Here is a 40,722-nt window from a genome sequence, read left to right on the forward strand (position 1 = left end):
CCCTGCTCCCCCTGCTTCCCACTCCCCACCTAGCCTACAATTATTAAAAGCTACTTAACATTTCTTTTGATTATGCAGCCAAGTACAGCCCCCTCTACAAACCCAACTCCTGGTAAATATTGGCAGTGGCGAGGGCACAACGTTTACTACGTGCGTGCGGGAGAAAAACAATCGCAACGTCCGCCCTTGCTTTTGGTACATGGATTTGGTGCTTCTACAGACCACTGGCGCAAGAATATCACAGGATTGTGTCAAGATTTTGAAGTATTTGCGATCGACCTTTTGGGATTTGGGCGATCGGCAAAACCGAAATTGCAGTATAGTGGCGACTTGTGGCGCGACCAACTTGATGATTTTATCAGTGAAGTAATTGGTCAAAAAGCAGTATTGGCAGGTAATTCCCTTGGTGGCTATGCTGGCTTGTGTGTTGCAGCACAGCGTCCCGACAGTGCGGCTGGTTTAGTTTTACTCAATAGTGCAGGGCCTTTTAGCGAAAGCCAGCCTACATCTGAGCCTGAAGCTTTACAATCAGAAATTCAGCCACCTAAACAAACCTCTTCTTTACAGAAACTTCTGGGTGACGGTGTTAAGTGGATTCTTCAACAACCTTTAGCCCAGTTTTTGTTATTTCAATACGTGCGACAACGTTGGGTGATTCGCCAAACTCTAGAAAAAGTTTATCTTGACAAGAGTGCGATTACAGACCAATTGGTAGAAGAAATTTATCGCCCTGCTTACGATGCTGGTGCAATGGAAGTATTTGTGTCAGTCTTTAGCACTCCTCAAGGGGAAAAAGTTGATGTGCTACTAAAGCAATTAAATTGTCCTTTATTGATGTTGTGGGGAGAAGCTGACCCTTGGATGAATGCTAGAGAACGTTCCCAAAAATTTCGTCAATATTATCCTGAACTCACAGAACATTTCTTAACAGCCGGTCATTGTCCCCATGATGAAGTACCCGATAGAGTCAACCAACTTTTAGGCGATTGGGTTTTGTCTATTACCAAGTGAATAAGCTTTAGACATCTCCAAACGGGGAGTGTCAAAACAATCCCTCCAATTCAGCGAATTTACGCAAACGTGGTAAACACTGACGCTGATAAAAACTGCTTAATGTCGGAATTGACAGCCCAAATTCCTCAGATAATTCTCTCCAGCTAACTTCCGGGGGTAGGCGTTTGAGAATTAACACCTGACAATTCACATCTGGACGCCCTTTAATGTAAGTACCGCGCAGTTCTCCTTTAGAATCTGTCTTAACCCATATCTCCAAGTCTTCTAGAATGGGAGGTGCTTGGGGAATAGCTGGGAGGTTATCTACAGGATCAATGGTGTCACTTATTCCACCCGATGTAGACTGACGAACCCGAAGAGGGACTTTTGTGGCTTGTTCCCGTTTCTGGTTAATGTAAAAGTCTTGTAGTCTCCGTTTTAGATAAGCATTCAGCCAGGTGATGATACTGCCATAGGTGGGGTCATAGATTTGACCTGTCAAACCTTCACAAACATTGCGGCAGAAATACAACCAAGTTTGTTGTAGTGCATCTTGATAGTAGGGAGTACTTTCCCTCCAGAGTCTACTTGCTGTCAAGCGAATAATTTGCGTGAGCAGCTTCTGACGCTGAGGACTTCCAGATGGGTGTCCACAGGCTTCGGTAACTAAGCGGCGTAGCTGTTCATCGAATTGAACCATGACAATCTTGGGGCAGAAAGCAAGAATATCTTAGTATTGCGTATAACAAGTCCCTAAAAAATACCTTTCGTCAAGATGTTGGCGAGTGGGGAATGGGGAATGGGGATTTTGAGTCTTTGAACTGGATGAACAAGTCTCTAATTTTCCCTACTCCCTACTCGCCACTCCCCTCAATATAATCCCAGCCAGGACATGAAATTTTCCCACCAAGAATATCTCAGATTACCTACACTCAGCTTCATTTTGTTGCGAATGTCTTGAATATTCCAGTTGGTTAGTTTAGCCAGAGTTTGCGCCTCTTGTTCAAAACGCTTGGGCAAAGACCGCTTATATTCTCTACCCGCCTGACACTTGAGTTCCCCTTGGAACGGATGTTGCAAAACATAACGCCCTTGGAAAGATTCACTGTTGGCAGTTTGTTGGAACATCAGGTCTTCAGGGAATTTGTCGCGGGTGTAGCGGACATGCAACCGGGAGATGAAGACATTACTACTAGGAGAGGAACGACGAAAGCTGGGGGGTACTGGCACATTACTTGGAGAATTATCATCTAGCCAAAATACGCCTGCTTGCTTGAGTTCCTCTTGGGTTAGGGGATCAGCAGAACAGGGATCGCAACTACTCATGTCCCAAGCGTATTCCAAAAAACCAACTTTCCTGTCTTCTTTGGTGTAGACAGTTTGAAACATGGATTTGTAGAATTCACCAAATTCATCTTTGACAAACAAGGGAATGTTTGCGTCGGAGGGGATTTTCACTGTCCGGTAGTTAGTGATTTCTGCCTGTCCTTGGGGTGAAAGGATGTAGACAATCAAATCCTGCTCTGTCGTCGCATTGATCATGCCCAAACGAATTGGCAGCATGAATTTAGGTGATTGGTAGGAAATTTGTAGCGGACGGAGGAACTGGTAGCCAGATTTCTCGAATTTATCTAAGTTGACTTTGGCAACAAAGAATTTCATTGAGGAGCGAATATAAGGCTGAAGTAACTGTTTTGCTCCTCTAGGGATTTTGTAGCCATTGCGTTTGAGCCAAGTTTCTAGTCCGCCAGATTCTTTAGCGCTGAGGATCAAAATGTCGTATTCGCCGACGTTAAAACGTGCTTCGATTGTCACACCCAAACTGCGATCGCCCCTGGCACTTCCCGCCTCACTTCTCGCTGCTGCTGGCGCTGGTGCTGAATCGACCCGATCGGTATTACCTGTTGGGGCACAAGGATCTGGGTCAAAATATTCTACCAATCGCGGCGCACTAAAAGCATCCAAGCGCTGGATAATCTTGGGTTCAACCACACGAACTTGCTCTTTTTGCAGCACCGTTGGCACAGGTATTACTATTGCAAAATCTTTGACCTCACCTTGAAAGTCGTTTGCCATTGTCATGACAGTGCGATCATCATCCCGCGCTATCACCACCTGAGAAGCTTTGTTATACAGCTTTGTATCAGCTTTGGCTACATAAAATCCACAAAATGCCCAAGCTACCGGTGCAAAGCACAAAACAGCTACAATTACCAATAATAATGGCGTTAAAAGTCGAAAAAACTTCATTTTATACCTCTACTTTTTTAGTGCTGAGTTAAGAGTTAAGAGTTAGGAGTTAAGAGTTTTCCCTCATCTCCAGTCTTTTTCTTCTCTACGAGACGCTGCGCGAACAATTTTGAATTTTGAATTTTGAATTTTGAATTGATTTCTCCCTCTTGCCAAGAAAATCGCGGGGCTAACCAAAGAACATCTATCAGAATGGTCAACGGTGCAAGGACAAACAGCGCCCAGAAGACTGCTGTGGAAACAAAGAAATAATTTCGCAGGATAAAAGTTAATCCGGCGATGCACACTGCCCAAACTACACGCCCAATTCGGGAATTGGGGATCGATCGCGGATCTGTAATCATAAATAGGGCGAACAGCAGCAAAGACCCGCTCATCAATCGGTGCCAGTAAACATCCCAAGTCCAACCCAGCCAGAGATTGCGAATCGCTTCCAGCAAGGAGTAAGCACCCAAAAAAGCTGCTGTGGTATCCCAGCGACCAACGCGTTGCAAAATCATGCCGCCAGTGCCGACAAATAATAGCGCATACCACCACTCTTCACCCCATTGTCCCGGCGAAACCCAAGCATCGGGGGTCAGAATCAAGGCAGATATGATGCCAAAATTGGCGGGATTAAAGAAATGCTTATCACCGACTTGGAAGATAAATTTGCTAGCGATCGCAATTGCTGCGGCTATTGCCATTGTCGTCCAATGATCAGCCCGCAACAGCAGGCTTAATCCTAAAGATGTAATTAAAGCACTGCGAAGATTGGGGATTTGTTCTTTGCCTGTTACCCATGACAATATCCATTGGGTTGCAAGACTGGTGGCGATCGCTACCCCAATTAACTCTGGTCGCAGCGTCCAGTCTCGTGTACCGATTCCCAAGACTAGGAACAAGCCCAGAAATAGAATTTGATAATCTCGTATATCTTTGAGCAACATTACCCTTTCATTCAGGGATTCCCCGTAGATTTGTCATCAATCTAGACGAGTGCTAACTCAAATAATGTTGGTGTTACAGATTTTGTTACAAAATAGAGCAGTAAATCTAAAAACCCTCAAGGATAAAGTCAGAGATAGAAATGTATTCAGGGTATGGGAGTAGAACGCAGAGAGGCTTGGTGTTAGCTTTGTTTTTGCCAGAGGAAAAAGCGAGCAATAAGTTCAACATGTATCTCGTGGCGATCACCCGTACTTCGACGTTGCACGGAGTTTCGAGTTCTGAAGTGCAAGTGCCGAGTTCTAAGCACGGAGTTTCGTGTTCTGAGGTGCAAGTGCCGAGTTCCAAGCACGGAGTTTCGTGTTCTGAGGTGGAAGTGCCGAGTTCTAAGCACGGAGTTTCGTGTTCTGAGGTGGAAGTGCCGAGTTCCAAGCACAAAGTTTCGTGTTCTGAAGTAGAAGCAGAGCTATTTCATTCTCATCTAGACCGCCTCAGAATGAATTCTGAGTCTAATAGCGAAAGTTGTCTTAAGACGACTGAGAAGCTGCGGAAAGATATCCTGTGCTTCCTTGCCCCTCCTGTGGCGATCGCTTGCCAAGGCATCCAATTTGGTTAGAATATTAAGGCATTGTATTGGGGTGCGATCGCAGTTTCCTAAGCAACACCTACAAAAAGTTGTCAGCAGCAGATAAACGCAAAATGCAACTAGCTCCCCTGTTCCCCATTTTCTACCGCATTCTCCAGCCCAGTTTTCCCAACTGCCTTTGGGCTGGAAATCTCGATTCTAAAGCGATCGCACTCACATTCGATGATGGGCCCCATCCTCAATACACACCCGAAGTCTTGGCAGTATTAGACCGCTACAACATTACTGCGAGTTTTTTTTGGTTGGGTGTTTGCGTCAACCGTTCACCAGCGATCGCTAAAGCTGTTAGCGATCGCGGCCACTGGATCGGATTGCATGGCTACGATCATCGCTCTTTTCCGATGCTTTCCCCAAATGACCTGAAGGAGAGTTTAGAAAAAACCCAAACTGCCATCTACAATGCCTGCAATCTGCAACCTGAACAAGTGCGAGATGTTCGCCCCCCCAATGGTTTATTTACACCTGCGACTTTAAAATTGTTCTTTCAGTGGAATTACCGCCCAGTTATGTGGAGTGTTGTCCCAGAAGATTGGGTGCGGCCAGGTATCACCACCGTAGTAGAGCGAGTTATGCAGCAGGTCAAAAATGGTTCGCTGATTGTTTTGCATGATGGTGCTTACGGTGGAGAAGATGTTGCTGCCATAATTCAAATTCTGATTCCGCAACTGCTACAACAAGGCTATGAGTTTGTGACTGTTGATACTCTGTGGCAGCAAATTAAGACCAACTAAAGTAAAGTTAGCGATCGCCAATTTTAATTATTGGATAGCGATGGCTGCGCCAACGCCAAGGGCGATCGCACCAAGCTAGTTTACCTCAAAGGTTTTTTTGATGTCATTTAAAAATGGCTGCAAGAGCCTCACAATTCAGTTTATAACCAAAAAACTTCTCAATAGTCAGTTTTATACTCTTGAGGAGCCAGCTAATGCTATGTATGTAGATGTTTCCGAGCCGCCTCAAGTATTTGTGGAAAATATCAGAACGGCTTTAGGGATTTAGTTAACTTAGTAAAATACATTCTAAAAATACCAAATTCTGTGAGGACTACAGGCTTTGGTATTACTAAGATCGAGAAAGTTGAACAACTATTGTCCAATACCTATCCAGTTAATGTACCATCTATATTGGTTAGCAAGGGCAGGACTTATAGTGGCATTATCGGAGAAGCGAACATAAACACGAAAACCTATTGGTGTTGGGTAATAAATTGCTGACCCTCCAGTAGTCTGCCAGTGATAACCATCACCACCTATAGATGTAACGTATTTTGGAGTAGAGGTAAAATTTGCTCCACTAGTATCTACATCAACATAAATTCCGTTAGTGTAAGGTTGCCAATTTGTAGCACCCGGTGTTGTAGAACCAGCAGCAATTTTTGTGATACCAACAATACTAGTATTACTTGTCTGAGCTTGAGCTACAGTAGACTGTACTAGTGGAAAACATAATACTGTTGTAGCAAACAAAGTTAAAGTAGATGCAATAAACTGTTTTGTCTTCATTAGCCTTAAGTCCTTTTCTTACACTAGACATCTCCAAAATAGTAATATTCTCTGGTAAAAGAACATTAGGATAAGTTTTTTGACACAAAAATATCAAGCACTCTTTGAGCAGTCTAATATGCTGTTACTAAGTATATACGTAAAAGAGCAGTTTACACCTAAATTTTTGTAAACGTATAATTAAGTTAATAAATGCAGGCGTATGGTTATGAGTTTGTGACTGTTGATACTCTGTGGCAGCAAGCTAAGGCTAACCATTGACTGTTACACATTTTAAAAATAGGTGAAGTTAATAATTTGCTCTAAATCAGGCTTTCCCATAAATTATGCCAGAGCAGTTTCCGATCATTGACGTTCCCCTAGATGCCCCGGAGGCTGATGAAGATTTGGGAACCAAAGAAAAGTTCTGGTTTCGCCATCAGTATTTAGGTCGTTGCCTATTCAAGAAAGCTAGACCAAACACAGGAGAAGATTGGGCAGAGAAGATTGCAGCCCAGTTGAGCGAATTACTTGGGCTACCCCACGCTGATTATGAACTGGCGGTATACAATGGCAAAAATGGTATTGTTTCACCCTCATTTTTGCCGCATCCAGAAGTTGCAATTCTCATCCTTGGTAATGAAATTATGGCTCGGATAGTATCCGATTATCCACAAGATTCTAAAGACTTATCCCAACACACAATAGACAATGTATTCAATGCAATCGGAGATGCTTTAGTCAATTTGCCTATCAATTGGACACCACCAGAGGGAATTAGTCATCCGACAGAAACTTTTGTTGGGTATTTACTTTTAGATGCTTGGATTGGGAATAGCGATCGACACCATGAAAATTGGGCATTCATCAGTTTGGAAGAGAAGATTTATTTAGCACCAACCTATGACCATGCCTCCTGTCTTGGTAGGAACGAGTCTGATTCTAAAAGGAAAAGTAGGCTAATCACAAAAGACACTGGCTTTTCTGTCCAAGCGTATGTGGAAAAATGCAATTCTGCGTTGTATGCTAGAGTTGGCGATCAAAAAACTCTCAAGACTTTTAATGCATTTTGTGAAGCGCAAAAACGGTATCCAGATGCAGCGAGGGTATGGTTGAATAATTTAGCAAGGGTGTCAAGCAATGATACGTTAAAGCTTTTTGAGCGTATTCCATCTAATCGCATATCGCAAACAGCAATTGAATTTGCACAGAAGATATTGGAATTAAATCAAAGTAAGCTGCTGGACACCCTAGTATGAAAACACTTTTTTTAGCTTGGCAAGATCCTAATAGTCGTGTTTGGCTTCCCATTGGTCGCTTAACATTTGACGGAAAAAAATATCAATTTGTATATACGCAAGGTGCTGTAAAAGCTCAAACTGAACATAATTTTCAGCTATTGTATTCCTTCCCAGACTTAAACAAAGAATACACATCAGTTGAACTGTTCCCCTTGTTTTCTAATCGATTAATGCGACGCTCTCGCCCTGACTACAAAAATTATATTGAATCGCTAAATATTCCCGAAGGTGAAGACGATCCAGTTAGCATTCTTTCTCGGAGTGGTGGACGCAAGGTAACAGATTATTTTGAAGTTTTCCCATGCCCACAACCAGATGAGAATGGTTTATACCACATCCATTTTTTTGCACATGGACTGCGACACCTTCCTCCTGGTGCAACTGAACGGATTAATCAATTACAAACAGGTGAACTCTTATATTTAGCGAACGAATTTCAAAACCCCTATGACCCGCGTGCATTGCTATTATGCACTGAAGATCATTACATCGTAGGTTATTGCCCTCGGTATATTGTGGATGATGTTTTTAAACTCAAGAACAAAAATTCAGAACTTCTAAAAGTAAAAGTTGAGCGCGTTAACCCAGTACCGACACCTCTCCAACTGCGTTTATTGTGCAATATGACCGCAGAATGGCATGAAGATTTTCGTCCATTTTCTAGTCGGGAGTATCAGCCTTTGGTAGCTGATATCCCAGTAATTTATGCTAGTTCCTAGAGTTGATGTGCGGCTAGAAAAGCTTCGACTTCAGCAGCAGTAGGTTGAGAAGCGATCGCACCTGCTTTAATGGTAGTCAGCGCTCCAACAGCACTAGCATAGGTGACAATGCGTTTTGCTGTTTCTGCATCCCGCAAGCTGTGGATACCATATTGACTCAGTTGGTGGATGAATCCTGCCAAAAAGCTATCCCCTGCACCAGTTGTATCAACTACGGGGATAGAAAACGAGGGTAATTTGCCTTCATTCTCACCCAGACAGTAGGTGCAACCGTTTTCCCCATCTGTTACTAGCACTCCCTCAATTGAAGCCAGACGGTAAGTAATGGCTCCGGGATCTGCGGTTTCAAATAGCCATTCAGCTTCTTCTTTGGAGAGTTTGAGGAAATCGACTCGCTTAAATAATTCTGGAATTTTTTGATGAGCGATGTTTGGCTCATCCCAAAATACAGGACGCCAGTTGACATCCAGCACAATCTTCAGGTCGTAATGTTCTGCTAACTCTAAGGCGCGGTGAATTGCCTCTTCACTTTCAGGATAAGCTAATTCCAAAGTACCCAAAACCAGAAAATCTGCCTCTTGAAACAGCGAATTTGGCAATTGTTTAGCTTGCAGGTGAGTATCGGCAAATTCTGAGCTATCATACCGACCAAATCCGGCGAAGGTGCGATCGCCAGCCAGATCCCGTGTAACATAAACTTGCCGCGTTGGTGCTGTGGGATGGCGTTGTACCCCCGTCGTCTCTACACCTACATCTTGTAATAGTTTGACCAGTGCATTCCCTGGTTCATCTTCGCCAACCGCTCCGATAAAACCGGCTGATGTCCCCAGCTTGACTAAAGCACAGGCTACATTAGCTGGTGCCCCTCCTGGGTAGGGAGTCCAAGATTTCACTTCTTCCAGCTTTAGCCCCAATTGATCGGCTAAACAATCAAACAAAATTTCACCAAGGCACAAAACACGGGGATTGCTCATCTCATTTTCAATTTTAGATTTCGATTTGGGATTAGGAATTTACAGTATAAAATCTACAATGATTTTTGCTAATCTGTCGCCAGTCCTTCATAGAATTAAATAGCAATTTTAACTACTCCATAACATGTATATGCTTCTAATACCTCCAAAAGTATCTCAGTGAATAAACTATGATTTTATCAAAGTGCTTGTAATATTTTATACTTAAAATTTCATAAATTATATTTCTAGCAACTTGAAATCCAAATAAAATATTGACAATAGTATTACTGCTAACACTTGAAACCCCTACCAACAAAAGAATCCTCTAGAATTAGAAAGAGCGATTAAGTACATATACCAACAGAGGATAGAAATAGTCATGGCTGGTGGCAAGTCTGAGACCCCCGTTAGTCTATCAGACAGAGAACTGCAAATTATCGACTTAGTGGCCACTGGCTTAACTAACCAAGAGATTGCAGGAAAACTGGAGATTAGCAAGCGTACAGTTGATAACCATATCAGTAATATTCTCACCAAAACTGAGACAGAAAATCGAGTAGCTCTTGTCCGCTGGGCTTTACAGTGGGGCAAAGTCTGTTTGAATGATGTCAATTGTTGTCTTCTGCCTAACCAGATCGAATAAACAATTTACTAGTAGCAAGGTAATTGCTCTGGTTTGGTATATTCAAGAGCCAATGAATGAGGTTTACTGATTGTTCCCCTCCTCACGCCTAAGTTTTCAGTGTGAACACTCTACCAAAAGTTCCGAGTCCTTCACTCAGCCGGAGTTTATGTTAGTGGAGCCAGCTGACCCTCGGACTCGGAAACTATAAAGATCAGAATTCCTTTCCAAATTCAGCAGAACAGATGTAGGACTTACGCATCAGCAACGAAAAATTAAGGGTTTGAGCAGGGCATTAGGGACTGGGGGCTTTTAAGAAGCAGGGAGCAGGGGGAGCAGAGGGTAATAATTAATAACCAATGCCCAATGCCCAATGCCCAATGCCCAATGCCCAATGCCCAATACCCAATACCCAATGCCCAATACCCAATGCCCAAACTCAACAATCATCCACAAAAATTAGTAACAATTCAGTGGCGCAAGCGTTACATTTGAAAGAAATCTATGTTGCTCCATCGGCTTGGAGAGCAGTGTTCCAATGAATACTTCTACTTCTTTTCAGGGTGGCTCGTTTCACTTTGAATTTTTTAACTTTGATTTTACCTCACCTGTATCTGAGAAAGTTCCGACCCCAGAATACCGACCTTTAGACTTTCCGCAACCCACACAAGATGCCGACTTACTCAGGCAGCTATCGTTTATTCCAGGGTTGAAAGAAATTTTGATGCTGCGGCAGGTTCACGCTTTAGAACACGCTACTGTTTGGGTTCTTAGCGAATCAAAAAGTGCCTATCCTGCCAAAGGAGAACCCACTAACATTCAACTAGATAACGAACTATTAGGCGGTTTGTCTACTGAGCAGGGATTCTACCTCTATGGTGAGGTAAATATTAGTGATTTGCGGCGTGCGGTCACACTTGCTCGACACCGCCTCACCAGTGGAGAATGGGATTTGGCTGTACATCCGCGTTGCGGCACAAATTTATCAGTAGCAATGCTCTTAACAGCTGGACTAGCTGTCGGTGTGCATCTGTTACTACCATTTCGACCAATAGAGCAACTTATAGGTTTAGGGTTCGCCGCGACGACAGCCGCTGAACTCGCACCTGATTTAGGTTCTATGGCCCAGCGTTACCTAACGACTGCTATTCCTTTTAACCTAGCAATTGAAAATATTACCCGTACACGCGATGTTTGGGGGCGTGAGGCACATTTTGTTAAAGTGGGCTGGCAAGATTGAAGAGACTTCAGAGAATGAGGGGGGAAACAATTCAAAATTCAAAATTACTCCCCCATTCCCCATTCCCCTAATAAAATTATGAGAAAACTTTACTTCTTACTCCCCGGTACAGATGGCAAATTTGCTTGTGGTGGTCTTTGGGCAGAACTAAAAGCATTTAATTTAGTTCAGCATATTTGTAGTGCTGATGTTGTAACTTACCGTCAACGGGAAAAAGATCAGCTTTTTATCGATGATTTGCTAAAAGAGAAAAATTTAAGTGATGTAATTTTTGTGATCAGTTGGGGATTTGATATAGCTCAACTTGTGGCTAAACTTAAGCAATACAATGTTGTTTACCATGCACATAGCGCAGGTTATCCATTTAGACTACCTGCGAGTATTCCGATCATCACTGTTAGCCGCTATACAATGGGATATTGGGGAGAAAAATCACCCAATTCTCTGATTTATTATTTGCCCAATCAAATTTCTGATGAGTTTCAAAATTTAGGTCTGAAACGGGATATTGATGTTTTAGTTCAGGCTCGGAAATCTTCTGAGTATTTAATTAAAGAATTAATTCCAGCCTTGCAAAAACGTTGTAAAGTATTGGTTGTTGACTCTTATGTAGAGGATTTACCTGGACTATTCAACCGAGCTAAGGTTTATCTCTATGATTCGGCTGAGTACTGGGCACAACAGGGTGTTAGTGAAGGATTTGGTCTGCAACCAATGGAAGCTCTTGCCTGTGGTTGTCAAGTATTTTCTAGTGTCAACGGTGGACTGGCAGATTACTTAGATCCGGGGTTTAATTGTTATAAAATTGCTGGATATTCACAAGAATATGATGTCCAACGTATTATGAAGGTAATTAATTCTTCAGTAGCAGTTAGCTTGTCTGAAGAGTTTTTAGTTGAGCATCGGACTGAAAATATTATTAAGCGTTTTCAAGTTATTCTGGATGAGTTAAATGAGTTTTTTGACCACAAAATCCAGCAGCCGTCTAATATTAAGAGTTTGACGAGAATACGTATGGCAAAATTACTCGCTCAGAGGATATACGGTAAGTTGAGAAAAAAATATTTTAAGCAATAGAAACGAACCACAGAGGCGCAGAGAACACAGAGAGAAGAGAGGAAATTGAATGAGTCGGCGGTTATTAGTTACGGGGGGTGCGGGGTTTATTGGGGCGAATTTTGTGCATCATTGGTGTCAGGTTTATCCAGATGATCGGGTGGTGGTATTGGATGCTCTTACTTACGCGGGGAATCGTCTGAATTTGGCGCTGGTTGAGGGAGGAGATAATTTTCGGTTTGTGCAGGGGGATATTTGCGATCGCACCATTATAGATCAGTTACTAGCAACCGAAAATATTGATGCGATCGCCCATTTTGCCGCTGAATCTCATGTTGATCGTTCGATTCTTGGGCCAGCTGCTTTTGTGCAAACTAATGTGGTGGGAACTTTCACGCTGCTGGAAGCTTTTCGCCAACATTGGCAGGCAAAAGCACAGCCATCTGATTATCGTTTCCTGCACGTTTCGACTGATGAAGTCTACGGTAGTCTGGGCACAGATGACGCAGCTTTTTGTGAAACTACACCCTACGCTCCCAATAGTCCCTATTCAGCTTCAAAAGCTGGGAGTGATCATTTAGTGCGTGCTTATTATCATACTTATAAACTTCCAACCATTATCACAAATTGCTCTAATAATTACGGCCCTTATCAGTTTCCCGAAAAGCTAATTCCCCTGATGTGTATCAACACTTTGATAGGTAAACCATTACCTGTTTATGGCGATGGTAAAAATGTGCGGGATTGGCTTTATGTGGGCGATCATTGTCATGCTCTGGATGTGGTAATTAATCATGGTCAACCAGGGGAAACATACAATATTGGTGGCAATAATGAGGTAGAAAATATCAACCTCGTGCAACTTTTGTGTCAAATGATGGATGAATTAGCACCTGATTTACCAGTCCGTCCAGCAAAGCAGTTGATTACCTTTGTCAAGGATAGACAAGGACATGATCAAAGATATGCAATTAATGCAAAGAAAATTAAAACTCAGCTTGGTTGGACGCCTTCAGTAACAATTGCTGAGGGTTTACGTTTAACTGTTGAATGGTATCTCAATCATCGTGATTGGTGGGAACCTCTGCTGTCTGCGGAATATCAAGCTTACTATCACAAAAATTATCTGTAGAATGGCCTAAAATGGTGCTAACTCTAACCAGTAACGGTCTCAAATTTTTATGGGGAACTAATTTGTCATAATGTAAGCGACCAATAATTATGCCTGGATGTCTATTTTGATTTTGAGCAAATTCTTCAATCGCTTCACGAGAAAAGACTTTTTTACTGCTGATAATAAATTCATTTAATGTCTGAGAATTTATTAACCAGTTAGCGGCTTTTTCATTAGCTTCTTTTTCTTCCTCATTTTCTTCTAACGTATCCAAGTTATCTAAATAAGCTCCTTGATGTCCTAAAACAATATGTGCTAACTCATGCATGAGGGTGAACCAGAATGAATCTATCCGGTCATATCTCAATGTCAACGCGATAATGGGATTGCTGTTTAAATATAAGGCTGCACCATCCAAATAGGTTTTGCTTAAATGCGGCACAATTAGAAAATGTACACCTAAATCTGCTAGCAATTTAGGAATCCGCACGATACTTTCTACTTGTTTAGCACAAGCAAGAATTTCAGGGATAGCAATCTCTAGTTTTTTGCGTTCAAAACTAGCAACGGTTTGTTGTTTCGCTAGGTTCTCAACTCGTTTTACCCAAGTTATGCGAGAAGTTGCCTCTGGCTCTCGATACTCGGAACAACGGAAATTAACATTTAGTTGGAGTATTTCATCTAAGGAAGATATGCCGAAAAAATTACAGATTTGCCGTTCTAAGTCATCAATCGAATCTGCTGCTTGAATCCACTTATTTTTGATTAGTTCAGAGATGGGGGCAATTGTATACAATCGGCTTTTACGAGCTATATCTTGCTCCTTTTTTTCTTTTCCTACTAGATGAAGTCGATACTTTACTTCAAGATTTGTCCAAAACTCTGGAGAAGTACCCAAGGCTTGAGAGAGTTCGATAGCTGTTTCAGGTGTAATTTGCTGGCTTCCGTGAATAATTTCATTCATGGTTTGAACTGGACGCCCCATAATTTCTGCTAAATCTTTCTGTGTCCAGCCGCGAGCTTCTAATTCTCGACTTAAAATTTTTCCTGGTGTTGGTACTTTTGCTGGTGCTAGCTTCTGGCTCATATTGCTGTCTCCCCTGCTGCCTTGGTTAGTGGTAGTCGGGGTGAGACAATATCCGAGCGCCTTCATGATGGAATTCACGTTTTCAAGGCGCGGGTTGCCATTACTGGATAAGGCTTTTTGCAATCCCCGGCGTGTCATGCCTGTTTGCTCGGCTATCTCACTAATTCCCCGTACACGCGCAACGACGCGCAAGGATGCCAACAACGCGCCGGAATCGTTGTCTTCTGCATATTCCTGAAATATCTCGGTCAAATAATCGTCGATTTCTTCCGGGTGCTTACGGAAGTACTCTTCTTCAAATTCATCAAGTGTTCTAAATTTTCTCACCGCTTAGGTACTCCTTCCAGTAAGCTTTTGCGTCTTTGATGTCCTGATTCTGTGTGCTTTTGTCGCCTCCACACAGTACGACAACAATATTTTCAGCATCTTCACCGAAATAGACGCGATAACCAGAACCAAAGAACATTCGCAACTCGCTCAAACCATCTCCTATAGGCGCAACATCGCCATAATTGCCTTGTTCAAGGCGGCGTAAGCGTTGCAGGATGTGTCGTTTTCCTTGTTGGTCGCGTAAATTATCCATCCACTCTGCAAACGGCTCGTAACCGTCTTGATTCGCATAGATGATAATCTCTTTTGGTTGTGCTTCTTTGGCCACCTTCAATCTCTACTTTTATTTATAACAGATGCAAACTATAATTCGCACTATTTTTCTAGAGAACCCCAAAGTTGGAATCTTCAACTACTTTCAATAAATTATCAGGCTCTCACAGTTTCTGTAGATAATGACTATCCTTGAATATAAGGGAATCACATCAAAGTAAATTGCCAGCAGGTGTAAGATGCTGCAAGCAGAACAGATATTACAAGATCGTTATCAAATTCAACGCCAACTCGGTAACAATGGAATTCGTCAAACTTGGCAAGCATTGGATTTACAAGCCTCTGATGGCGAAAATTCGACCGTTGTGGTCAAACTTTTGGCCTTTGGCGGTACTGTGCAGTGGGATGATTTGAAACTTTTTGAGAGGGAAGCACAAATTCTTAAACAGCTAAATCATCCCCGCATTCCCCGATATATAGATTATTTTTGTATCGACGATCGCACACTCTGGTTTGCCTTAATACAAGAATATATCCCTGGTGAGTCGCTCAAGGAAAAACTTGCTGTTGGCAAAAGGTTTACTGAAAAGCGAGCGAGAAAAATTGCTGTTGAGATTTTAAATATTCTCACCTATCTACATGAGTTGAATCCAGGGGTGTTACATAGAGATATAAAACCGAGTAATTTAATCTGGGGTGAAGATAATCGGATTTATTTAGTTGATTTTGGCGCAGTTCAGGATAAAGCGGCAAGAGAGGGCGTTACTTTTACCGTTGTAGGTACTTATGGTTATGCGCCAATGGAACAATTTGGTGGTCGCGCGGTTGCGGCTTCAGACCTCTATGCACTGGGTGCGACTTTGATTCATTTGTTAACTGGGACTTCCCCAGCTGATTTACCACAGCAGGATTTGCGACTGCAATTTACAGACCGAGTTAATCTCAGTCCCAGTTTTGTTAGTTGGTTACAAAAGTTGATAGAACCTGCTCCAGAACAAAGATTTAGTAGTGCTAGCCAAGCGCTAAATGCTCTCAAATCTGGTTTGACTGTCAAATCTGCAAACAGGAATCAGCTTTTACCGCTAAAAGAAATAATCAACAATTCGGGATGCGGGATAAATAATCAGAATGAAACAGTCCCAGAGGAAATTCTCGGTTGGAATTGGGGCGCATTTCTGATGCCTTGGTTGTGGATGTGGCCGAATCAAACTTGGTATGGACTATTCTGTTTTATACCCCAAGTTGGTTGTTTAATGGCGATCGCACTTGGTGCTAAAGGCAATGAATGGGCTTGGAAAAGTAGACGGTGGCGCAGTATTGAACAATTCAAAGCGCATCAAAGAGGCTGGGCGATCGCTGGGATTCTAATTGGAGCGCCTATTAGTATTATGCTGTGGGTCGGCGCGATCGCTTTGCTCAAATCTGCACTGTAAGGCAGTCTTTTGGGTAAATATCAACCGAGGGTTTTTTAGGCAGATTAAGTATAAGAGGATGTTTGAAAAGATTGGGCGAATAGAATTCGCTACTACACAAAGCTTAGTCCACCTCCGTGGACTAGGAAAAAATCAAGAGTTTTTAACCTGCGGAGGCAGGTTTTGTCTGTATAGCCAAGCCAGTGCGTTGGGGAGGCAGTGCGTTGGGCGGCTCCGCCGACTTGAAGCAACTGCCGTCGGCTCCGCCGACTTGAAGCAACTGCCGTCGGCTCCGCCGACTTGAAGCATCTGGCGTGCGACTTCTAGTCGCCAGGGCTAGTAATAAATTAGACTTTTCAAACAAGCTCTAAAGGTTTAACAAATGGTTCAAATTCTTCAAGGAAAAGATATCACCCTCGCCCAACTTATTGATGAATTTGATCTACAACTTGCAAACGACGAACATTTTTTTTCAGAGTGGCAGGATGATTTACCTGAGTTGAGTGACTTAGAAAAGCAATCTCTTAACGAAGTCAAGACAGAATATTTGCATCTATCGAAATATCCTATTTTGGAACCTGTAGTTAAAATGGTGGTGCTATCTCCACTATTACGTTTAGCAGGTTTCTATCAACCGCCTTTCTACATCGCGTCGGAACAAGAAGTCAGAATTTCTTCTGAAGACGAAGGCACAATTATCAGAGGACGTATTGACATCTTGGTGTTGCATCCTCCATTTTGGGTTTTGGTTATTGAGGCAAAACGAGCAGAATATTCTTTAGTGCCAGCAATTCCACAAGCATTGGCTTATATGTTGGCAGATGCAACTTCAGCTAAACCTGTTTTTGGCTTTATCACCAATGGTAATGAATTTAGATTTATTAAGTTGACGAAACAGGGTACACCGAGATATGCATTATCTTACACACTGTCACTGAATCGTGGAGATGACCTACATACTGTTGTCAAAGTGTTAAAGCACCTAGCTCATTTAATTCGTAATTCGTAATCTTGTTGGGTGCGTTAGCCAAGGGCATAACGCACCATCCTAATACTTTCGCTAACAGACCCTATGAAAGTTTCATCACCAAGCGATTTATTATTAAATTGTTTAGCTGTAGATAATCAATAATGTTTTAAACTTGTAAAAATTTTATCGTCATAAATAATTGATATTATGCAAGCTCATTTTTCCGATCACTGGATATTAAAACTTCTCATAGTATTAACTACAACAAGTTTTTTGGGAGGAGTATTTGCTGGAATAGCTACTTTAATTATCACAAGGAAAAACAATTTTCCTATTGAAATATTTAGACTATTAATTGGGGCTATAGCAGGGTATGAAGCTCTAGTAATTTGGGACATTTTTTATCTTAAAGACAAGAATTTAAATGAGATACTTGAAGTAATTATTTCTCATAATCAAAATTTTCTTCATTATTTACCTATGGGTATATTGACTATATTTAATGCAATAGGTGCAATAGGTGCAAGTATAGCTATATTTATGATGAGAAAGGTATTTCGCTGGCGTTCATAAATTACTGAACTAAGTAGGTGGGCGTAAATAAAGTTAACTGGTGAGGGTCGTCATTTGTCATTCGTCATTGGTAAGGGTTTTAGGCGTGTTTACTTTTAGTAACATAGTTTGGTTTATTCCCACCTACCTACTTATAGCAATTCTATTTGATTTGTGAAAATCACAAGACTCAGATCCCCGACTTCTTAGAGAAGTCGGGGATCTCGTTGTTCACGAATGATTTAGGATTGCTATATAATCCAATACGGTTCGCTTAAGCCCAAAAAATAAAAATGTGTAGTTAAGGAACGAAACCTGACTTTTCAGGGGTTTGTTGGGTAACGCATTGCCTCAACCCAACCTACAAATATTCTTAACTACACAAAACCTGTCCCTCTCCATTCGTGAGAGGTTAAGGTCAGACATCATTTGTCAATAAGCAATAGTACCTAAAATAATGCTGAAAATCGGGGTCAGAAACACAATTTTTGAGCAGGCGATGCCTACGGTGGGCTACGCCTACGCATAATCTTGATAGCCATTATTTATTCTTGACCCATTATTTCAGTACTAGAGTTAACTTAATACCTGCGTTTCTCCTAAATTTTCAGCATAATCTCTAGTTGACAAAATTAAAATTATCTTAACCTCTCACCAATGGTCCCTCTCCAACTCGGAGAGGGACAGACTTGAACTTGAGTTCAAGGCAGGGAGAGGTTTGTCTAACTCACCTTAATTTGATACCCTACCAATTCCATTTCTATCAACTAACTTGCGATTCAACTACACCCACGGGACAAGAAACATTTGTCCCTCCTAAACCACAATACCCATTAGGATTTTTAGCGAGGTATTGCTGATGGTAAGCTTCGGCGTAGTAGAATTCAGGTGCATCCAAGATTTCTGTAGTAATCTTGCCATAACCTGCACCATTGAGAGCTTGCTGATAAGCTTCCCGCGATGCTTCTGCTAGCTGCTTTTGACTTTCGGAATATACATAAATTCCCGAACGGTATTGAGTGCCAGCATCATTGCCTTGGCGCATTCCTTGGGTGGGATTGTGGCTTTCCCAAAAGACTTTGAGCAGTTCGGCATAACTAATCACTTTGGGATCAAACACAACCAACACCACTTCATTGTGTCCGGTTCGTCCACTACATACTTCTTCATAAGTGGGATTGGGTGTGAACCCAGCAGCGTAACCGACTGCGGTGGTGTAAATTCCTTTAAGTTGCCAGAATTTGCGTTCTGCACCCCAAAAACAGCCCAAGCCAAAAATTGCCATCTCTAATCCATCGGGATAAGGAGGTTTTAGGGGATTTTTGTTGACATAATGAGCCGCCGGTACTGACATAGATTGTGCCCTTCCTGACAAAGCTTCGTCAGCAGTGGGTATAACTTCCTTTTTCCCAAATCCGAATAGTGCCATTGATTTTGACTCTGATATACATCTTTACCTTATTTACTATTTTAACGCTGTAAAGATTCTGGCATCGCTTGGGGTTTTCTCAGAGTCCTCACTGGATTGTGTTGATATTTACAGAAATAGTGCTGAAATCAAGCTCTTGCCTTGAGCGCCTGTTTTGCAATAGTACTAACCCTGGTATCAGAATCATTGCTTAACCGCTCCAAAATTGAAATCGGTATATTGACATTTGTGGCAACTTTTGCGCGAAGATCGTCGCGGGAATGAACTGCGAATTGTTCTAGCAAATGGACAGGGGTATTTGGATGAGCAGCAACAGCTTGTAAAGCATTAGTAAAAACTTGTACACCATTAACCTTAATAAAATGCGGCGTTGGGTTGATTTTTAGATAAAGCTTCTCCAGCGCATCTGAGGGTGTATTGGGGTTTTTAGCGAGATTTAGGAGAAAAATAATGTGTACGCCAGACGGGGCTTGATAGTCTGTAAGTGCAAGCAGCATAGTGGGTGGTGTTCTCAAAGACGATGCGATCGCGTACACTACATCAAACTCATTCATCTGCAACAGATTTTCTAACACTTTTGGAGTGATTTCAGAACGTCTCAACAATTGAATTGCACTTTTTTTATACCATTCAATCTTGCCTAGATTAGCTGGCGAGACTCGCTGACGTTGCTTAACCAAGAACTCTGCAAAAAACTCTAAAACGGTAGAGGTTGCATTGGGATGGTTTGCGGCTTTGAAGGGTACATCTTCATCTGTATCCTGTGCGAGCTTTTCTAAAACCTTTGCAGGAGTTGAAGGATGGGCGGCAACCAATCGCCGGACAGAGGCTCGTCGATCACTGGCTAACTGCTCTAGCAAGTCGATGGATGTTCCAGGTTTTCCCTCGATAAAATTGATGATGGCGATCGCAGTTTCGGAAACATTTGGATGGTTCTTGACCATCTCACGAATTTCATTCCTATTTTCCCCCGCTAGTTTTTCCAATATTGCGCTTGGTACTTGAGGATTTCGACCAATTGCTAGATGCATCGGAGAATCTCTCCAATCTGCAAACTGATTTAGCAGGGATAACGGTGCTTTGGGGTTCTGAGCGATCGCCTGTTTGACATTGCTGCTTCCACTCTCGGCTAGTTTAAGCAACAACGATTCAGAAGTGTTCGGATTTAGATGGATTGCGATAAAGAGGCGATCAAAATCATATCTGTCAGAACTCCTCTGGCGATCCCAGAAACGAGGCGGGTTTTCTACAAGTTGTTCCAGGATGTGAAGAGGTGTCTTTGGATTTCTAGCCACGGCACAAAGAATTTCCTCATCCTCGATTTTAGATAACTGAGCGATCGCGCTTTCACTAGTTGTTGTGCTACGTGCTAAAGAGAGTCTAACGAAATGACTCTCAGGATTTTCCAGCACCAAAAGATTGAAAACCGGGTTCGCAGTAATTGCGTCTGGAAACTCCTTACCTAATTTGAGCAGCACTTTCGTGGGCGTATTCGGATTTCTAGCCACAGCCTCACGAACTTCTGGCTGAGGATGTAAAGATAGTTCTTCAAGCACCACAACCGAGGTATCGTCAGCCGAGGCTAACGCAAAATCGTTGTCATCAAGCATAGTAAAGAATTAGATTTTAGATATAGAATTAGTTTTCCCCAAATCTCAGGGTACTTTTACATTAGACTTTTACGAACTTTCATCAATGTTATGAATACTTGTGAAGAGAAACTTAGCATCAAAAAATACTCATGGATAAAATACCGAAAATTGACCGGCAAAGAGAGCATCAAGCGAACGAACGTACTTTTCTGGCTTGGCTACGCACTTCTATTGCATTGATTGGCTTTGGTTTTGCGATCGCGCGATTTGGTATATTTCTGCGCCAGTTGAATCTTGCTATTACTCAACAAGAACCTCCCATACATCAATTATCTAACTCGGAAAATTTGGGTGTTGCTTTGGTAATTTTTGGAATTTCGACTATTGCGTTAGCTGCGTGGCGATACAACGAAGTTTTTTGGCAAATTGAACGAGCAGATTATAGACCAAATCGGTTAATGGTTTGGATAATGACCGGAGTAGTAATTATTTTGGGACTTTTCAGTATTCCTTTGCTCTTAAGGCGTGATAAAGTACCTTCTCGTTCTCCTGTTCCAATTCAACCACAGTCCCGAAATTTGCAAAGATCAACTCCAAAGCTCAATGTTAAGAACGGGGCAATTACTACTCAATACAAACAAATATTTTTGTTTTTTAAATAGCTCATTAAATAATGGTTAATAAGTCTTATATAAAACTCCTATTTTATTTTTGAAAAAAACTAAACGAGAATACACTATTTTAAGTAAAGGCTCATTCGTAATAGGTTAACTTCCTTCTGCTATAATGCAACTTCTAAGAGCGAATACTACTTTAAATTATCCCGTGCGGCAGCACGAACAATCCTGTTGGGGTCTTGCGTTAGTTGTTGGCAAATGTCGCGGTGAGTATTCGGGTTTTGAGCGATCGCATATCTTTCTGGCCAAAACCAAGATTTATAGTATCTTCCCAGAAATGAACTAGGTATATGAGGATTCATCAGAACCAAAAAGCGAGAAAATGATGAGCGATCGGGAAATTTTAGACATCGATCCAACAAAGGAATCGCCGCTTCTGGTTCTTGAGTCAGTAAACTTTTAACAGCAGCTAAATTGAGTGGATTAAAGTAAAATCCTCCACGTACTGCGGGTTGAGTAGCTAACTGAATTAGTAAATCTTTCGGCGCACCAGGGTTTTAAGAAGGTAATACATTCAGCAATTAATTGAGAAACTCTACGGTGGTTTTCCAGATTATCTAAAATCGTTCGAGGTGTGTCAGCAGAACAAAGAATCTTTAATAAAGTACTTGTATATTCGTGTACTGACTTTTGATTTAAATAAGGTAAAGTGCTTTCATCAATTGCTCCTGCGTACCACAATCGCAGTTCAATTTCTTCTGCATTAATAATTAAACTAGGTAGTTGGGTTCTATCAATTTTTTCTTCCGCTAGCTCACGCCATCCAGTTTCCAATTCTCCAGCATAATTAATATGTAACTTTGCTGCTTCAGCAATAAATTTAAGGCTATTTTTCGCTAGTTTATGGAGTGCTTCTTTGGGTGTTTTCGGATGATTTGCAATAATATTGAGAATTCCTGTAAATGTCTCAAGCTGAGATGCTGCTTTTAAAAAGTTTGTGGATATGTCTGGCAATTGAGCCAGTTTGAATATCAGTCTACGGGGAATAAAAAGAATGAGATTTGGTTTCTTATTTAAAGCCACCTTATCCCAGAAAGTAATGTCATCATTGGGACAATCAAGATGTAACTGAGCAACTTCTGCAACAATATCCTCACCAGATGTTGATAACTCCAATAGTTTTTTTCTAGAAGTATTCTGATGACTAGCTATAACAATTAAAATTGCTCTCCATTGCCAAAACTCTTCACAATAGAACATACTTATAGACCCTATACTCATCCGAAGATACTTAATACCATATTGCTGCTCTAGGGAGAAGTGTCCAAAATATTCATCATTGCGAATACGCTTAATATTAGTCTCACAAATGCCAGCAGCAAATTCTAGAAAAGATGTTTGTGCATTAGATGCACAAACAAGCTTAAAGAGTAATTTCTTCTCAAAACGGTGAGTAAAGTTGACATTTTGCAGAATTGACAAATCATAAGCCGGATTGCTAAAGAATTCTTCAGGAAACAGATATGCTAGTCCGATTAACCATTGTGTTGGTGTATTGGGATTGCTTGCGATCGCTCTTTGCATTTCGACATCTTTGTTAGTTCTGGCTTGTATCGCAAGTTCTCCTAATAAACTACTATCGGCGAGAGGATTTGCAGCAACTAATCTCCTTAGCTCATCATTAATTGCAGCTAATTCTCGTAATCTTTGTGGTGAAGTGTTATGATTTGTTGCTTCTTGCTTAAGCGAATCGAGTGACATTAACTTAACAACCTCTTTTACTATTTCAGGAATATCATTTTTAATTTACTCTGATATTTTAGACGTAGACGTAGGTTGGGTGGAGCGGAGCGCAACCCAACATATATCAGCATGTTGGGTTACGCAAAGCCTCCACCCAACCTACAATTTTTTTGCAACTAATCTTTTATAGAAAAGTCTAGTTTAGACAACTTTGCATAAGTTTTAGATAGTGCTTCTCTGTTGAGTGCAATACAGACCTAACCCCCAGCCCCTTCCCTACAAGGGAAGGGGAGCAAGACTTAAAGCCTCTCTCCGCTTCGGGGAGAGGTTTGGAGAGGGGTTTCAAGAATAAGTTGCACATCGCGTTTGGATAAGTTTTATATAACGGGATGCGTCACACAGGCATTTACTAAAGGTAAGAGCGGCCCTAATTGCTCTTGTCCATTCACGGCTAAATCGCTGTGACACAAATAAACTCTCTCGGATACACGAGACAGTAAATCTGCCAAAATCCTTCGCAGTCGTTGTTCTTCTGCCAATTTCTCATCTTCTGCTGTCCAAGGTTCGCCTAACCTGTCTCGCAGGAAAAACGGCGCACCAAACAATGTCGCCGCACCACCTTTCGCCCATAGAGGTGAACCAGCATCCAGCCAAAAATGCCATCGGTGCGATCGCCGACTAGATCGATATTGAAATATAGTTGCTAATGTGACAGCCTTTCTCACTCCACCGATGGGACGCACAGGGTAAGGGTTGGCGGTGATTGTACCACGTCGCAGTAGTTGAATGAATTCAATAATAGTTGTGTAAGGCGTTGTCTCAACTGGGGCAATTTGTCGTAATCTGGTGTCAATTTCCCAGTAGTGTTGGGCGGTTTCTAATAATTCCCGCAGTGCTGCTAGTTGTTCGTATGGGAGATTGCTACCATTCCACAAAAAACGTTGAATTGCTCTGTCTAAGAGTGAAATGGGACTGGGAATTAAACGCAATTCTTGTTGCGATCGCTGCTGTTCTAACCACTGTAATATCTCATTATAAGCTGTGGTAGCTGCATAGCCGATTCGATCCCAGCGCTCGAAGGCTGATACTGGTAGCAAATTGGGGCGATCGGGATGGGGTAAAAAGCAGTAATCTGCAATCAAACCCGCACGTACCGGATCAATATCAGTAGAGACGCGATTAATCGCGTCTGTAGAGTTATCTGGTACTTGTTGTTTCCTACTCAAAACAACCAGCATTTCTGCCACGGCATCTCGATCTACTAAGCGTCCCAAGCCGGGATAAACTAGTGCCAGCATAGTGAGCAATGCGCGAATGATCGGTGAACTAATTAGCGAACGTTGGTCATTAAGGGATTGTACCTGGATATTTTGTTTAACGAGGATTTCTACTAGAGTATAACGAGCGATCGCATCTAAACCTGGTGCAATAATCGCCACTTGTTCCGGCTGCACTTGCTTTGATTGGATGGCGTTAGCAATAACTTCTGCTGTTTGTCGCAATAATTGGGCGCGGGAGGTGGTTTGAATTGAATGCACAATCTCAGGTAAACTCAACAGTACCATCGGTTCTGTGACTAATTCCACCATCTGTTTAGTGAGTTGCTCACCAAGGGACTCAGCAGGCGGCCCGGTCAAGATTTCTACCCGACAACGCTCTGCTAACCCTTCTAAATAGTTGGGATCTGCTCCCAATCCCAATCGCACTGCACCATCGGGATTGTAGCTAAATGCCCCGACTGCACCTTGATCTAATAGCAACTCAAACAAAAGACGCGCTACGCTAGGATAGTCATCAACATCATCCGCCAGAACCGCCTGATAGCGTTTAGTTAGATGCTGCTGGTAATTGCGATCGCTTAACAAATGCTGACTATAAAGTTCAGTAATAATTCCATAAGTCAGTAATCCCCTCTCTAAACACCAGTTACGCCAATCTAGGAGCAAAGAGGCTAGAAATTCCGGCTCTAAAGTTGTAGTATTTTCCCCCAGACCCCTGGCCAAAATCTGGGCAATATCTTCGCAAGGTATACCACTGTAAGCTGCTAATTGCAATAAGTCTAGAATGCGACGCACTAAGCGAGATTCATTCACTCCCGCAATACGTAAAATTTCTTCGTCTAATTGGGTACGCCAGAGTTTGGTTGCTAACTCTTGTTCCGTTTCTGGCCGCAATCGTACCGGAAACTGTGCCTTCAGGTTCAACGAGTTAATTAGCAACGGCCAAAATAAAATAACTTCATCCTGGAAAAAACCTAGCGGCGTCTTGGCACGAACCGGATATTTTCCTAATGTACATGTAACAATTATATCTCCCAATTCTCGACGATTATCATCATTGGCAGCTAAGACTAAAACTCCTGGCTCTGTTTGTTTAAGATATAAAAATTCGGGTACATGACCACTTTTTTTACGTCCTGGTTTTTTAGTATAAAATGATTCAGTATATTGATTTTCAGATTTTACCCAATTACAAAATTGCTCTACCAAGCGAGCCGTCTTACCACTGCGGCTAGTGCCAACAATCCAAACCGAATGAGAAACCACAAACTTTCTCCTTGTAGATTTGCTAGTATACCTCGTGCGTTAACTTAAGGTTAATAATCACCAAATAATCCTGGATGATTGTCTGCAATGAAAAACTCTGTTTTTAGCCAAAAAATCTATTCTTTCTTACTTGCTGCTTATCGATGGTACTTACAGACTCCTGAACGTTCTTTACATGAAGCTTACGATGCGGCCTTAAAAATTCAGGAAATAGAAGATAAGCATTTCAATGGTAATAAAATAGACATTGACTCAGCCATGTACAGTAACAGCGTCATGGATTATTTTGAGTCAGACCTAAAAAAGCTATTAAAAACTGCGAGGATGCGGCTTACAGAGTTGAAAGCAAGCCGTTGGTTTTTAAATGAAGAAAATCAAAAAGCTGCTCAGAAAGTAGGTATAGAGCATCCCAGTCCTTCTTTGGTTTTGGAAAAGCTAAACTTCATCGATCAAGTTATATCCAAATACACAACAAGTTCTGATCAAATAACTTCTAAAGCTTTAGTAGTCAAACCTCCAAATCTACCAGTTAACTCTGTCATATCTGACGACAAGTCGCTACTCGTCAATACTCCAACGTTACCACCCAAAATAGCAACTCAAGACTCGGATAACAAACCAAAAATAAAGCGTAAAACCGATACAATCGGCGTTTTACCCCGCTCTATTTTAAGTACTATCAGTCGTCTGCAAGTTGAATTAGACCCTAATTCTGAACAAGAGGTAATTCAGAATTTTCGTCAGACTCAAAGAAGAACAATAATATCTATCAGGTTTATTTTACTATTAATTATCGTACCACTTTTGACGCATCAGATAGCAAAAGCTTTCGTAGTCGGCCCAACTCTTGAGCGGTTTAGAAGCAATGAGCAAATGCAGATATTCCTGAATTCTGAAATGGAAGAGGAAGCTCTTGTAGAATTAGAAGGATTTGAAGAAAAGCTCAAGTTTGAAAATCTCATTAGAAATGCCCCTCCACTGTCGTCTGAGCAGATGGAAATTGAAATGAAAAAGAAGGCTATTGAGCTTGCTGAAGAATTTCGTCACGAAAGCTCTAATGCGATCAAAAATGTTTTTGCAGATATTTTCTCGGTGGGTGCTTTTATCTGGCTGTTGTTAGTCAGCAAGTCTTCTATTGCTGTGCTCAAAGATTTCTTTGATAATATTGTCTATGGACTTAGTGATAGTGCCAAGGCATTTATCATCATTTTGTTTACTGATATATTTGTAGGATTCCACTCTCCTCATGGCTGGGAAGTATTGCTAGAAGGTGTATCACGCCATTGGGGATTACCAGCAAATCGAGATTTTATCTTCTTATTTATTGCTACATTTCCGGTGATTTTAGATACCATTTTCAAATATTGGATCTTCCGATATTTGAACCGGATATCGCCTTCCGCAGTTGCTACTTACCGTAATATGAATGAATAGGGAATTGGGCATTGGGCATTGGGCATAGAGTCTTCAACAGTAAGACTGGCAAGAAGATAAGCGAGGAGAAGGAAGATAAGGAAATTCCTGCTCATGGGGACAGTCCTGGCAGCACAGCAATGAAGTATTACTGCCAAGCTATTAAAGCTCGCGGGTGGCAACAGCAACAATAGAAGTATTACAGAGCAGGAAAATTTTTTCTTTCCTGCTCTACTACCTAACCTTGCCCAGGTGAAGAATTAATTCGCCTTTGTAATTCGGCTTCAAACTCCTCATCAGTGGTGCAAAGCACACCCGGACGCTCACTTAATTTGTCCATGTACTTGTGAAATGCTTCCGTGTCCTGTGGATGAGTCCTGACGTAACTCAATAATTGGGCGTCAGACATTGCATCAAAATTGATTTGGTTCACTTAACAAATACCTCCCCGTTGGGAAAGATTTCTACTTCAATTGTGTCTCCAATCAACACGAAAATTCGTTTGCTACGTTCGTCCATCCGAACTACGTTGATTGGCTGCATCAAGTTACTTGCTGCAACGCATCGGCGATACAGCGCTTGTAATTGTTTTAGCGTCGCTCCCTGTGCAAGAAGTGCGATCGCCCCGGTAATGACAAAGCGATCTCACTCGTGGAAAGTTGCCTTTCCGAACACGGATGTATTTTGCATCCGTTTTTGAAAAGTTAACTGGGTGAAAAATTTTCAACAATTGGTAGACATGAGTTGGTTTTGGGCTAGATACATACAGCCCTATTCCAAAATCATGAACAATCCACAAAAGAAACCAAACCCGGCGGCTGATGAGCTTGCAGCCCTGCGTCAAGAGTTGAGCGAGTTCAGGAAGGACTTTGCCAAGTTCAATCAAGAACTATCTCTCAAAATCGCTTTTGGCGTTATCGGATCAATCATCCTCATGTCAATCCTTGGTGGGTTTTTGTCTCTCCTTTTTAGGGGATAGGGGTATGAAAATTAAGCTCTGGCGATCGCATCCGGCGCATCCGGTGATGACAAATGCGTAGGCGCAGCCCGCCGTAGGCATCGCTTTTTGGGCTTTCTAAATATAGTCTGTTGAAAAAATAGTTAAAATGGATTCACAAAGCATACTGACTCTGGCCAAACTTGGTGACGCAAATGCGATCGCGGCACTGATAAATAACTCCTTAAAAGGAAAACGTATTATTGCTAAAGTCACCAAAAAAGATGACTGTTTACAGGTCATTCTAGAATCGCCAGAAGTACCGAGCCAAGAGTCATTAGTTAGCACTATTCGCAAGGGTTTAATGTCGTTAGCCCCTGAATCTATTAGCCACGTCAAGATATACGCGCGTCAATCAGAAGGCAGTCACGTAGTCTGGAGTGAAAGATTTAGCTTAACTACTACAGAAACCCCAAGAATACCCGATTTTAGTCCACCAATGAGTGCAGAAGCATCTGGGCATCTCAAAAAAGAGGCTCGGAAAAGAGAGATAGAGCTTGGTTTAGTGTTTTGGGGCTTAATCTTCTTATTTGGCGGATGTACTACCTATGTAGGCGGCTATCCTTGGACTTGCCAGCAAGCTGAAAATGCAGTGCAAGAGGCGCAAAAAGATTTAGACGATGCTTTCAATAAAGCCGAACAAGGAAAATTAGATGACAAGCGTCTAAATGGCTATATTTACGTTCTTGATCATCAACAAGGTGTAAGAGATAGAAAATGTAGTAATTGAGTCGTTTGCAGCATAAACTGTCCCTTCTTCATCGTAAAAGTTGATCGCTTCTATGCGTTCCGAAAAAATTTCAGGAATACCCTATTTCCCCATCCCCCTCTACCTCCATCGCCCGATTAACGGCAATGCTAAGGCAGCACATTAAATTTTCAAGGTTCTCTTACCCAAGGCAGAGGCATCAGTGCGCTGTTGAGATTCCTTTGGCTAGGGGAAGAGTGCGAACAGCAAGTGTTGTCAGCAAGTGCTGTTCGTGTTTTGAGGCGATAGCTAATGTGTCAGCAAAAGTGATCGCTTTTTTGTTGTCAGCAGACAATAGACAAAATAGTACTTTGCCTCTGCCAGCGAGTAGGGAGCGATCGTACCGGGCAAGGGGCGATCGCATTTTTGTGGACAAGTTACCTTTCCTAATACAGATGTAAAACTCATCCGCATTTGAAAAGTTAACAAGCTGTTCAGTTTTTGTCCCGGTGATAATCTTAAAAATTTTGAATTTTGATGAAAAAGACACTTGCTGGGTTAGGAAAGTTTAGCAAAATTATCGCCATTAGCTTACCTGTGGTTTTATCGATTTTGCTGGTGCGAATGCAATCTTTGGCGTATCGGGAACTTAGTCCGCCAGAATGTCGTGTGAAAAAGTGGGATATACCAGTGTCCTTGACTGCTAAAAATCAAGATGCATTTTCACAAAAGCAAAAAGTACCATTAATTCAGAGACTACCAGTTACTTGTTGTCAAGATGATACCTCTTGTTTCGATGAAGTAATCTATGGACAAATACCAGACAAAAAGGCACTGATAAGTGCGATCGCTCGCAGTCTTCAATATCTGCAAACAGCTAATGCTGCGGCTGCTTATAAAAACTATCCGGTGGCTGGGATTACGCGCGATCGCGTGTTCAAAAGCTTGAAAAGATTCCGCGAACTTCTATTAAAAACTAATTCTGCAATAGAATTACATCAAGCCATCGAGCGGGAATTTGTTCTTTATCAGTCAGTCGGTAAAGATAACAAAGGTTCCGTTTTATTCACCGCCTATTATGAGCCACTTTACGCCGCCAGTCGCGTCCCCACAACAGAATATCGCTATCCTGTTTATCAGTTACCTCCTGATTTAAACTCCTGGTCTAAGCCTCATCCTACACGCTTGGAGTTAGAAGGAGTAGATGGTTTACAAGGCGCAAAAGGTAAATTGCGAGGATTAGAGTTGTTTTGGTTTCGCGATCGCCTGGAACCATATCTAACTCAAATTGAAGGTTCGGCGAGACTTCAGCTTCCCGATGGTACTCAAACAACAATCGGTTATGCCGGTAATACCGCTTATAATTACAAAAGCATTGGCCGAGAATTAGTGAATGATGGCAAATTACCGCTACAAGGTATAACTATGCCAATTATTCTCGACTATTTCCAAAAGCATCCCCAAGAATTAAATATTTATATTCCGCGCGATCGCAGCTTTGTTTTTTTTCAAGAAAATCACGGTGAGCCAGCCCAAGGTTCTATCAAGGTACCACTAACAGCAGAGCGTTCTATTGCTACAGATAAATCTCTCATGCCTCCTGGTGCTTTAGCGTTGATTCACACTTCTATTCCCTTTGTTAATCCTACCGGAAAAATGGAGGAGCGCATCGTTAGTCGCTATGTTCTTGACCAAGATACCGGAGGCGCAATTAAAGGTGCAGGTAGGGTAGATTATTTTTTAGGTACTGGGAAATTAGCAGGCGATCGCGCTGGTATTACAGTCAGCAATGGACAATTATTTTATCTATTACTCAAGTAGTTAACTTAACCTCAAATCGGCGGTTAGAAACCGCATCTACACAGTCAAAACCCGCCTGCGCGGGTTTCAAACTCTTGATTTGACCTTAAGCCCACCTGCGTGGGCTAAGTTTGTGTAGCCGCGAATTCCATTTGCCAGGGCTAGGCTTCTATATCCATCTCAGCATCGTCATCGTCATGATCATAAGGGATATCGTCAAGGTCGATCATTTCTGAAATTTCTTCTACTTCAGTTAGATACTCAGATTCTTGATGTTCACGCTCGATTAGACGACCAGTTGACTTTAGCCATTCCAAAAGAATAAACTCATTACTTGTACGAATTACAGGCGCTCGCTGGTTACGAGGTTCTTCACGCAAAGGACTTATAGGCATAAAAAAAACTCACTTTGAATTACAGGTTAGCGTACAAAAACATCACAATTGTACATTAAGGTTAAAAGCCTTATATAATATCATGTCCGGGTAATTAGTTGTGATTCCCATAGTCATTGCACCCCACACGCCAGTCGCTCATGGGGGAAACCCCCAAGACCGCGCTGGCTCCCCTTAATCCCCTCCCCGCCGGCGGGGAGGGGAGACAAAACGCAGCTTTGGCTCTTTGGGGTTCTTCGGGTTTAATAAGTAATCAAGCGGACATGATATAACAAGCCTTTTCTCAACAGATGAAATATGAACCATTGAGTTTTTCATCTCAAATCCGTCTACTTACTTACCATTAAAATGTCTTCGCGTCAGTCCTAATAATAAATCTTCAAGCGGACGCGATCTCACAAGGCATTTGGTAGCTTGGCGAGAGTTTCATACATATTAGAGGGCAATGCAGACAATCTGTTCGCTACAGCTACTGCATCAGCTAAGTTACTAAATTGACACCGGACTATATCTTGTCCATTTCCTGAAGGGAATCGCTTTCTAGCTTTGTTAGATACAGCACAAATAATCGCTAAAGCTTTGGCGAACCCATCTTTTGTCAATATTGTTTCTTGAGCGAACCCTTCAACAGGAATAAGGCAAACTTCAAAGCGATAGCCCGGTCTGGGAGAAACAGCTATGTCAATATATGGTTTATCTTCTTTCCTGATTCGGCGTAAATATTTGGCTGTCGAATTAGTATCATGCAAATCAGTCCCAAGGGCGTAAGTAAAAAAACAATCTTCAGTAAGGGATTCAGGACGGGTAATTATATCCGTTGGCATAAGTTAAAGTACTATCCTTATGTTGTCTGGCTTTGTGACACACTTTACTGTTCGTTCTTCTTAGCACATTTTTTGATAGTGAGATGTATCAGTTTCACGCGAAGTATTGCAATACAGTTCGGATCACTAAAAATTTCAAGTTTTGGAACGCTGAAGACTTTCATCTCTAAAGGTCTTAGCTTTATTAACTTTGAGACTATGACCCATCCCTTGGATATCTATCAACGCACATAAACTGACATAAAACATCTCCAGAATCAAAGGGTGTAGAGATTTAGATTCGGAGAGGCGTCTATATAGTCAGTTACATGACCGAAAATATTTCTCAACTAACTAATTATAACATAGTTGACGGTTGAACTTTTTTCAACTATATCTCGGTTGATATTGATACCCCGAAAACAGCAAAAATACCTAAAGTAATTGGTGCGTCTCATTCACTCAGCATCTAGAAGAGAAGCAATCTTCAACCCCTGCGATCGCTTAACTTCATACCCGACGAGAACTAACAGCGATCGCAATCACAAACTACTACTTATAAGCTTTCAGGCTACTCAATTTACGAATGAGATAAACTGCTAAAACGCTTGGCTATGTACTGCTGAAAATGCCCTAAATTTGCTAAATATTAAAGGCATATTCAAGAGTTATTGATATAAATCATCCCCTAAATAAATCCCCAGGATTGTAAATATAATCCTGGGGTATAACCTTCATATCCTTGCCAAGATATTTATAAATCTAAAGGAGGCAAGGGCGGTTAAGACCAAAAACGGTATTCACGCAATTATGGAGCTAAGTAAGTATTGACAAGAGTTGTAGCCTGCTTTTTAATGGCATCGGGAAGAGGAGCATATCCCCGAGCAGTAGCTATGTTGTTCGGGTTGGTTGTGACATTTGCTGGTGCTGGAACAGGTGGTACTCCTAAAGCCCAGTTGATGAATCCTTTAATACCAGCTGCTACCTTAGCGTCTGCGTATTTTCCATAAAATAGCACGTAACTTGCGTTAACAATGGGATAAGCATTTGCAGCTGTTGGATCAGTGACTACGAGTTTAATCCGCCGAGCATTTGCATCTTGGTCAGTCGCACCGACAAAAGCATTTCCAATTGAAGTTGGTGAGATGGGGTTGTAAGTACCTGCCTTGTTCTGTAAGACAGCAGCTTGCAGACCATTAGCTAACCGCGTAGCACTATCCACATAACCAATTGCACCAGCAGTAGTTTTGATCTTGGTGGCTACACCTCCACTTTTTGAGGCAAATTGGAAATTGGCTGGCCAAACAACTGTATTGGCTGGTAGTGGATTGGGTATACCGCCAGCTTGAGCAATACTTATTTCACCAACTCCTCTGTTCCATGTAGCACCAAATGCCGCCTTGAGATGACTGCTTAAAGTAAAAGTGTTACCACTACTGTCACTACGATATACTACAACAATGGGCTTGTTGACTGCAATTATTGCGCCGCCGTTATCTGCTTTAATTTTGGCATCATTCCAATTTGTGATGGTGCCGTTAAGAATACCAAGGTAAGTAGCTCGTGAAAGTTTAATTCCACCTGCTGGTACATTTAGACCAGTGGGGTTGTAAGCTAACGCAATTCCGACGGTGATCACAGGCACTTGGATGGGGATACCAGTATTGGGACCTGCACTAAGTTTTTCTGTTCCTGTTATGGGGTCATCACTAGCTGCAAAAGAGACTGGGGGATTGATAGTTGCCCCAGTCGCGGGTGGTGGGGTTTGAGTGAAAAAAGCTGTTAACCCTGCACTACTATTAATCGAAGCATATCTGAATGTAACGAGCGGATTGACTGAACCTGGAGGATTGAGGGTTGAAGGATTTCCAAGACCGTAAGTGTTAAACCATGAGCCTTGTGGGGCATAAGGAGAGGTAGTTCCTATACCCACAAACAAAGTATTTACACTGCCTGCACCTGCACCATTTATGGAGGTTACTCCAGCTGGGGCAGGGGTCGTGGCGGTCTGAGCTAGAGATTTCTGAGTAGCAGATTGACCTACTACTAAACCAGTTGCGATGACAAGTACAGAAATTGAACTTGCTAAATAGGTCAATTGACGATCGCGATAAAAAGCCATATCAAGCTCCTTCAAATTAATTTCCGGTTCCACACCATATCAAATCCAAATCAAGTGTCAAACTGGCGATTACAAACAACCTTCTATAAGCACAACAAATTGACATTAAAAAGGTTATTAATAAATCAATAGTTTGCACAAAACGCCGAGGAATGTAGAGCAAATCAGAGGTAAACTTTGAAAGATGTAGAGGGCGTTAAGCTATTCCTAATCCACCCAATTGCATAATTAGTCGTTAGTTAAAAACTCTACATTTCCAAAGTAAGTTTGTATAAATAAACATTCAGTGGCTTGAGGATAAGGGAGTGGTTACTAGGTACTATGAATCATGCCTCAATTCCCATTTTCAGTCTCTTATTCCGTTTTAAAAAGCCATGTTTAATTTTACCCACTTACTTATTATTTGGGATGGCAATTTCATCTGAATTATGAAAATCACTTTCTTTAATGTAGACGCGCAGTAGTTTGCCACAAGCTACCGCTAAATGCGAAGTAAAGAAAGTCAGATTTTCACAAATCTTTTAGGACTGCTATAGCTAATAGCTGTTAAAATTTGCCAACGAAATCAACAGTATAGTGTTAAGGTAAAGATTAAATCATGATTAGATTATGGAATGATTAAAAAACTTAAATATTTTTCTGGAATTTAGAGGTGTTTGAAAAGTGGTTTTTGTAGCGCTTTTTTATTAATTCGCCAGAGTAAAATCTAAAAATTTCGCTTACATATAGTTTTGCTTATTAAGCTTTTTTTTAGAGGTTTTAATAAGTATTTAATAGAGGTTACGCAGTTGACAAATTAACCAGTATATGTATCAACTAAAATACGTTGTTTCAGCATTTTATTAGTTGCGTAGGTGCAACCGAACCAAGGCATCGCAAAAAAATAGCTGAAAAATCAGGAGCATCTCAGTGAAAGCAAATATATCAGATGAGAAACAAGATTCTTGCTCCCTCTCCTTGGTAAGGAGAGGGTTGGGGTGAGGTTTTACAAGGCTTTTTACACTCATTGAGATGCAAGAGAAAAATCTAGCTATAATACCAGAAACCTATACTCCGTATTTGGCGTTTTCTGTCAACGGGTAAGCTACGGTATATTTTTTGACAACCAAACAATTTGTAAACATTCGGAATATTTAGACAAAAGGATAAAGCGTGGTATATTTCGTGCTATCGACGATAGACTGATTAACGCCTATGTGAATAGTAGTGCTAGTATAATCTCCAAAAGTATTCCCAAACTCCTTTACAAATGGGATACTTTAGCCACTGCGTTGCAACTTCTCCAAATTTGGAGTAAATCATGTAGTAATTTCTAGTGCGTTAGGTAAGGATAAAACTTTACAAAAGGGTTAGTTGGAGGAATAAAATGTTTTCTCTAGAACTTGTAACTATGCTCCCAAGTATTGTCTGGCGTTTCTACCGGATTCTCCAACCTCTAACTGAGGCAAAAGCGCCGGGATAGAAAAAATTTAGCAGGACTGTAGCAGTTCTGGTTTCAAGCTCGAAACCTAGTTTCTCAAACCACGCATACTTAGCTTTTAAATAAAATTTAATATTCTATTAACTTAGCTTAATAAAAATTAATATATCATGTAGAACTTTACTACAAACTTCATAATTTTATTAAAAATGAATGTTCAATCATGTTAAGTTATAAATAACTGTAAAGTTTTAGACAACCAACACTCATAGTACGCCATAGGAAAATTAGCAAATGTCTAGACAAAGTTCTCATGAGAGAAACTTTTTCAAAGCTTTAACTGGTAGTGCGGTCAAAGGATTTCATAACTTAAGACTGGGACTGAAATCTGGCCTGATTATTCTGGTTGAGTCTGTACCTTTTTTGATTGCTTGTGCTGTACTTGTAAGCGTTATCAGCCTAAAAAGTCCTATCCTGCTCTTTTGTTTACTAGTTGGTAGTTTAATTGCAATCATCACCCAGCAGATTGGGGAGCAGGTGAATTTACCAAGGCGATCGCTAGTATTATTACAAATTTTAGCAGCAGCCATCATCCTGAGTTTATATTGGTTAGACTGTTTTGCAGCCCCCGCCCAAGCACAGTTTTTTGGAGAAGCTGAAAAGTTTTTCAAAAAAACCTTACAAAATGGTTCAGGAACAAATGCTGGTAGTAGCGACACACCAGTAAGCTTGATATTTAATGTGTTACGGGCGATTTACTTACTCTATATTGCAATTTCCCTGGTTGGTGTGATTAACGCAGTGCGTAAAGATGAAGATTGGCAAAGCATTGCCAGAACTCCCCTATTAGTCGTTGTTGCTGTTACCATTGCTGATGTACTCACACGCTTTGTAATTGGCGATAGCAGTAAATAATTCAGATATTTAAAATGTCTCAAGAGCGGGAACAAGAATTTCGTCCAGTCAATCAAGTTCTGGGAAGCCAACCTTCATTAGGACCAATTCCGGCCGATCAAATTCTTCCTTGGACGGTAATTGCCTTAGCCTCCTACTTTATAATCAATGGGATTTTTGGTGGGATTTTCCAAGAAGAGTTTCAAAAATGGTTGTGGACAGTACTGATTACTGGTTGGGGAATCGGAACTTGGTGGATTTTAACTGGTGGTAGGAGTTGGAGCTTTTTAAGTAAATTTATTGGCGTTCCCGCTTGGACAAGAGGCTTTGCTCGTTATCAAAGCTTACTAGAAGTTAACCATGAAGCAAAAAATCGGAAAACAAAGCGTCGGCATCGCCGGAAATGAAAGTAGATTAACACCATTTGAAGATGCCTTACACTTGGCGACAATGCTACGTGTCGCAATGAATGGACGTGATATTGGCGCTTACCTTTTGACAAAAGGCACTCAAAAAGATCGCTTCTGCTTTGTTTTTGGTTTTGACTGTAAGGGAATTCATACCACCTTAAGACCTGAACAAATCGATACACTTTTTAATAACATTGAAGCCGGATTGAAAGACATCCCTAGCGGTGAAAGAATGACACTGCATTTGGGATCTTTTAGTTCAGACAAAGAGCGCCAAAAAGAATTAGCATCACTCATCAGAAATACGCCATCACGAGATATCAAATATCTGTTGATGGCGGAAAGAGCTAGAGTCAAAGAACTGACTATTTCTGGTATTCGTAAGCCAAAATTTTTGCGGATTTATGTCACTTATACCATTGAATCCAACTCCACACATGCAGATGATTGGATAGAGAAGCTTTTAGTCAAAGCTGAATCATGGTGGTTGAAATTCAAAGGTGAACTCACAGAAGTAGAAAATCAGCGCATTGAAACCCTGATCATAAATGCTTATAAACAGGGTTTTCTGCGTTGGGAACAAATTTTATCTAACCAAATGGGATTGGATGTCAAGCCTTTGAAAGCTGATGAACTTTGGGAGGAAATCTGGAGAAGGTTTAATGATACAGATCCAATAGATATTCCCCAGTTAATGACTTTAGATGAACAAGGACTGCACGAGCAAGTTAATTCAGATTTAGCTAGTACTAAATTGCTTGTAGACAATATCCACGGCACAACTTTGCTGATGGAGTCTAGCATACCTTGTGCCGATCGCCGCTGGGTTAATGTTAACAATCGTTATATTGGCGCACTGTCATTTCTCGAAAAACCTGGAGGTTGGTCAAACAAATCTACCCAACTGCGCTATTTATGGGAACTGTTGGCCAGAGAAACAGTAGTAGATACAGAGATTTTTTGTGAGTTGACTGCCGCAAATCCAGCCGTGGTGAAAACTACCCTGCAACGAGTGCTGAAACAGTCAAACATGACGACAATTATGGCTCAAGAAAAAAGTAAAACTATTGATGTCAATGCTCAATTAAAGTTAAAGAAATCGGTAGCAGCCCAAGAACAATTATATGAAGGTGCAGTCCCGATTTATACGAGTGTCGTCATTTTGGTACATCGTCCAACTGTAGAGAAATTAGATGAGGCAACAAGATATATTGAAAACTGTTTTCAACGTCCAGCAAGAGTAATTAGAGAAACTGAGTACGCCTGGAAAATTTGGCTACAAACTCTACCGATAGTTTGGGAAGGTTTGTTAGCAACACCTTTCAATCGTCGCCAGCTATATTTAACAAGTGAAGTTCCCGGATTAATGCCTTTAGTTTTAACTAAAAGAGGTGATAAAGAAGGCTTTGAGTTGATTGCTGAAGAAGGCGGAACACCCGTACATTTAGATTTATTTAATCAACACAAAAATTTAGCTTTGTTTGCGACAACTCGTGCTGGTAAATCGGTGTTGGTATCAGGGATTTTAACTCAGGCTTTGGCGCATGGCATTCCGGTAGTGGCGTTAGATTTTCCCAAACCTGATGGTACATCTACTTTCACTGACTACACAGAGTTTATGGAGGGGAATGGAGCCTATTTTGATATCTCTAAACAATCGAATAACTTATTTGAACAGCCAGATTTACGATCGCTAGATCCAGAACAACAGCGCGATCGCTTCCTCGATTATACCGCCTTCCTAGAATCAGCTTTAATGACAATGGTTTTAGGATCATCTACTGAAAGTCAAATTTTATCGCAAACCGTGCGATCGCTGCTCAACCTAGCATTAGAAGCCTTCTTTGCAGATGAGGGCATCAAAGAGCGATATCGACAGGCGATGGCGGGAGGATTTGGCACTCATGCTTGGCAGAAAACCCCTACCTTAAAAGATTTTCTCTTTTTCTGCTCACCAGAATACTTGCAGCTAGATTCTTTAAGTGGCAGAGTAGAAGACGCCCTCAGTCAAATTCAGCTGCGCTTGCGGTTTTGGCTTTCTAGTCGTGTGGGACAAGCCATTTCTGCACCATCCAGCTTTCCTACCGATGCACAACTTTTAGTTTTTGCGCTCAGAAACCTATCAGATAATGAAGATGCAGCCGTACTATCCTTGAGTGCCTATTCAGCAGCACTACGACGCGCACTCAGCAGTCCAGCTTCTATATTCTTTATCGATGAAGCACCAATTCTATTTGAATTCGAGCAAATTTCTGACTTAGTTGGCAGGATTTGTGCCAACGGCGCTAAAGCCGGTATCAGAGTCATCCTATCAGGACAAGATCCTGATACTATTGCCAAATCTAAAGCTGCATCTAAAATTTTGCAAAACCTGACAACACGATTGATTGGACGGATTCAGCCAGTTGCAGTGGATAGTTTTGCAGACATCTTAAAGTATCCCCGCCAAGTTATTTCTCGTAATGCCTCAGAAAGCTTTTTTCCCCGCAAAGAAGGCGTTTATAGCCAATGGCTACTAGATGATAACGGTATTTACACATTCTGCCGTTACTATCCAGGTTACGAACAATTAGCAGCAGTTGCAAATAACCCCTCTGAACAAACTGCACGTAGCAAAATGATGCAACTTCATAGCAATAAATATGAAGCAATTTCTGCATTTGCACGTCAGTTAGTGGCTAATTTACGTAGTAGTTAATCGAGTTATGTAAGTAGTTAACAGTGATTCAAAAAGTTAGAAATCATAGTGAAAAAGTTAAATTTATGACTGACTACTTAATTTCATCTACCTTTTTCAGGCACAAATCTATGCAAAAAACTACCATTTTGACTTTGACGTTGCTATCCCTGGCAATCCTACCAGCAATGGCACAAATTCAGACGAGCGGATTAGGCGAGGTTTGGACTGATTTTAAATCATATTCCACAGATTTACAAGATTACCTTCAATATAATCTCAGCGACAACTTAAAGCCTGTAGAAGTACAAAGTCAAAATGCTCTAAGTAATTCCAAGGGAGACTTGAATCTACCTAACCCCGTCGCTGCGGGAAAAACAGTTCGTGATAATTTGATTGACTACTCTTCTAGTTCAGACTCTAGATCAAACCGCTTTGAGAATAATTCCGCAGTGCAGGGAAATTTAGTTAGTAATGAACTAAATCGTGTAATTACCCGTGGAGTAGCGGTAGGAGTTCTTGGTAAAAATGGACAAATTCGGACAAAAGTAAAGTTAGAAAATACTGAAAACACACTAAAAAATATTGCCGATATTACCGACCAGGCAGAGGTAGGGGGCAAAGGATTTATTGATAAAGTTGCCAATTTAATTCCTACACCTGCTTCTACTCCTGTAGCTGCTACTGCTGGAGATATTGCAACTACCGGTGCTATTTCGGCTTTATCACAATTAATAGGTGCTACTCAATTGCAAAGTATTAAGATTCAACAGGCACAATCACAAATTCTCGGTGAAACATTTGCTCAGACAATACAAACGAATCAGTCTTTACAATATTCTAATTTAAATTTAGCAAATATTTCTCAGCAAGCAGAAGAGGCGAATCGCGCTCGGAGAGTAGAAACATCTACAGAAGCGGCGCGACTTTTACGAGCTACTTCTCAACTAGATTTGTTTGGCAGAAAAGTTGGGAAGTAGGATTTTAGGATAAAAAAACTCTAACTTTCCAGACAATTTTTAAAATCCTTAAGAGGTTGTTTGAAAAGTGGTTGCCTGTGATTTGAGGGACTTATTGATCCCCCCTAGCCCTCCTTAAAAAGGCTACGGTGTACACACAAGTCGAATTACCCCCCTTAATCCCCACTTATTAAGGGGGGAAACAAGAAATCTAGTTTCCTCACGCCACATGCTTCAAGTCGGGCATTGCCCGCCCAACGCAGTGGCTCCCCTTTATAAGGGGAGGGT

At 41.4% G+C, this 40,722-nt stretch carries 40 protein-coding genes and 1 pseudogene; 23 read left to right on the forward strand and 18 right to left on the reverse strand.

What is annotated here, in order from left to right:
* Window positions 1–72 precede the first annotated feature (72 nt).
* The gene (locus HWQ41_RS15685; protein WP_292764368.1) at window positions 73–1,011 is read left to right on the forward strand and encodes an alpha/beta fold hydrolase; all 939 of its coding nucleotides are present in this window, start codon (window positions 73–75) and stop codon (window positions 1,009–1,011) included.
* A 31-nt stretch (window positions 1,012–1,042) separates the two neighbouring features.
* On the opposite strand, the gene HWQ41_RS15690 is transcribed toward HWQ41_RS15685, so the two are convergent.
* The 3 genes from HWQ41_RS15690 to HWQ41_RS15700 form a co-directional block, all read right to left on the reverse strand.
* Window positions 1,043–1,693, reverse strand: coding sequence for a sigma-70 family RNA polymerase sigma factor (locus tag HWQ41_RS15690; protein ID WP_292764370.1), 651 nt, complete (start codon window positions 1,691–1,693; stop codon window positions 1,043–1,045).
* A gap of 170 nt (window positions 1,694–1,863) precedes the next feature.
* Entirely contained in the window at window positions 1,864–3,243 is a 1,380-nt protein-coding gene (locus HWQ41_RS15695; RefSeq protein ID WP_292764372.1) for a DUF2330 domain-containing protein, read from the reverse strand.
* Window positions 3,244–3,278: 35 nt separating this feature from the next.
* Window positions 3,279–4,172: an RnfABCDGE type electron transport complex subunit D gene (locus HWQ41_RS15700; protein WP_292764375.1), complete on the reverse strand. Its 894-nt coding sequence runs from the start codon at window positions 4,170–4,172 to the stop codon at window positions 3,279–3,281.
* 140 nt (window positions 4,173–4,312) lie between these two features.
* On the opposite strand from HWQ41_RS15700, the gene HWQ41_RS15705 reads away from it, so the two are divergent.
* From HWQ41_RS15705 to HWQ41_RS15715, 3 genes are all read left to right on the forward strand, one after another.
* Window positions 4,313–4,786 (forward strand): hypothetical protein, encoded by a 474-nt coding sequence (locus HWQ41_RS15705; RefSeq protein WP_292764378.1) that lies wholly within the window; start codon window positions 4,313–4,315, stop codon window positions 4,784–4,786.
* 83 nt (window positions 4,787–4,869) lie between these two features.
* A complete protein-coding gene (locus tag HWQ41_RS15710) occupies window positions 4,870–5,547 on the forward strand; it encodes a polysaccharide deacetylase family protein (protein WP_292764381.1) in 678 nt (225 codons plus the stop codon).
* Between the two features lie 100 nt (window positions 5,548–5,647).
* Complete coding sequence (locus HWQ41_RS15715) at window positions 5,648–5,815, forward strand: hypothetical protein (protein WP_292764384.1); 168 nt, start codon at window positions 5,648–5,650, stop codon at window positions 5,813–5,815.
* Between the two features lie 86 nt (window positions 5,816–5,901).
* Here HWQ41_RS15715 and HWQ41_RS15720 read toward each other — a convergent pair whose 3' ends face one another.
* Entirely contained in the window at window positions 5,902–6,318 is a 417-nt protein-coding gene (locus HWQ41_RS15720) for a hypothetical protein (protein ID WP_292764388.1), read from the reverse strand.
* Between the two features lie 326 nt (window positions 6,319–6,644).
* Between HWQ41_RS15720 and HWQ41_RS15725 the strand changes: the two genes are divergently transcribed.
* Window positions 6,645–7,556, forward strand: a complete 912-nt coding sequence (locus HWQ41_RS15725) for a HipA-like protein (RefSeq protein WP_292764390.1) — start codon at window positions 6,645–6,647, stop codon at window positions 7,554–7,556.
* On the forward strand, window positions 7,553–8,317 hold the full coding sequence (locus HWQ41_RS15730) for an HIRAN domain-containing protein (protein ID WP_292764393.1): 765 nt from the start codon (window positions 7,553–7,555) through the stop codon (window positions 8,315–8,317). The genes HWQ41_RS15725 and HWQ41_RS15730 overlap by 4 nt, the downstream gene beginning before the upstream one ends.
* Here the strand turns inward: HWQ41_RS15730 and HWQ41_RS15735 are convergent.
* The gene (locus HWQ41_RS15735) at window positions 8,314–9,291 is read right to left on the reverse strand and encodes a carbohydrate kinase (protein WP_292764396.1); all 978 of its coding nucleotides are present in this window, start codon (window positions 9,289–9,291) and stop codon (window positions 8,314–8,316) included. The two genes, HWQ41_RS15730 and HWQ41_RS15735, sit on opposite strands and share 4 nt — an antisense overlap.
* A 361-nt stretch (window positions 9,292–9,652) precedes the next feature.
* Between HWQ41_RS15735 and HWQ41_RS15740 the strand changes: the two genes are divergently transcribed.
* From HWQ41_RS15740 to rfbB, 5 genes are all read left to right on the forward strand, one after another.
* On the forward strand, window positions 9,653–9,916 hold the full coding sequence (locus tag HWQ41_RS15740; protein ID WP_292764399.1) for a helix-turn-helix transcriptional regulator: 264 nt from the start codon (window positions 9,653–9,655) through the stop codon (window positions 9,914–9,916).
* A 338-nt stretch (window positions 9,917–10,254) separates the two neighbouring features.
* Complete coding sequence (locus HWQ41_RS15745) at window positions 10,255–10,437, forward strand: hypothetical protein (RefSeq protein WP_292764403.1); 183 nt, start codon at window positions 10,255–10,257, stop codon at window positions 10,435–10,437.
* The gene (locus HWQ41_RS15750) at window positions 10,434–11,135 is read left to right on the forward strand and encodes a DUF6391 domain-containing protein (RefSeq protein WP_292764406.1); all 702 of its coding nucleotides are present in this window, start codon (window positions 10,434–10,436) and stop codon (window positions 11,133–11,135) included. Before HWQ41_RS15745 ends, HWQ41_RS15750 begins: the two co-directional genes overlap by 4 nt.
* 78 nt (window positions 11,136–11,213) lie before the next feature.
* Window positions 11,214–12,212: a glycosyltransferase gene (locus HWQ41_RS15755; RefSeq protein WP_292764409.1), complete on the forward strand. Its 999-nt coding sequence runs from the start codon at window positions 11,214–11,216 to the stop codon at window positions 12,210–12,212.
* Window positions 12,213–12,261: 49 nt separating this feature from the next.
* Window positions 12,262–13,323: a dTDP-glucose 4,6-dehydratase gene (gene rfbB, locus HWQ41_RS15760; RefSeq protein ID WP_292764412.1), complete on the forward strand. Its 1,062-nt coding sequence runs from the start codon at window positions 12,262–12,264 to the stop codon at window positions 13,321–13,323.
* Here rfbB and HWQ41_RS15765 read toward each other — a convergent pair.
* Both HWQ41_RS15765 and HWQ41_RS15770 read right to left on the reverse strand, forming a co-directional pair.
* On the reverse strand, window positions 13,250–14,719 hold the full coding sequence (locus HWQ41_RS15765) for an addiction module antidote protein (protein WP_292764415.1): 1,470 nt from the start codon (window positions 14,717–14,719) through the stop codon (window positions 13,250–13,252). The two genes, rfbB and HWQ41_RS15765, sit on opposite strands and share 74 nt — an antisense overlap.
* Complete coding sequence (locus HWQ41_RS15770; protein WP_292764417.1) at window positions 14,706–15,050, reverse strand: type II toxin-antitoxin system RelE/ParE family toxin; 345 nt, start codon at window positions 15,048–15,050, stop codon at window positions 14,706–14,708. The genes HWQ41_RS15765 and HWQ41_RS15770 overlap by 14 nt, the downstream gene beginning before the upstream one ends.
* 184 nt (window positions 15,051–15,234) lie before the next feature.
* Here HWQ41_RS15770 and HWQ41_RS15775 point away from each other — a divergent pair, with 184 nt between their 5' ends.
* On the forward strand, window positions 15,235–16,428 hold the full coding sequence (locus HWQ41_RS15775) for a serine/threonine-protein kinase (protein WP_292764420.1): 1,194 nt from the start codon (window positions 15,235–15,237) through the stop codon (window positions 16,426–16,428).
* Between the two features lie 142 nt (window positions 16,429–16,570).
* Here HWQ41_RS15775 and HWQ41_RS15780 read toward each other — a convergent pair whose 3' ends face one another.
* A complete protein-coding gene (locus tag HWQ41_RS15780; protein WP_292764423.1) occupies window positions 16,571–16,771 on the reverse strand; it encodes a hypothetical protein in 201 nt (66 codons plus the stop codon).
* An 18-nt stretch (window positions 16,772–16,789) separates the two neighbouring features.
* On the opposite strand from HWQ41_RS15780, the gene HWQ41_RS15785 reads away from it, so the two are divergent.
* Entirely contained in the window at window positions 16,790–17,416 is a 627-nt protein-coding gene (locus HWQ41_RS15785) for a type I restriction enzyme HsdR N-terminal domain-containing protein (RefSeq protein WP_292764425.1), read from the forward strand.
* A 168-nt stretch (window positions 17,417–17,584) separates the two neighbouring features.
* Window positions 17,585–17,950, forward strand: a complete 366-nt coding sequence (locus tag HWQ41_RS15790) for a hypothetical protein (RefSeq protein ID WP_292764427.1) — start codon at window positions 17,585–17,587, stop codon at window positions 17,948–17,950.
* A 742-nt stretch (window positions 17,951–18,692) separates the two neighbouring features.
* Here the strand turns inward: HWQ41_RS15790 and msrA are convergent.
* Window positions 18,693–19,358, reverse strand: a complete 666-nt coding sequence (msrA, locus tag HWQ41_RS15795; protein WP_292764430.1) for a peptide-methionine (S)-S-oxide reductase MsrA — start codon at window positions 19,356–19,358, stop codon at window positions 18,693–18,695.
* 128 nt (window positions 19,359–19,486) lie between these two features.
* Window positions 19,487–20,968, reverse strand: coding sequence for a hypothetical protein (locus HWQ41_RS15800; RefSeq protein ID WP_292764432.1), 1,482 nt, complete (start codon window positions 20,966–20,968; stop codon window positions 19,487–19,489).
* Between the two features lie 131 nt (window positions 20,969–21,099).
* Between HWQ41_RS15800 and HWQ41_RS15805 the strand changes: the two are divergent.
* A pseudogene (locus HWQ41_RS15805) lies at window positions 21,100–21,534 on the forward strand (DUF202 domain-containing protein); the annotation flags it as partial.
* Window positions 21,535–21,758: 224 nt separating this feature from the next.
* Here the strand turns inward: HWQ41_RS15805 and HWQ41_RS15810 are convergent.
* From HWQ41_RS15810 to HWQ41_RS15820, 3 genes are all read right to left on the reverse strand, one after another.
* Window positions 21,759–21,989 (reverse strand): hypothetical protein, encoded by a 231-nt coding sequence (locus tag HWQ41_RS15810; RefSeq protein ID WP_292764435.1) that lies wholly within the window; start codon window positions 21,987–21,989, stop codon window positions 21,759–21,761.
* 61 nt (window positions 21,990–22,050) lie between these two features.
* The gene (locus tag HWQ41_RS15815) at window positions 22,051–23,328 is read right to left on the reverse strand and encodes a hypothetical protein (protein WP_292764437.1); all 1,278 of its coding nucleotides are present in this window, start codon (window positions 23,326–23,328) and stop codon (window positions 22,051–22,053) included.
* Window positions 23,329–23,687: 359 nt separating this feature from the next.
* Entirely contained in the window at window positions 23,688–25,856 is a 2,169-nt protein-coding gene (locus HWQ41_RS15820) for a recombinase family protein (RefSeq protein ID WP_292764439.1), read from the reverse strand.
* A 78-nt stretch (window positions 25,857–25,934) separates the two neighbouring features.
* On the opposite strand from HWQ41_RS15820, the gene HWQ41_RS15825 reads away from it, so the two are divergent.
* Window positions 25,935–27,290, forward strand: coding sequence for a proton extrusion protein PcxA (locus tag HWQ41_RS15825; RefSeq protein WP_292764442.1), 1,356 nt, complete (start codon window positions 25,935–25,937; stop codon window positions 27,288–27,290).
* Between the two features lie 217 nt (window positions 27,291–27,507).
* Here the strand turns inward: HWQ41_RS15825 and HWQ41_RS15830 are convergent, their stop codons facing one another.
* Window positions 27,508–27,702 (reverse strand): hypothetical protein, encoded by a 195-nt coding sequence (locus HWQ41_RS15830; protein WP_292764445.1) that lies wholly within the window; start codon window positions 27,700–27,702, stop codon window positions 27,508–27,510.
* Between the two features lie 351 nt (window positions 27,703–28,053).
* On the opposite strand from HWQ41_RS15830, the gene HWQ41_RS15835 reads away from it, so the two are divergent.
* On the forward strand, window positions 28,054–28,248 hold the full coding sequence (locus HWQ41_RS15835; RefSeq protein WP_292764447.1) for a hypothetical protein: 195 nt from the start codon (window positions 28,054–28,056) through the stop codon (window positions 28,246–28,248).
* 127 nt (window positions 28,249–28,375) lie between these two features.
* Complete coding sequence (locus HWQ41_RS15840; RefSeq protein ID WP_292764450.1) at window positions 28,376–28,996, forward strand: hypothetical protein; 621 nt, start codon at window positions 28,376–28,378, stop codon at window positions 28,994–28,996.
* 178 nt (window positions 28,997–29,174) lie between these two features.
* Here HWQ41_RS15840 and HWQ41_RS15845 read toward each other — a convergent pair whose 3' ends face one another.
* On the reverse strand, window positions 29,175–29,390 hold the full coding sequence (locus tag HWQ41_RS15845; protein ID WP_292764453.1) for a hypothetical protein: 216 nt from the start codon (window positions 29,388–29,390) through the stop codon (window positions 29,175–29,177).
* 101 nt (window positions 29,391–29,491) lie between these two features.
* Between HWQ41_RS15845 and HWQ41_RS15850 the strand changes: the two genes are divergently transcribed.
* Complete coding sequence (locus tag HWQ41_RS15850) at window positions 29,492–30,775, forward strand: MltA domain-containing protein (protein WP_292764455.1); 1,284 nt, start codon at window positions 29,492–29,494, stop codon at window positions 30,773–30,775.
* Window positions 30,776–30,915: 140 nt separating this feature from the next.
* On the opposite strand, the gene HWQ41_RS15855 is transcribed toward HWQ41_RS15850, so the two are convergent.
* The 3 genes from HWQ41_RS15855 to HWQ41_RS15865 form a co-directional block, all read right to left on the reverse strand.
* Window positions 30,916–31,149, reverse strand: coding sequence for a DUF3134 domain-containing protein (locus HWQ41_RS15855; RefSeq protein WP_292764457.1), 234 nt, complete (start codon window positions 31,147–31,149; stop codon window positions 30,916–30,918).
* Window positions 31,150–31,544: 395 nt separating this feature from the next.
* Window positions 31,545–31,973, reverse strand: coding sequence for a hypothetical protein (locus tag HWQ41_RS15860; protein WP_292764459.1), 429 nt, complete (start codon window positions 31,971–31,973; stop codon window positions 31,545–31,547).
* Between the two features lie 787 nt (window positions 31,974–32,760).
* A complete protein-coding gene (locus HWQ41_RS15865; RefSeq protein ID WP_292764461.1) occupies window positions 32,761–34,074 on the reverse strand; it encodes a substrate-binding domain-containing protein in 1,314 nt (437 codons plus the stop codon).
* Between the two features lie 1,714 nt (window positions 34,075–35,788).
* Between HWQ41_RS15865 and HWQ41_RS15870 the strand changes: the two genes are divergently transcribed.
* The 4 genes from HWQ41_RS15870 to HWQ41_RS15885 all read left to right on the forward strand — a co-directional run bounded on the left by HWQ41_RS15870 (window position 35,789) and on the right by HWQ41_RS15885 (window position 40,455).
* Window positions 35,789–36,409 (forward strand): hypothetical protein, encoded by a 621-nt coding sequence (locus HWQ41_RS15870; RefSeq protein WP_292764463.1) that lies wholly within the window; start codon window positions 35,789–35,791, stop codon window positions 36,407–36,409.
* Between the two features lie 14 nt (window positions 36,410–36,423).
* Window positions 36,424–36,795, forward strand: a complete 372-nt coding sequence (locus HWQ41_RS15875; RefSeq protein WP_292764466.1) for a hypothetical protein — start codon at window positions 36,424–36,426, stop codon at window positions 36,793–36,795.
* Window positions 36,749–39,496, forward strand: coding sequence for a hypothetical protein (locus HWQ41_RS15880; RefSeq protein ID WP_292764468.1), 2,748 nt, complete (start codon window positions 36,749–36,751; stop codon window positions 39,494–39,496). The genes HWQ41_RS15875 and HWQ41_RS15880 overlap by 47 nt, the downstream gene beginning before the upstream one ends.
* A 110-nt stretch (window positions 39,497–39,606) precedes the next feature.
* Window positions 39,607–40,455, forward strand: coding sequence for a hypothetical protein (locus HWQ41_RS15885; RefSeq protein WP_292764470.1), 849 nt, complete (start codon window positions 39,607–39,609; stop codon window positions 40,453–40,455).
* Window positions 40,456–40,722 lie beyond the last annotated feature (267 nt).

The sequence above is a fragment of the Nostoc sp. NOS(2021) genome, assembly GCF_017115025.1.
Taxonomy (GTDB): domain Bacteria; phylum Cyanobacteriota; class Cyanobacteriia; order Cyanobacteriales; family Nostocaceae; genus Nostoc.

What these genes read in the sequence shown, in the direction of transcription:
- HWQ41_RS15685 (WP_292764368.1), top strand. Translation starts at nt 73, where the DNA reads ATGCAGCCAAGTACAGCCCCCTCTACAAACCCAACTCCTGGTAAATAT.
- HWQ41_RS15690 (WP_292764370.1), bottom strand. Translation starts at nt 1,693, where the DNA reads ATGGTTCAATTCGATGAACAGCTACGCCGCTTAGTTACCGAAGCCTGT.
- HWQ41_RS15695 (WP_292764372.1), bottom strand. Translation starts at nt 3,243, where the DNA reads ATGAAGTTTTTTCGACTTTTAACGCCATTATTATTGGTAATTGTAGCT.
- HWQ41_RS15700 (WP_292764375.1), bottom strand. Translation starts at nt 4,172, where the DNA reads ATGTTGCTCAAAGATATACGAGATTATCAAATTCTATTTCTGGGCTTG.
- HWQ41_RS15705 (WP_292764378.1), top strand. Translation starts at nt 4,313, where the DNA reads ATGTATTCAGGGTATGGGAGTAGAACGCAGAGAGGCTTGGTGTTAGCT.
- HWQ41_RS15710 (WP_292764381.1), top strand. Translation starts at nt 4,870, where the DNA reads ATGCAACTAGCTCCCCTGTTCCCCATTTTCTACCGCATTCTCCAGCCC.
- HWQ41_RS15715 (WP_292764384.1), top strand. Translation starts at nt 5,648, where the DNA reads ATGTCATTTAAAAATGGCTGCAAGAGCCTCACAATTCAGTTTATAACC.
- HWQ41_RS15720 (WP_292764388.1), bottom strand. Translation starts at nt 6,318, where the DNA reads ATGAAGACAAAACAGTTTATTGCATCTACTTTAACTTTGTTTGCTACA.
- HWQ41_RS15725 (WP_292764390.1), top strand. Translation starts at nt 6,645, where the DNA reads ATGCCAGAGCAGTTTCCGATCATTGACGTTCCCCTAGATGCCCCGGAG.
- HWQ41_RS15730 (WP_292764393.1), top strand. Translation starts at nt 7,553, where the DNA reads ATGAAAACACTTTTTTTAGCTTGGCAAGATCCTAATAGTCGTGTTTGG.
- HWQ41_RS15735 (WP_292764396.1), bottom strand. Translation starts at nt 9,291, where the DNA reads ATGAGCAATCCCCGTGTTTTGTGCCTTGGTGAAATTTTGTTTGATTGT.
- HWQ41_RS15740 (WP_292764399.1), top strand. Translation starts at nt 9,653, where the DNA reads ATGGCTGGTGGCAAGTCTGAGACCCCCGTTAGTCTATCAGACAGAGAA.
- HWQ41_RS15745 (WP_292764403.1), top strand. Translation starts at nt 10,255, where the DNA reads ATGCCCAATGCCCAATGCCCAATGCCCAATGCCCAATGCCCAATACCC.
- HWQ41_RS15750 (WP_292764406.1), top strand. Translation starts at nt 10,434, where the DNA reads ATGAATACTTCTACTTCTTTTCAGGGTGGCTCGTTTCACTTTGAATTT.
- HWQ41_RS15755 (WP_292764409.1), top strand. Translation starts at nt 11,214, where the DNA reads ATGAGAAAACTTTACTTCTTACTCCCCGGTACAGATGGCAAATTTGCT.
- rfbB (WP_292764412.1), top strand. Translation starts at nt 12,262, where the DNA reads ATGAGTCGGCGGTTATTAGTTACGGGGGGTGCGGGGTTTATTGGGGCG.
- HWQ41_RS15775 (WP_292764420.1), top strand. Translation starts at nt 15,235, where the DNA reads ATGCTGCAAGCAGAACAGATATTACAAGATCGTTATCAAATTCAACGC.
- HWQ41_RS15785 (WP_292764425.1), top strand. Translation starts at nt 16,790, where the DNA reads ATGGTTCAAATTCTTCAAGGAAAAGATATCACCCTCGCCCAACTTATT.
- HWQ41_RS15790 (WP_292764427.1), top strand. Translation starts at nt 17,585, where the DNA reads ATGCAAGCTCATTTTTCCGATCACTGGATATTAAAACTTCTCATAGTA.
- msrA (WP_292764430.1), bottom strand. Translation starts at nt 19,358, where the DNA reads ATGGCACTATTCGGATTTGGGAAAAAGGAAGTTATACCCACTGCTGAC.
- HWQ41_RS15800 (WP_292764432.1), bottom strand. Translation starts at nt 20,968, where the DNA reads ATGCTTGATGACAACGATTTTGCGTTAGCCTCGGCTGACGATACCTCG.
- HWQ41_RS15815 (WP_292764437.1), bottom strand. Translation starts at nt 23,328, where the DNA reads ATGTCACTCGATTCGCTTAAGCAAGAAGCAACAAATCATAACACTTCA.
- HWQ41_RS15835 (WP_292764447.1), top strand. Translation starts at nt 28,054, where the DNA reads ATGAACAATCCACAAAAGAAACCAAACCCGGCGGCTGATGAGCTTGCA.
- HWQ41_RS15840 (WP_292764450.1), top strand. Translation starts at nt 28,376, where the DNA reads ATGGATTCACAAAGCATACTGACTCTGGCCAAACTTGGTGACGCAAAT.
- HWQ41_RS15850 (WP_292764455.1), top strand. Translation starts at nt 29,492, where the DNA reads ATGAAAAAGACACTTGCTGGGTTAGGAAAGTTTAGCAAAATTATCGCC.
- HWQ41_RS15855 (WP_292764457.1), bottom strand. Translation starts at nt 31,149, where the DNA reads ATGCCTATAAGTCCTTTGCGTGAAGAACCTCGTAACCAGCGAGCGCCT.
- HWQ41_RS15860 (WP_292764459.1), bottom strand. Translation starts at nt 31,973, where the DNA reads ATGCCAACGGATATAATTACCCGTCCTGAATCCCTTACTGAAGATTGT.
- HWQ41_RS15865 (WP_292764461.1), bottom strand. Translation starts at nt 34,074, where the DNA reads ATGGCTTTTTATCGCGATCGTCAATTGACCTATTTAGCAAGTTCAATT.
- HWQ41_RS15870 (WP_292764463.1), top strand. Translation starts at nt 35,789, where the DNA reads ATGTCTAGACAAAGTTCTCATGAGAGAAACTTTTTCAAAGCTTTAACT.
- HWQ41_RS15875 (WP_292764466.1), top strand. Translation starts at nt 36,424, where the DNA reads ATGTCTCAAGAGCGGGAACAAGAATTTCGTCCAGTCAATCAAGTTCTG.
- HWQ41_RS15880 (WP_292764468.1), top strand. Translation starts at nt 36,749, where the DNA reads ATGAAGCAAAAAATCGGAAAACAAAGCGTCGGCATCGCCGGAAATGAA.
- HWQ41_RS15885 (WP_292764470.1), top strand. Translation starts at nt 39,607, where the DNA reads ATGCAAAAAACTACCATTTTGACTTTGACGTTGCTATCCCTGGCAATC.